The 56,478-nt window shown below is 66.8% G+C and carries 52 protein-coding genes and 4 tRNA genes (2 of these 56 running past the window's edge); 25 read left to right on the forward strand and 31 right to left on the reverse strand.

Annotated features, from left to right (window positions below; all coding sequences use genetic code 11):
* The 4 genes in view from CAL25_RS09045 to CAL25_RS09060 are tightly spaced (at most 33 nt apart) and all read left to right on the forward strand, a layout consistent with a single transcriptional unit that may run on beyond the window.
* On the forward strand, positions 1–849 hold the 3' portion of the coding sequence (locus CAL25_RS09045; RefSeq protein WP_170948448.1) for an NAD(P)/FAD-dependent oxidoreductase. The gene continues 327 nt to the left of window position 1, outside the view; only the last 849 of its 1,176 coding nucleotides appear in the window; the start codon falls outside the window, past its left edge; the stop codon is at positions 847–849.
* A 15-nt stretch (positions 850–864) separates the two neighbouring features.
* The gene (locus CAL25_RS09050; protein WP_094799648.1) at positions 865–1,899 is read left to right on the forward strand and encodes an alpha/beta fold hydrolase; all 1,035 of its coding nucleotides are present in this window, start codon (positions 865–867) and stop codon (positions 1,897–1,899) included.
* Positions 1,900–1,932: 33 nt separating this feature from the next.
* Positions 1,933–2,886, forward strand: coding sequence for a fatty acid desaturase (locus CAL25_RS09055; RefSeq protein WP_094799649.1), 954 nt, complete (start codon positions 1,933–1,935; stop codon positions 2,884–2,886).
* Positions 2,887–2,906: 20 nt separating this feature from the next.
* On the forward strand, positions 2,907–4,031 hold the full coding sequence (locus CAL25_RS09060; protein WP_094799650.1) for an iron-containing alcohol dehydrogenase: 1,125 nt from the start codon (positions 2,907–2,909) through the stop codon (positions 4,029–4,031).
* Positions 4,032–4,138: 107 nt separating this feature from the next.
* On the opposite strand, the gene CAL25_RS09065 is transcribed toward CAL25_RS09060, so the two are convergent.
* The 4 genes from CAL25_RS09065 to CAL25_RS09080 form a co-directional block, all read right to left on the reverse strand.
* Positions 4,139–4,223 (reverse strand) — tRNA-Leu (locus CAL25_RS09065).
* A 306-nt stretch (positions 4,224–4,529) separates the two neighbouring features.
* Positions 4,530–4,988 carry a preprotein translocase subunit SecG gene (gene secG, locus CAL25_RS09070; protein WP_094799651.1) on the reverse strand — a complete coding sequence of 153 codons (459 nt, stop codon included), beginning with the start codon at positions 4,986–4,988 and terminating at the stop codon, positions 4,530–4,532.
* Positions 4,989–5,008: 20 nt separating this feature from the next.
* Entirely contained in the window at positions 5,009–5,755 is a 747-nt protein-coding gene (gene tpiA / locus CAL25_RS09075) for a triose-phosphate isomerase (RefSeq protein WP_094799652.1), read from the reverse strand.
* 187 nt (positions 5,756–5,942) lie between these two features.
* Entirely contained in the window at positions 5,943–6,917 is a 975-nt protein-coding gene (locus CAL25_RS09080; RefSeq protein ID WP_094799653.1) for an NAD(P)H-quinone oxidoreductase, read from the reverse strand.
* A gap of 118 nt (positions 6,918–7,035) precedes the next feature.
* Here CAL25_RS09080 and CAL25_RS09085 point away from each other — a divergent pair.
* From CAL25_RS09085 to CAL25_RS09095, 3 genes are all read left to right on the forward strand, one after another.
* Positions 7,036–7,125, forward strand: a tRNA-Ser gene (locus CAL25_RS09085).
* Between the two features lie 2 nt (positions 7,126–7,127).
* Positions 7,128–7,212 (forward strand) — tRNA-Leu (locus tag CAL25_RS09090).
* Between the two features lie 183 nt (positions 7,213–7,395).
* The gene (locus tag CAL25_RS09095) at positions 7,396–7,974 is read left to right on the forward strand and encodes a PIN domain-containing protein (RefSeq protein WP_249279036.1); all 579 of its coding nucleotides are present in this window, start codon (positions 7,396–7,398) and stop codon (positions 7,972–7,974) included.
* A gap of 116 nt (positions 7,975–8,090) precedes the next feature.
* Here CAL25_RS09095 and CAL25_RS09100 read toward each other — a convergent pair whose 3' ends face one another.
* The 4 genes from CAL25_RS09100 to rpsO all read right to left on the reverse strand — a co-directional run bounded on the left by CAL25_RS09100 (position 8,091) and on the right by rpsO (position 12,842).
* A complete protein-coding gene (locus CAL25_RS09100; protein WP_094799654.1) occupies positions 8,091–9,308 on the reverse strand; it encodes a threonine ammonia-lyase in 1,218 nt (405 codons plus the stop codon).
* 13 nt (positions 9,309–9,321) lie between these two features.
* Positions 9,322–10,059, reverse strand: coding sequence for a hypothetical protein (locus tag CAL25_RS09105; RefSeq protein ID WP_094799655.1), 738 nt, complete (start codon positions 10,057–10,059; stop codon positions 9,322–9,324).
* Positions 10,060–10,327: 268 nt separating this feature from the next.
* Positions 10,328–12,481 carry a polyribonucleotide nucleotidyltransferase gene (gene pnp, locus CAL25_RS09110; protein WP_094799656.1) on the reverse strand — a complete coding sequence of 718 codons (2,154 nt, stop codon included), beginning with the start codon at positions 12,479–12,481 and terminating at the stop codon, positions 10,328–10,330.
* A 91-nt stretch (positions 12,482–12,572) separates the two neighbouring features.
* Positions 12,573–12,842 (reverse strand): 30S ribosomal protein S15, encoded by a 270-nt coding sequence (gene rpsO / locus CAL25_RS09115; protein WP_094799657.1) that lies wholly within the window; start codon positions 12,840–12,842, stop codon positions 12,573–12,575.
* Positions 12,843–13,177: 335 nt separating this feature from the next.
* On the opposite strand from rpsO, the gene CAL25_RS09120 reads away from it, so the two are divergent.
* Complete coding sequence (locus CAL25_RS09120) at positions 13,178–13,711, forward strand: hypothetical protein (RefSeq protein WP_094799658.1); 534 nt, start codon at positions 13,178–13,180, stop codon at positions 13,709–13,711.
* 192 nt (positions 13,712–13,903) lie between these two features.
* Here CAL25_RS09120 and pssA read toward each other — a convergent pair whose 3' ends face one another.
* The 4 genes from pssA to CAL25_RS09140 form a co-directional block, all read right to left on the reverse strand.
* Positions 13,904–14,683, reverse strand: coding sequence for a CDP-diacylglycerol--serine O-phosphatidyltransferase (gene pssA / locus CAL25_RS09125; protein WP_094799659.1), 780 nt, complete (start codon positions 14,681–14,683; stop codon positions 13,904–13,906).
* 192 nt (positions 14,684–14,875) lie between these two features.
* Positions 14,876–15,892 (reverse strand): ketol-acid reductoisomerase, encoded by a 1,017-nt coding sequence (gene ilvC, locus CAL25_RS09130; protein WP_094799660.1) that lies wholly within the window; start codon positions 15,890–15,892, stop codon positions 14,876–14,878.
* Between the two features lie 76 nt (positions 15,893–15,968).
* Positions 15,969–16,460 carry an acetolactate synthase small subunit gene (ilvN, locus tag CAL25_RS09135; protein ID WP_094799661.1) on the reverse strand — a complete coding sequence of 164 codons (492 nt, stop codon included), beginning with the start codon at positions 16,458–16,460 and terminating at the stop codon, positions 15,969–15,971.
* Between the two features lie 10 nt (positions 16,461–16,470).
* Positions 16,471–18,240 carry an acetolactate synthase 3 catalytic subunit gene (locus tag CAL25_RS09140; RefSeq protein ID WP_255176080.1) on the reverse strand — a complete coding sequence of 590 codons (1,770 nt, stop codon included), beginning with the start codon at positions 18,238–18,240 and terminating at the stop codon, positions 16,471–16,473.
* 452 nt (positions 18,241–18,692) lie between these two features.
* On the opposite strand from CAL25_RS09140, the gene CAL25_RS09145 reads away from it, so the two are divergent.
* Positions 18,693–20,903 carry an FUSC family protein gene (locus CAL25_RS09145; protein WP_094799663.1) on the forward strand — a complete coding sequence of 737 codons (2,211 nt, stop codon included), beginning with the start codon at positions 18,693–18,695 and terminating at the stop codon, positions 20,901–20,903.
* Positions 20,904–20,945: 42 nt separating this feature from the next.
* Here the strand turns inward: CAL25_RS09145 and CAL25_RS09150 are convergent, their stop codons facing one another.
* The 4 genes from CAL25_RS09150 to CAL25_RS09165 form a co-directional block, all read right to left on the reverse strand.
* On the reverse strand, positions 20,946–22,163 hold the full coding sequence (locus CAL25_RS09150; RefSeq protein ID WP_094799664.1) for an MFS transporter: 1,218 nt from the start codon (positions 22,161–22,163) through the stop codon (positions 20,946–20,948).
* A 7-nt stretch (positions 22,164–22,170) separates the two neighbouring features.
* Positions 22,171–22,944 (reverse strand): peroxide stress protein YaaA, encoded by a 774-nt coding sequence (gene yaaA / locus CAL25_RS09155; RefSeq protein WP_094799665.1) that lies wholly within the window; start codon positions 22,942–22,944, stop codon positions 22,171–22,173.
* A gap of 19 nt (positions 22,945–22,963) precedes the next feature.
* Positions 22,964–23,746, reverse strand: coding sequence for a 3-hydroxybutyrate dehydrogenase (locus CAL25_RS09160; RefSeq protein WP_094799666.1), 783 nt, complete (start codon positions 23,744–23,746; stop codon positions 22,964–22,966).
* Between the two features lie 116 nt (positions 23,747–23,862).
* Positions 23,863–25,152, reverse strand: coding sequence for a cation:proton antiporter (locus tag CAL25_RS09165; protein ID WP_094799667.1), 1,290 nt, complete (start codon positions 25,150–25,152; stop codon positions 23,863–23,865).
* A gap of 341 nt (positions 25,153–25,493) precedes the next feature.
* Here CAL25_RS09165 and CAL25_RS09170 point away from each other — a divergent pair.
* A tRNA-Ser gene (locus CAL25_RS09170) sits at positions 25,494–25,583 on the forward strand.
* A gap of 196 nt (positions 25,584–25,779) precedes the next feature.
* Here CAL25_RS09170 and CAL25_RS09175 read toward each other — a convergent pair.
* The 6 genes from CAL25_RS09175 to CAL25_RS09200 all read right to left on the reverse strand — a co-directional run bounded on the left by CAL25_RS09175 (position 25,780) and on the right by CAL25_RS09200 (position 33,308).
* A complete protein-coding gene (locus CAL25_RS09175; RefSeq protein ID WP_094799668.1) occupies positions 25,780–26,304 on the reverse strand; it encodes a hypothetical protein in 525 nt (174 codons plus the stop codon).
* Between the two features lie 146 nt (positions 26,305–26,450).
* Positions 26,451–28,145: a PepSY-associated TM helix domain-containing protein gene (locus CAL25_RS09180; RefSeq protein WP_094799669.1), complete on the reverse strand. Its 1,695-nt coding sequence runs from the start codon at positions 28,143–28,145 to the stop codon at positions 26,451–26,453.
* A gap of 10 nt (positions 28,146–28,155) precedes the next feature.
* Positions 28,156–30,522 (reverse strand): TonB-dependent receptor, encoded by a 2,367-nt coding sequence (locus CAL25_RS09185; protein ID WP_249279005.1) that lies wholly within the window; start codon positions 30,520–30,522, stop codon positions 28,156–28,158.
* A gap of 246 nt (positions 30,523–30,768) precedes the next feature.
* Positions 30,769–31,722, reverse strand: coding sequence for a FecR domain-containing protein (locus CAL25_RS09190; protein WP_094799671.1), 954 nt, complete (start codon positions 31,720–31,722; stop codon positions 30,769–30,771).
* A gap of 59 nt (positions 31,723–31,781) precedes the next feature.
* The gene (locus CAL25_RS09195; protein WP_094800187.1) at positions 31,782–32,357 is read right to left on the reverse strand and encodes a sigma-70 family RNA polymerase sigma factor; all 576 of its coding nucleotides are present in this window, start codon (positions 32,355–32,357) and stop codon (positions 31,782–31,784) included.
* Between the two features lie 291 nt (positions 32,358–32,648).
* Positions 32,649–33,308: a thiopurine S-methyltransferase gene (locus CAL25_RS09200; RefSeq protein WP_094799672.1), complete on the reverse strand. Its 660-nt coding sequence runs from the start codon at positions 33,306–33,308 to the stop codon at positions 32,649–32,651.
* 179 nt (positions 33,309–33,487) lie between these two features.
* On the opposite strand from CAL25_RS09200, the gene CAL25_RS09205 reads away from it, so the two are divergent.
* Complete coding sequence (locus CAL25_RS09205; protein ID WP_170948449.1) at positions 33,488–34,189, forward strand: GGDEF domain-containing protein; 702 nt, start codon at positions 33,488–33,490, stop codon at positions 34,187–34,189.
* Between the two features lie 53 nt (positions 34,190–34,242).
* Here the strand turns inward: CAL25_RS09205 and CAL25_RS09210 are convergent, their stop codons facing one another.
* Positions 34,243–34,443 carry a hypothetical protein gene (locus CAL25_RS09210; RefSeq protein ID WP_170948442.1) on the reverse strand — a complete coding sequence of 67 codons (201 nt, stop codon included), beginning with the start codon at positions 34,441–34,443 and terminating at the stop codon, positions 34,243–34,245.
* A 120-nt stretch (positions 34,444–34,563) separates the two neighbouring features.
* Here CAL25_RS09210 and CAL25_RS09215 point away from each other — a divergent pair, with 120 nt between their 5' ends.
* Positions 34,564–35,037 carry a hypothetical protein gene (locus CAL25_RS09215; protein WP_094799674.1) on the forward strand — a complete coding sequence of 158 codons (474 nt, stop codon included), beginning with the start codon at positions 34,564–34,566 and terminating at the stop codon, positions 35,035–35,037.
* A 234-nt stretch (positions 35,038–35,271) separates the two neighbouring features.
* Positions 35,272–35,616 carry a virulence factor gene (locus CAL25_RS09220; RefSeq protein WP_094799675.1) on the forward strand — a complete coding sequence of 115 codons (345 nt, stop codon included), beginning with the start codon at positions 35,272–35,274 and terminating at the stop codon, positions 35,614–35,616.
* A 276-nt stretch (positions 35,617–35,892) separates the two neighbouring features.
* Here the strand turns inward: CAL25_RS09220 and CAL25_RS24190 are convergent, their stop codons facing one another.
* The 4 genes from CAL25_RS24190 to CAL25_RS09235 all read right to left on the reverse strand — a co-directional run bounded on the left by CAL25_RS24190 (position 35,893) and on the right by CAL25_RS09235 (position 39,394).
* Positions 35,893–36,045 (reverse strand): hypothetical protein, encoded by a 153-nt coding sequence (locus CAL25_RS24190; protein ID WP_170948450.1) that lies wholly within the window; start codon positions 36,043–36,045, stop codon positions 35,893–35,895.
* On the reverse strand, positions 36,032–36,280 hold the full coding sequence (locus tag CAL25_RS09225) for a hypothetical protein (RefSeq protein ID WP_094799676.1): 249 nt from the start codon (positions 36,278–36,280) through the stop codon (positions 36,032–36,034). The genes CAL25_RS24190 and CAL25_RS09225 overlap by 14 nt, the downstream gene beginning before the upstream one ends.
* Positions 36,281–36,666: 386 nt before the next feature.
* Positions 36,667–38,016, reverse strand: a complete 1,350-nt coding sequence (gene serS / locus CAL25_RS09230; RefSeq protein ID WP_094799677.1) for a serine--tRNA ligase — start codon at positions 38,014–38,016, stop codon at positions 36,667–36,669.
* A gap of 40 nt (positions 38,017–38,056) precedes the next feature.
* Entirely contained in the window at positions 38,057–39,394 is a 1,338-nt protein-coding gene (locus CAL25_RS09235) for a replication-associated recombination protein A (protein WP_094800191.1), read from the reverse strand.
* A 164-nt stretch (positions 39,395–39,558) separates the two neighbouring features.
* Between CAL25_RS09235 and CAL25_RS09240 the strand changes: the two genes are divergently transcribed.
* From CAL25_RS09240 to CAL25_RS09280, 9 genes are all read left to right on the forward strand, one after another.
* The gene (locus tag CAL25_RS09240) at positions 39,559–40,836 is read left to right on the forward strand and encodes an amino acid deaminase (protein ID WP_094799678.1); all 1,278 of its coding nucleotides are present in this window, start codon (positions 39,559–39,561) and stop codon (positions 40,834–40,836) included.
* A 39-nt stretch (positions 40,837–40,875) separates the two neighbouring features.
* Complete coding sequence (locus CAL25_RS09245) at positions 40,876–42,438, forward strand: ABC transporter substrate-binding protein (protein WP_094799679.1); 1,563 nt, start codon at positions 40,876–40,878, stop codon at positions 42,436–42,438.
* A gap of 109 nt (positions 42,439–42,547) precedes the next feature.
* Positions 42,548–43,489 (forward strand): ABC transporter permease, encoded by a 942-nt coding sequence (locus CAL25_RS09250; protein WP_094799680.1) that lies wholly within the window; start codon positions 42,548–42,550, stop codon positions 43,487–43,489.
* Between the two features lies 1 nt (position 43,490).
* Positions 43,491–44,363: an ABC transporter permease gene (locus CAL25_RS09255; RefSeq protein WP_094799681.1), complete on the forward strand. Its 873-nt coding sequence runs from the start codon at positions 43,491–43,493 to the stop codon at positions 44,361–44,363.
* 2 nt (positions 44,364–44,365) lie between these two features.
* Positions 44,366–45,373 (forward strand): ABC transporter ATP-binding protein, encoded by a 1,008-nt coding sequence (locus CAL25_RS09260; protein ID WP_094799682.1) that lies wholly within the window; start codon positions 44,366–44,368, stop codon positions 45,371–45,373.
* Positions 45,370–46,362 carry an ABC transporter ATP-binding protein gene (locus CAL25_RS09265; RefSeq protein WP_094799683.1) on the forward strand — a complete coding sequence of 331 codons (993 nt, stop codon included), beginning with the start codon at positions 45,370–45,372 and terminating at the stop codon, positions 46,360–46,362. Before CAL25_RS09260 ends, CAL25_RS09265 begins: the two co-directional genes overlap by 4 nt.
* A 31-nt stretch (positions 46,363–46,393) precedes the next feature.
* The gene (locus tag CAL25_RS09270) at positions 46,394–47,266 is read left to right on the forward strand and encodes a MurR/RpiR family transcriptional regulator (RefSeq protein ID WP_094799684.1); all 873 of its coding nucleotides are present in this window, start codon (positions 46,394–46,396) and stop codon (positions 47,264–47,266) included.
* Positions 47,267–47,270: 4 nt separating this feature from the next.
* Positions 47,271–48,740, forward strand: a complete 1,470-nt coding sequence (locus CAL25_RS09275) for an N-acyl-D-amino-acid deacylase family protein (RefSeq protein ID WP_094799685.1) — start codon at positions 47,271–47,273, stop codon at positions 48,738–48,740.
* 11 nt (positions 48,741–48,751) lie between these two features.
* Positions 48,752–49,174 carry a RidA family protein gene (locus tag CAL25_RS09280; protein WP_094799686.1) on the forward strand — a complete coding sequence of 141 codons (423 nt, stop codon included), beginning with the start codon at positions 48,752–48,754 and terminating at the stop codon, positions 49,172–49,174.
* A gap of 79 nt (positions 49,175–49,253) precedes the next feature.
* On the opposite strand, the gene lolA is transcribed toward CAL25_RS09280, so the two are convergent.
* Complete coding sequence (gene lolA, locus CAL25_RS09285; RefSeq protein ID WP_249279006.1) at positions 49,254–49,907, reverse strand: outer membrane lipoprotein chaperone LolA; 654 nt, start codon at positions 49,905–49,907, stop codon at positions 49,254–49,256.
* Entirely contained in the window at positions 49,907–52,276 is a 2,370-nt protein-coding gene (locus CAL25_RS09290) for a DNA translocase FtsK (RefSeq protein WP_094799687.1), read from the reverse strand. The genes lolA and CAL25_RS09290 overlap by 1 nt, the downstream gene beginning before the upstream one ends.
* Positions 52,277–52,317: 41 nt before the next feature.
* On the opposite strand from CAL25_RS09290, the gene trxB reads away from it, so the two are divergent.
* The 3 genes from trxB to CAL25_RS09305 are packed head-to-tail and all read left to right on the forward strand — an operon-like array spanning position 52,318 to position 54,293.
* Entirely contained in the window at positions 52,318–53,277 is a 960-nt protein-coding gene (gene trxB / locus CAL25_RS09295) for a thioredoxin-disulfide reductase (protein WP_094799688.1), read from the forward strand.
* Positions 53,264–53,944: a Smr/MutS family protein gene (locus CAL25_RS09300; RefSeq protein ID WP_094799689.1), complete on the forward strand. Its 681-nt coding sequence runs from the start codon at positions 53,264–53,266 to the stop codon at positions 53,942–53,944. The genes trxB and CAL25_RS09300 overlap by 14 nt, the downstream gene beginning before the upstream one ends.
* Positions 53,945–53,963: 19 nt before the next feature.
* Entirely contained in the window at positions 53,964–54,293 is a 330-nt protein-coding gene (locus CAL25_RS09305; protein WP_094799690.1) for a DMT family transporter, read from the forward strand.
* 33 nt (positions 54,294–54,326) lie between these two features.
* Here CAL25_RS09305 and CAL25_RS09310 read toward each other — a convergent pair whose 3' ends face one another.
* Both CAL25_RS09310 and CAL25_RS09315 read right to left on the reverse strand, forming a co-directional pair.
* Positions 54,327–56,405 (reverse strand): sodium:solute symporter family protein, encoded by a 2,079-nt coding sequence (locus tag CAL25_RS09310; protein ID WP_094799691.1) that lies wholly within the window; start codon positions 56,403–56,405, stop codon positions 54,327–54,329.
* Positions 56,405–56,478, reverse strand: partial view of a DUF4212 domain-containing protein gene (locus tag CAL25_RS09315; RefSeq protein ID WP_094799692.1) — the 3' portion only. 253 nt of this gene lie beyond the right edge of the window; only the last 74 of its 327 coding nucleotides appear in the window; the start codon falls outside the window, past its right edge; it ends in the stop codon at positions 56,405–56,407. The genes CAL25_RS09310 and CAL25_RS09315 overlap by 1 nt, the downstream gene beginning before the upstream one ends.

The following is a 56,478-nucleotide window of genomic DNA, read 5'->3' on the forward strand; positions in this document are numbered from 1 at the left end:
GCGACGGGCGCGCGCCCGAATGCACTCGCGGTGGAGATCGACGGCAGTCCCTGGATCCGCAGCGTGAATCACCTGGAGGACTTCCGGGCGCTCCACGAGCGGGCGCGGACCGCGCGTGCCGCGGTCGTGGTCGGCGCGGGACTGATCGGCGTCGAGCTGGCCGACGACATGGCAAAGCACGGGCTGGCCACGCATCTGATCAGCGTCGATCCGATGCCCCTCGCCCGGCTGCTGCCCGCCGCGGCGCAGACCTATCTGCGGGATTGCCTGACCGGCAACGGCATCCAGTTCCATGGCGGCACCACCGTTGCGCGCATCACCGAGACGAGCGACGGCTGCGCCAACGTCCTGCTGACGCAGGGTGCCACGCTGGCCGCCGACCTCATCGTGATCGCCACCGGCCTGTCGCCCCGAATCGACCTGGCGACAAGCGCCGGGCTCGCGGTCGACCGCGGGATCGTCACCGACGAATTCCTGCAGACCTCGAACGAGCGTGTTTACGCAATCGGCGACTGCGCGGCGGTGCAGGGACAAGTCCAGATGTTTGTCGCGCCGCTGCTGCAACAGGCACGGGCGCTGGCCAAGACGCTCGCCGGCGAACGGACCTCGGTGCGTTATCAAACGACAGCCATCGCGGTGAAGAGCGGCTCGTGTCCGGTGCGAGTGGTTGCGCCCGCGCCCGTGACGACGGGTGAATGGATCGCCGACGGCATCGAGAGCGGCATGCAGCTGCGTTTCGTCGACGACGTCGGCATCGTGCGGGGCTTTGCCGCGCTGGGCGCGGCCAGTGCCAACACGGCGTCGCTGATCAAACAGCTCGGCACATCGATGGCCGAGCGACACGCTTGAAGGGAGCGAAGGTTCATGAACACAGCTACCGCACTCAACTATCAAGACGGCGTCTACAACGCCGGCGACGTCGAACTGCAGTCCGGCAGAATCTTCCCGGACATGCGGCTCGCCTATCGATGCTTCGGCACGCTGAACGCGGCGAAAGACAACGTCATTCTGTATCCGACCTCGTACAGCGCGCAGCAGCAGGATATCGATCACATGGTGCGACCGGGCGAGGCGCTCGACCCGGAGAAGTACTTCATCATCATCCCGAATCTGTTTGGCAACGGCCTGTCCAGTTCGCCGTCGTCCGTGCCCTGGCCGTTGAAAGGCAGCCGGTACCCGAACGTGACGTTTCTGGATGCCGTGCGCGTGCAGCGGCGCATGCTGCGGGACATCTGGGGCATCGAGACCGTCGCGCTCGTATATGGCTGGTCGATGGGCGCCATGCAGGCCTATCACTGGGCCGCGCACTTTCCCGACGCCGTGGAACGCATTGCCGTGGTCTGCGGGTCGGCGCGCTGCGCCCCGCACAACCGCGTTTTCATCGACGGCGCCCGCCACGCCCTGATGGCCGATCCCGCCTATGCGGACGGCGAGTTCTCCGCGTTCCCGACGCGCGGCTTCCGCGCCATGGGCAGGGTGTACGCCGGCTGGGCCTTGTCCCAGGACTTCTACCGCGAGGCGCTGTGGCGCCAGCTCGGCTTCTCCTCGCTCGAAGATTTCATGGTCCGCTATTGGGAACAGGCGTTCTCGCGCCGGGCGCCGGAAGATCTGCTCGCGCAGTTCTGGACCTGGGAGCACGGCGACATCAGCGCGGGCGAAACCTTCAAGGGTGACCTGCCGGCCGCGCTGCGCGCGATCGAGGCCAAGGTCCTGCTGATGCCCTGCGACCACGATCTCTACTTCCGTGTCGAAGACAACCGCCTCGAACTCGCGCACCTCAAGCAGGGGCAACTCGATCCGATCCGATCCATCTGGGGGCATCGCGCCGGCAATCCGATCGGCGTCCCCGAGGCCCGGGCATTCATCAATGAGAAGGTCATGGCGCTGCTGGCCAGCTGATCACGCGCCTTATCCCCACTATCAGAGACACTCATGAGCACAACCACCAGCGACACCGCCCGCCCAAGCCCACGATTGAGAGCGGACGTACTGAAAGCCCTGTCGGTACGCACGAATGGCGCGGGCATCCGGCGCGCGATCGGCCACTTCGGCGCCATCGCGATCACCGGGGCCCTGCTATGGAATCTGCGCGACACACTGTGGGCGATCCCCCTCGTCGTCCTGCAAGGCTACCTGCTCGCGTTTCTGTTCAACGCGGAGCACGAGACCGCGCACCACACCGCCTTCCGCTCGCGGCCGCTGAACTACCTGGTCGGGCACCTCTCCGGCCTGGTCATTCTGCTGCCCTACGAGTACTACCGGGCCTTCCATTGGGACCACCACCGGTACACGCAGGACAAAGAGCGGGATCCGGAGCTGCAGCTGGCCGTGCCGAGCGGGCGCGTCAGCGTCATCCTGTTCTGGAGCGGTCTGCCGATCTGGATCAACCGGGTCAAGCTTCTGCTGCGCCACGGCCTGCTCGGCGACGTCACCGCACCGTGGGTCCCCGAGGACAAGAAACCCCTCATCGTGCGCGAGGCGCGCCTGTATCTGCTCGCGTATGCAGCGCTCATCGCCGCGTCGGTGGCCGCCGCCTCGACACTGCTGCTGTGGCTGTGGGTGCTGCCGGTGATCATCGGCCAATGGTTCCTGCGTCCTTACCAATTGGCGGAGCACACGGGCTGCGACAACACGTCCAACATGCTGCACAACACCCGCACCACCTTCACCAACACGTTCGTTCATTTCTTCGCCTGGAACATGCCCTATCACGCCGAGCATCACGCGTATCCGGCCGTTCCGTTCCACGCACTGCCCCAGCTTCACACGCACACCAAAGAGCACATCAAGCACATCGGACACGGCTACATCAAAACGACGGGCGTCGTCGTGCGCAGCCTGCGCGAAGGCTCGCGCGCCGAACACGGCGTCGGCACCACGGCATAACCCTCACGAGAGCCCGACCCATGGCAGACATTCTCTATATGACCCGCATTCTTTTCGAACGCGGCTCCTCCAAAGCGCTCCAGCCCCATCTGGACCAGATCGGCATCACGCGCCCCCTGCTCGTGACGGACGCAGGCATCGTCGCGGCGGGAATCCACGAACGCGTCGTCGGCGGCCTGAGCTCCCAGGCGGCGCTCGCCTGCTTCTGCGATACCCCGCCCAACCCCACCGAGCAGGCGGTGCACGAGGCGGTGGCGGCGTACAGAAAGGGCAACTGCGACGGCATCCTCGCGCTGGGCGGCGGCTCGCCGCTGGACCTGGCGAAGGGCGTCGCCGTGGCGCTGTCGCATTCAGGCGACCTGGCTCAGTACGCGGGCATGGGCGCGTCGAAAAAGATCGGCCCGACCGTTCCGATCGTGGCGGTGCCCACGACAGCGGGTACCGGCAGCGAAGTGGGACGCGGCGCGCTCATCATCCTGCGCGACGGGCGCAAGCTGCTGTTGGCGAGCGAACACCTCCTGCCGCGGCTTGCCGTGTGCGACCCCGAGCTCACCCTCGGGCTTCCGCGCGCGTTGACAGTCGGTACCGGGATGGATGCCCTCACCCACTGCATCGAGACCTTCCTCTCGCCCAAATTCAATCCGCCGGCCGATGCGATTGCGCTCGATGGACTGGCCCGCGCGTGGCGCTGGATCGAGCGCGCCTCCAACACGGGCGCCGATATCGAAGCGCGCTCGGAGATGATGATGGCCGGCATCCAGGGCGGCCTGGCCTTTCAGAAAGGGCTCGGCGCCGTTCATGCGCTGTCCCATCCCCTCGGGGCACTGCAGGCGCTCAACCTGCATCACGGCACACTAAATGCCGTCCTCTTGCCCAGCGTGCTCGAATTCAACGCGCCCTTCTGCGAAGAGAAGTTCGACCGCATCCGCCGAGCCTGTGACCTGGCCCCGTCTGCCTCGCTTGCCGACGCGGTGCGCGATCTGAACAACCGGCTCGGCGTCCCGTCGACACTCTCCTCGCTGGGCGTGACGCCAGACACGTTCGAGCACATCGTGGACGGCGCCCTCGCCGACCACTCCCTGCCGACCAACCCGCGCCCGCTCGATAGGGCGTCGCTGCGCGCGCTGCTCGACACCGTGGCGTGAATCGCGCGGCGCGGTGGCGTCGCGCACGGGCCGGCCGCAGACGACAAAAAACCCGCACTCTTGCGAGATGCGGGTTTTTTGTTTGATGGGAGGAACCATCGAATTCTTGGTGCCGACGGCGAGACTCGAACTCGCACAGCTTTCGCCACTACCCCCTCAAGATAGCGTGTCTACCAATTTCACCACGTCGGCATTCACCAGATTTTTCCAGTGCCTGGGAAACGAAGCTTGGGTTTGCCTTGCGGCGTGCCCTCGGTCTTCTTCATCCGTGGCGTAGGTCCCGAAGGATTTTCGCCTGGCTGACAGTGCTTGTTTGGCGCTGTCCTGGAAAGCCGTGCATTCTAGCACTGTTTTTCGATTGTGCAAAATCGCGAGGCTTTTTTGCTTGCGGCGCCGGGAGGAAGCCAACGCGTGTATCCCGGTGCGCCGCGGTCTTGCCACGAAAGACCTGAGCTCGCGGGGTGCCGACCACTCACCCCGCGCTTGACTGCTGATGCCTTACTGCGCGGGCTTGGGCGCGTCGGCCGGTGCCGGGGCCGGCGTGGCAGGCACGCTGGGCACGGAGGCGTCGGGCTGGGCCGGCGCGGCGGGCGCGGGCACGGACGGCACCGAGTTCGGCGCGGGCGTGCCGGGAGCCGAGGGGCCGGCGCCGGGCGCCTGGGGCACCGAGCGGTCTTGGTAGTTTTGCATGATGCCGCTGTCGACACCGACGCCGTTGTTGCTGTGCGTGACATAGGCCAGGCCGGCGGTCGTGGCGAAGAACACCACGGCGGCCCACTTGGTGCTGCGCGACAGGAAGTTGGCGGCGCCCGAGGCACCGAACAGGCTGCCGGCCGAACCGCTGCCGAAGGACGAGCCCATATCGGCTCCCTTGCCCTGTTGCAACAGCACCAGCACGATGATCGCCAGCGCGGACACGACCTGCACGATCATCAAGGTGGGAAGGATCATAGACATTACAGACTCCGTACGGAAACTTAGTTTGCGGCGATGCGCAGGAATTCTTCGGCCACGAGCGACGCGCCGCCCACGAGGGCGCCGTCGATGTCGGCCATGGCGAACAGGGTGGCCGCGTTGGCAGCCTTGACGCTGCCGCCGTACAGCACCTGCACCTGCGGCGCGCCCAGCTTGGTCAGCGCGGCGCGGATCGCGGCGTGGACTTCTTGCGCCTGCTCGGGCGTGGCGGTACGGCCGGTGCCGATGGCCCACACGGGCTCATAGGCCAGCACCATGGCGGCCACGGCCTCGCGGCCCAGCGCCAGTACCGGCGCGAGCTGGCGTTCGATCACGGCGAGGGTGTCGCCGCTTTCGCGTTGTTCGAGGGATTCGCCCACGCAGACCACCGGCGTGAGACCTTGCTCGAGCGCGGCGCGGGCCTTGTCGGCCACGAGCTGGTCGCTCTCGCCGTGCAGCGTGCGGCGCTCGGAGTGACCGGCCAGCGCCCAGCGGCAGCCGAATTCCTTGAGCATCGACGCCGACACTTCACCGGTAAAGGCGCCCTTGGCCTGGGCGCTCACGTCTTGCGCGCCCCAGGTGATGGCGCTGCCGGCCAAGGCCTGAGCCGTCTGGGCAAGGTACGGGAAAGGCACGCACACGCCGATCTGACAGTGGCTGGCGGCATCGGCCGCACGCAGGGCGTCCAGCAGCGCGGCGTTGTCGGCCAGGCTGCCGTGCATTTTCCAGTTGCCCAGCACGAGGCGGGCGCGATTCGCGGTTTGGGTCATGCGCAATAGTGGGCGATAAAGAGGCCCTGGAAGCGCCCTTAGAGAGGCCCGGTGCGCGCGCTGGCGCGCTCACGGTAACCATCCCACAGGACCCCCGGGGCCGGACAGGGGGCGATCGGCCCGAAAAGCTTCCCGAGCCAAACCCATGATTGTAGCGTGTCGGCGCGAATTGCGCCGAAGCAGATCGTCAGACCGTCAGGATGATTTTGCCGACCTGTTCACCGGCTTCCATCATGGCGTGGCCCGCGGCAGCCTGATCGAGCGGCAGCGTGGCGTGAATGATCGGCTTGATCTTGCCCGCTTCGAGCAGCGGCCAGACGCGTTCGCGCAGCGCACGCGCGATCTCGCCCTTGAACTCGACCGAGCGCGGACGCAGGGTCGAACCCGTCACGGTCAGGCGGCGGCGCATCAGCTCGTTGCAGTCGATGGTGGCCTTGGGGCCCCCGAGCAGCGCAATGATGACGATGCGGCCGTCGTCGGCCAGGCACTTCAGATCGCGGTTGATGTAGTCGCCCGCCACCATGTCGAGGATCACGTTCACGCCCTTGCCACCGGTATGGCGCTTGATCTCTTCGACGTAGTCCTGCGTCTTGTAGTTAATGCCGATGGCACCGAGCTTTTCGACGGCGGCCACGCGCTCGTCGCTGCCGACCGTGGCGTAGACCGTGTGACCCATCGCGCGCGCGATCTGGATCGCCGTGGTGCCGATGCCGCTCGCGCCGCCGTGCACCAGCAGCGCCTCGCCGTCGGCCAGTGCGCCGCGGTCGAACACATTGCTCCACACAGTGAAGTACGTCTCGGGCAGGCCGGCAGCCTCGATGTCGCTCAGCCCCTTGGGGATGGGCAGGCACTGCAGCGCGGGCGCGACACAGTACTCGGCATAGCCACCGCCCGCGACCAGCGCGCAGACCTTGTCGCCCACCTTGAAGCCCGCCAGCGCGGCGTCGCCGCCCACGATCTCGCCGGCCACTTCGAGGCCGGGCAGCTCGGAGGCGCCCGGAGGCGGCGCGTAGTTGCCCTTGCGTTGAAACACGTCGGGGCGGTTGATGCCGGCCGCGCTGACCTTGATCAGCACTTCGCCCGCGGCGGGCACAGGCATCGGCTGCTCGCTGGCCACCAGGACTTCCGGCCCGCCGGGCTGAGTGATTTCGACTGCTTTCATGAAACGCCTCCGTCGTGATTCTGGTAAATGGATTATTATGCTGCCCTTTACGGGAATCCATGCACTTGCCGGTAACGGTCGCAGGGTTACCCGAGCGCGGCGCTCGCCGTGCGCACGCGGAAGTGTGGCCGAGCGGTTGAAGGCACCGGTCTTGAAAACCGGCAAGGGCTTATACCCTTCGTGGGTTCGAATCCCACCGCTTCCGCCATTGCACCCATGGCGAAATTGGTAGACGCAAGGGACTTAAAATCCCTCGCCGCAAGGCGTCCCGGTTCGACCCCGGGTGGGTGCACCACCTGGAATATCAAGCACTTGGCCGTGAACGCGCCCGCCCCCTGACGCGCGGCGTCGCGCACATTTCCGCCCGGGCCGCGCCCGGCAAAACCGGTTATTCTTGCGCCGTCCCATCGCCTCGCCGTTCCCCATCTTGTCGTCCGCAACCCCTCCCCCCTTCATCGTGCTCGACGCCTGCGTCCTGATGTCCGGCATCGTGCGCCGCCTGATGTTGCGCCTGGCCGAGGCCGGCGTGTATCAGCCGGTATGGACCGAGCGTATCGGCGAGGAATGGCGGCGCAATGCGTCGCGACTGTGGGCGATCCCGCCCGAGGTGATGACCGAGCAATGGGCCGAGATGAACGCACGCTGCCCCGGCGCGCTCGAGGCCGACGTGGGCGTGTACGAGGCCGGGCTGCGCTACAGCGACCCGAAGGACTTCCATGTGATCGCCGCCGGCCTGGCGCGGCGGGCGCGCTGCGGCGCGCAGCGGCTACCCGTCGTGCAGGTGATGACCTGGAATCTGAAGGACTTCAATCGCTCCGAACTGCGGCGCCAGGGCCTCGATGTGTTCAATCCGGATCACCTGCTGGCGCGCTGGTTCGAGACGCAGCCGGAGGCGCTGATGGCGGCGGTGAACGGCGTGAGCGCCGACTGGCTGGCCCTGGGCCGCGAGCCCGAGCCGCTGGGAGCCACCTTGCAGCGCGAGCGGCTGTATCGCGTGCGCAAGCTGGCGGAGCGGTACGCCGCGCAGGCTTCGGGCGCCGGACAGGCGACGGACTGAGCGCGGACGACGCGCGGGCGAAATGCTGGCCGAGTGCTGGCCAAATGCTGGCCAGACGCAAGGCGTGCGGGCCGGGCGCGGATCCGAGGCGGTTCACGCGGGGGCCCGGCACAAGCTCAATGATCGTGATTGCTGGCGGCAAAACCCGCCCGGTTGAGCACGTCGATCACTTCCAGAATGTGTTCGGGGCCGCGCGTCTGCAGCACGAAATCGACTTCGACATTGCGCACCGGCAGCGTCGTGAACGCGCGCTGGTGATGCACCTCGGTGATGTTGGCATGCGCGTCGGCGATCAGCTTGGTGGCCTGCGCGAGCGCGCCCGGCAGGTCTCGCAGGTCGACGCGGATGCGCGCGAGACGCCCGGCGCGGACCATGCCGCGCTCGATGAGCTCGCCCAGCATGAGCGGATCGATGTTGCCGCCCGTGAGCACCAGGCCCACGCGCTTGCCGGCGAAGCGGGACGCGCCACGTTGCTGCTCCAGCAGCAGCGCCGCCAGACCGGCCGCGCCGGCGCCTTCGACCACGGTTTTTTCGATCTCGAGCAGCACCACGATGGCGTGCTCGATATCGGCCTCGCTCACGAGCTCGATGCGATCGACCAGACGGCTGCAGATCTCTTGCGTGATGGTGCCCGGCGTCTTGACCGCGATGCCTTCGGCGATCGTGTAGTGGCCGGCGTTGAGCTCCTGGCCGTTGAGCGCGGCGTACATGGACGGAAAGCGTTCGGTCTGCACGCCGATCACTTCGATGTCCGGCTTGAGCGTCTTGACCGCCGTGGCGATGCCCGAGATGAGACCGCCGCCGCCGATCGCAATGATGACGGCGTCGAGATCGGGCTGGTCTTCGAGCATTTCGAGCCCGACCGTGCCCTGACCCGCGATGACGTCTTCGTCGTCGTAGGGGTGAATCATGACGAGGCCGCGTTCGCGCGCGAGCGTGAGCCCGTGCGACTTCGCATCATCGAAGGTGTCGCCGGCCAGCACGACCTCGGCGCCGAAGCGGCGGGTGTTGGCGACCTTGACCGTGGGCGTGAAGCGCGGCATCACGATCACGGCGGGGATGCCCATGCGCTGCGCGTGGTACGCCACGCCCTGCGCGTGATTGCCGGCCGAGACGGCGATGACGCCCTGCCTGCGCTCGGCGTCGGAGAGCGTCAGCATGCGGTTGAGCGCGCCACGCTCTTTGAACGAGGCGGTGAACTGCAGGTTTTCGAATTTGAGCCAGATCTGCGCGCCCAGGATGTCGGAGAGCGTGCGCGACAGCGTGAACGGGGTTTTCTGCACTTGTCCGCGCAGATTCTCGCGGGCGGTCTGGATGGCGGAGAGGTCGATCACGTTGAAGTCCGGTCTAACGTACTGGCAGGAAATTGAAGAAAAGCAGGCCCTGCGCATAATTGATGCCGATGCGGCGGGAGTTTTCGCCGAGCAGATTGGCGATCAGGTCCAGCCGGCCGATGATAGCGCCGAACTCGCGCTCGAAACTCAGATTGATGGCAGTGGCGGACATTTCATTGGCGAGCAATAGCGGCTCGCCTTGCGCATTGCGCCGCGACGACAGCAGCCAGGCGGCCGCCTCGACGTTGCGCGCGGCATTGTAGAGACGCTGGCCGTCCAGGACATCGGACACGTAGATGCGGGTCTTGTCGTTGTGCGCCGCGATCAGCGTATCGGCCAGACCGTAGATGAAGGCGGCCACGCGGTCGCCCTGATAATTGGGGTCAAGAGAAACAGCGAGAATCTGGATATCGCGCAGACCCGCCAGGCCCGGGGGCGAACGCCGCGTTTCGATCAGGCGCTTCACGCGCGCGACGGCGTCTTCCTGGCTCGTGACGCCGGTCTTGCGCCATTCGCGCGGGTTGCGCCGGTAGAGCTTGTCGAGCAGCGAATACAGGCTGTTGAGGTTGTCGCGGATTTCGATCGTGACGGTGCGATTGAAGTCCGTCTGGGCAAACTGATCCGCCGACATCGACTCGCCTTTCGGCCCGGTCGCCCGGGCGGTCGATGGGGTGGCCTGCGGCACGATACAACCGCTCAACCAGATCGAAGCCAGGCACCCGGCTATGCACGCGCGCAACTTGCCCGTCATGCGTTCGCTTCCCCTCTTGCTGTGACCCGGTCGCGTCTGACGCCGGCATCTGTGATCGGTCGCGGCGGCGTGTCGCCGCCTTGATGTAGGACGAATTTACCCTAACTGGGTGACGCTGTGCGCGTCCCGCGGGCGCGTCCTGGCTACTAGCCCGGCCGCACACGGGCTCGAACGGGTACGCCCGCGCCAATGAAAAACGCCGCGGCACGAGGCCGCGGCGTCTTGATCCTGCACGAACGCGGCGCTCGCGCGCCACGTTCGTTTCGCCTTATTCAGCCTGGGGCTGTTCGGCGGCCGGGGCCTGGCCCTCGGTTTGCTGCTCGATACCGCCGATCGCCTTGATCGACAGGCGCAGACGGCCCTTGTCGTCGGCTTCGATGACCTTCACGCGGACCTGTTGGCCCACCTTCAGCACGTCATTGATGTTGGCGATGCGGTAGTTGGCGATTTCCGAGATGTGCAGCAGACCATCGCGGCCCGGCAGCACTTGCACGATCGCGCCGAAGTCCAGCAGACGCAGCACGGAACCGTCGTAGACCTGACCCACTTCGACGTCGGCGGTCAGCTCGACGATGCGGCGCTGAGCTTCCTTGGCCTGCGATTCGTCGACGCTGGCGATCACGATCGTGCCGTCGTCGGAGATGTCGATCTGCGTGCCGGTTTCTTCGGTCAGCGCACGGATGGTGGCGCCGCCCTTGCCGATCACGTCGCGGATCTTCTCGGGGTTGATCTTGATGGTCAGCATGCGCGGCGCGAAGGCCGACAGCTCGGTGCGCGAACCGTCGAGCGCATCACGCATCTTGCCGAGGATGTGCAGACGGCCGTCGCGGGCCTGGGCCAGCGCCACCTGCATGATTTCCTTGGTGATGCCCTGGATCTTGATGTCCATCTGCAGCGCGGTGATGCCGTTTTCGGTACCCGCAACCTTGAAGTCCATGTCGCCGAGGTGATCTTCGTCGCCGAGGATGTCGGTCAGCACGGCGAACTTGCCGCCGTCGAGGATCAGGCCCATGGCCACACCCGCCACGTGATCCTTGATCGGCACGCCAGCGTCCATCAGCGCGAGCGAGCCGCCGCAGACGGAAGCCATCGACGAGGAGCCGTTGGATTCGGTGATTTCGGAGACCAGACGGATCGTGTACTGGAACTCATCGGCGGCCGGCAGCATCGAGACCAGCGAACGCTTGGCCAGACGGCCGTGACCGATTTCGCGACGCTTGGGCACGCCAATCCGGCCCGTTTCGCCGGTGGCGAAGGGGGGGAAGTTGTAGTGCAGCATGAAGCGATCGCGGTACTCGCCCATCAGGGCGTCGATGATCTGCTCGTCTTGCTTGGTGCCGAGGGTGGCGACCACCAGGGCCTGCGTCTCGCCGCGGGTGAACAGCGCACTGCCGTGAGCGCGCGGGAGCACGCCCAGGCGCACGCTGATCGGGCGCACGGTGCGGGTGTCGCGACCGTCGATACGGGGCTCGCCGCTCAGGATCTGGCCGCGCACGATGCGGGCTTCGAGGTCGAACAGGATGTTGTCGACGGTGACGCTGTCGGGCTTGTCGTTGCCAGCGGCAGCGGCTTGCTCGGCGACCTTGGCGTGCACGTCGGAATAGACTTCGCGCAGCTGGTTGGTACGAGCCTGCTTGTCACGAACCTGGTAGGCAGCCTGCAGACCGGCCTGAGCGGCGGTCGAGACGGCGTTGATCAGGGCTTCGTCCTTGGCGGGCGCGGTCCAGTCCCAGTCGGGCTTGCCGGCGTCACGGACGAGTTCGTGGATGGCGTTGATCGCGGCTTGCTGTTGTTCGTGACCGAACACCACGCCACCGAGCATCACGTCTTCGGACAGTTGCTTGGCTTCGGATTCGACCATCAGCACGGCGGTTTCGGTGCCGGCGACCACCAGGTCCATCTGCGAGCTCTTGAGCTGCGTGGCGGTGGGGTTCAGCACGTACTGGCCGTCGATGTAGCCCACGCGGGCGGCGCCGATCGGGCCATTGAACGGGATGCCCGAGATGGCCATCGCGGCCGAGGCGCCGATCATGGCGGGAATGTCGGGATCGATTTCCGGGTTGACGGACAGCGTGTGGATGACCACTTGCACGTCGTTGTAGAAACCTTCGGGGAACAGCGGACGCAGCGGACGATCGATCAGGCGCGAGGTCAGCGTTTCCTTCTCGGAGGGCTTGCCTTCACGCTTGAAGAAGCCACCCGGGATGCGGCCGGCGGCGTACGTCTTTTCGATGTAGTCGACGGTCAGCGGGAAGAACGTTTGGCCGGGCTTGGGCTTCTTGGCAGCCACCACCGTAGCCAGCACGACGGTGTCCTCGACGGACACGACAACCGAGCCGGAGGCCTGGCGAGCGATCTCGCCGGTTTCCAGCACGACCGTATGCTGGCCGTATTGGAAGGTCTTGGTCACTTTATTGAACATGACGATGATTCCTTACAAATGAAAAACCGTGGCCGTCGCGACAATGTCGCGGCGGCCACGGTTGGGCGTCATGGGGAGCCAGCCCCGTCGATCACTTGCGCAGACCGAGTTTTTCGATCAGAGCGCGGTACGAATCGGGATTGCGGCCCTTGAGGTAGTCGAGCAGCTTGCGACGACGGCTGACCATGCGCAGCAGACCGCGGCGCGAGTGGTGATCCTTCATGTGAGCCTTGAAGTGACCGGTCAGTTCGTTGATGCGGGCGGTAAGCAGAGCCACCTGAACTTCGGGGGAGCCGGTGTCGCCTTGAGCGCGTTGGAACTGCGAGACGATTTCGGATTTCTTGATGTCAGCGACAGACATTTGATGACCTCTACGGACATGCGTCAGGGCCGAGGCGCCCGGACGTGGGTTTAAAAAAATGGTGATGTGGCATGGCCCGCCGGGATGTTCTCCGGCCCGCGCCGGGCATTACGACAACCCGGCCGGCGGCATGCGGATTGCTCCCGAAAACAACACACTGGAAGCAATCGGCTTGGCAGAACAAAGCCGGGCAATCACCCGGCCTATGTGCAAAGCGTCAGCAATTATAGCTGATTCGGTAAACTGACCGGAAACCCTTCGTGGTCCGGTGTCGCCGGGATGCCTCGCTCGCCCCGCCGGGCATCCGGCACCAATAATCACCCCTGGAGCTGACCATGTTCGCGCCGCCCCTTACCCTCCCCTCCGCGTTCGCCCGGTTGGCCGCGGCGCTGGCACTCGCCGGCGCGCTCGCGGGCTGCACCAACATGACCCAGGTACCGGCCGGCACTCCGCTTGCCGACGTCGAGGCGCAGTGGGGCCGGCCCAACTTCTTCTGCGACCGCCCCGACGGCGGCCGCCGGGTCATCTGGACGCAGCAGCCCATGGGCCAGTACGCCTGGGGCACGAATGTCACGCCCGACGGACGGGTCGGGCCGGTGATCTCCATCCTGCGCGACGAACATTTCCGCCTGCTCTCGCAAGGCACTTGGAGCGCCGAGCAGGTGCGCTGCGAATTCGGCCCGCCCGCCCGCGTCTCCGAGGCCGGCCTGGGCAGCAGCCGACAGGTGGTGTGGGCCTATCGCTACCGCGAGGCAGATGCCTGGAATTCGCTGATGTACGTCTACCTGGGCGCGGACGGCCGGCAGGTCACCCGCTTTCATCCCGGGCCGGACCCGATGTACGACGACGAGCGCTTCTTCGGGCTGTAGGCCGGGCCTGCGGGGCTGCCACGGCTAGCCAGGCCGGGCCGGGCCTGACCAAACCAGACCAGAAAAACCATGCCAGGCCGGGCCGCGTCAGACCGGGCCGCGTAGGCCGGGCCGCGCAGGCCGGGCCACGCAGGCCGGGCCAAAAACAAGGGGCCGCATAAGCGGCCCCTGTTTCATCCAACGCGGCGAGCGTCAGTCGTGCTGACCGCCGGCGCGGCGAGCGCGCTGCAACTGGCGGGCGCGGTTCCAGCGCCACGCCCACAGCACCCAGCCCGACAGGCCATACAGCACGAACAGGCCGAACAGCACCACCGGGGGATCGCTGGACACGAACACGAACACGGCGACCACGACCAGAATGCCCCAGAACGGCACGCTGCGGCCGAGCGCGAAACTCTTGCCGCTGTAGAACGGCGCGTTGCTCACCATCGAGATGCCGGCGTACATCGTGAGCACGAATGCGACCCACGCCATCACGCTATCGTGTATCGGCAGCTTGTTATCGATCGCAAGCCAGACGAAACCCGCCACCAATGCCGCGGCCGCGGGACTGGGCAAGCCCTGGAAGAAGCGTTTGTCGACCACGCCGATGTTGGTATTGAAGCGCGCCAGACGCAGCGCCGCGCCCGCCACATATACAAAGGCCGCGAGCCAGCCCCAGCGCCCCAGATCCTGCAGGATCCATTCGTAGGCGACCAACGCCGGCGCCACGCCGAACGACGTCATGTCGGAGAGCGAGTCGTACTGCTCGCCGAACGACGATTGCGTGTTCGTGAGACGCGCCACCCGGCCATCCATGCCGTCGAGCACCATGGCGACGAAAATCGCGATGGCCGCCGTTTCGAAACGGTCGTTCATGGCCTGCACGACGGCGTAAAAGCCGGCGAACAGGGCCGCGGTGGTGAAGGCGTTCGGCAGCAGGTAAATGCTGCGATGGCGATTCTCGGAATCGCGCATGGAGAAATTCGGCATAGGTATAGGTATGGTTCGCGAGCGGCGTATGTCGAAAGGGTAACTCATATGGCCCCGCTTGCGCAGCCAGCAAGCGGTATTCCTGCCCACCCCAATGAAAAACGGCATCCCCGCTGCGCGGAGATGCCGTTATCCCGGACTCGGGGCCCGGCAGGTGCGCACGCCGGCTGCGCCGGCGTGGCACGAGCGACATCAGTTCTTCGACTTGTCGACCAGCTTGTTGGCGGCGATCCAGGGCATCATCGCGCGCAGCTTGGCACCGACGACTTCGATCTGCGAGTCGGCGTTGATGCGGCGGCGCGAGGTGAGCGTGGGCGCACCAGCGGCGTTTTCGAGGATGAACTTCTTGGCGTACTCGCCGGTCTGGATGTCGATCAGGGCCTGACGCATCGCCTTGCGGGTCTCGTCGGTCACGATCTTCGGGCCGGTCTCGTATTCGCCGAATTCGGCGTTGTTCGAGATCGAGTAGTTCATGTTGGCGATGCCGCCTTCGTAGATCAGGTCGACGATCAGCTTGAGCTCGTGCAGGCACTCGAAGTAGGCCATCTCGGGCGCGTAGCCCGCGTCGACCAGCGTGTCGAAACCGGCCTTGATCAGCTCGACGGCGCCGCCGCACAGCACGGCCTGTTCGCCGAACAGGTCGGTTTCGGTTTCTTCGCGGAAGTTGGTTTCGATGATGCCGGCACGGCCACCGCCGTTGGCGCTGGCGTACGACAGGGCGATGTCACGGGCCGAGCCGGACTTGTCCTGGTAGACAGCCACGAGGTGGGGCACGCCGCCGCCTTGCGAGTAGGTCGAGCGCACGGTGTGGCCGGGCGCCTTCGGGGCGATCATGATCACGTCGATGTCTTCGCGCGGCACGACCTGGCCGTAGTGCACGTTGAAGCCGTGGGCGAACGCCAGCGCGGCGCCGGCCTTGATGTTCGCGTGCACTTCGTTGTTGTACACCTGAGCGATGTTTTCGTCGGGCAGCAGCATCATGACGACGTCGGCCGACTTCACGGCTTCGGCCACTTCAGCCACTTTCAGGCCGGCGTTGGCGGCCTTGTTCCACGACGCGCCGTTCTTGCGCAGGCCGACGACGACCTTGACGCCCGACTCATGCAGGTTCAGGGCGTGGGCGTGGCCTTGCGAGCCATAGCCGATGATGGCAACGGTTTTGCCCTTGACCAGGGAGAGATCGCAGTCTTTGTCGTAGAAAACTTTCATGGTGTGCTCCAAATCTTGGAATTTCTAGATACGTTGAATTCAAACAAATTGGGTGATGCCCCGGCGGGTACGCCGGTCAGAGCTTCAGGATCCGTTCGCCGCGGCCGATGCCGGAAACCCCGGTACGGACGGTTTCGAGGATGGCGCTGCGGTCCAGGGCGTCGATGAATGCCTGGACTTTATCCTGGTCGCCGGTCAGTTCGATCGTGTACGACTTGTCCGTCACGTCGATGATGCGGCCGCGGAAGATATCCGCCATCCGCTTCATTTCTTCGCGCTCTTTGCCGACCGCGCGCACCTTGATGAGCATCAGCTCACGCTCGATGTGCGCGCCTTCGGTGAGATCCACCACCTTGACCACGTCGACCAGACGGTTGAGGTGCTTGGTGATCTGCTCGATCACGTCGTCCGACCCCACGGTGACCACGGTCAGGCGCGACAGCGTCGCGTCTTCGGTGGGCGCCACGGTCAGCGTCTCGATGTTGTAGCCGCGAGCGGAGAACAGGCCCACCACGCGCGACAGCGCGCCGGGTTCGTTCTCCATGAGAACCGAAATCACATGCTTCATGGTGGCCTCCTTACAGATCCTCGGAACCGAGCAGCATCTCGGTCAGGCCGCGGCCGGCCTTGACCATCGGCCACACGTTTTCGGTGCGGTCGGTGATGAAGTCCAGGAAGACCAGACGATCCTTGTGCTTCTTGAATGCCTCGCGCAGCGCGGGCTCGACGTCGGCCGGACGCTCGATGCGCAGGCCCACGTGGCCATAGGCCTCGGCGACCTTGACGAAGTCGGGCAGCGAATCCATGTACGACTCGGAATAACGCGAGCCGTAATCGATCTGCTGCCACTGCCGCACCATGCCCAGGAAGCGGTTGTTCAGGCACACGATCTTGGGCGTGAGGTGGTATTGCTGGCAGGTCGACAGTTCCTGGATGTTCATCTGGATCGACGCTTCGCCGGTGATGACGGCGATGTCGGTGCCCGGATTGGCCATCTGCACGCCCATGGCGTACGGCAGGCCCACACCCATCGTGCCCAGGCCACCGGAGTTGATCCAGCGGCGCGGCTTGTCGAACTTGTAGTACTGCGCAGCCCACATCTGGTGCTGGCCCACGTCGGAGGTCACGAAGGCGTCGCCGCCCGTGACTTCCCAGAGCTTCTCGACCACGTACTGCGGCTTGATCACTTCGTCGGAGCCGATGTACTTCAGGCACTCGCGGCCACGCCACGTTTCGATCTGCTGCCACCACTTCTCGGTGGAGGCGGGCTTGTTCTCGGCACGGGCCGCGGCATATTGCGCCGTCAGTTCGACCAGCACGTCTTTGACGTTGCCCACGATCGGCACGTCGACGCGCACCCGCTTCGAGATCGACGAGGGGTCGATATCGATGTGGATGATCTTGCGCGCATTCTGGGCGAAGTGCTTGGGATTGCCGATCACGCGGTCATCGAAACGGGCGCCGATCGCCAGCAGCACGTCACAGTGCTGCATGGCCATGTTCGCCTCGTACGTGCCGTGCATGCCGGGCATGCCGACGAACTGGCCGTTGCTGGCGGGCATGGCGCCCAGGCCCATCAGCGTGTTCGTGACAGGGGCACCCAGCACCTCGGCGAAAGCGCGCAGCTCGTCGGAGGCATCGGACAAGATCACGCCGCCACCCGAATAAATCATCGGGCGCTCGGCAGACATCAGCATCTGCACGGCCTTCTTGATCTGGCCTTGATGCCCCTTGGTGACGGGCGCGTAGGAGCGCAGTGCAATCTCACCCTTGGGCGGGGTGTACTTGTACTGGGCAACGGTGATGTCTTTGGGGATATCCACCAGCACCGGACCGGGACGGCCCGTGCGCGCAATGTAGAACGCGCGGCGCATGGTCTCGGCCAGATCCTTGACGTCGCGCACGAGGAAGTTGTGCTTGACGCAGGGACGCGTGATGCCGACGGTATCGCACTCCTGGAAGGCGTCTTCGCCAATGGCCGCGGTCGGCACCTGCCCGCTGATGATCACCATCGGGATGGAGTCCATGTAGGCGGTGGCGATGCCGGTGACGGCATTGGTCACGCCCGGGCCGCTGGTCACGATGCAGACGCCCACCTTTTGCGAGGCGCGCGAATACGCATCGGCAGCGTGCACGGCAGCTTGCTCGTGACGAACCAGGATGTGCTGGAATTTGTCTTGCTTGAAAATCGCGTCGTAGATGTAGAGCACCGCGCCGCCAGGATAGCCAAAGACGTGTTCCACGCCCTCATCGGCCAGGCAGCGCACGACGATGTCGGCGCCATTCATTTCCATGTTGTCATTCCTTTCAGTACCGGCCCTGCCCCACTGATCATTACTTGCCCGGATACGGCAGCAATCAGAACCCGAACCGGTTACGACAACATGTCCGGCGCTTAGCGGCTCACGGAGCCACGCCACCCGGACACCTTGCCGACCCGGCACGCGCTCATCAGAAACGCAGTGCAAACGCCCAAGGGAGCGCTGGAGGTCGAAATGGAAGCCTCGGCATCACACGCTTGTGGCGCGGCCAACGGCAGGTGTTACTGGCGCAGCAGACCGCGGAAGGTGGCCCGGGTCTTGCTCGCCCGCGCGCCGGTTTCGGATAGGCAGACCGGCGCAAGAGGAGCGAATTTACCGCGTTGCGGCAAACCGAGCAAATCGGGTCTGTCGGTACGGCGCCACACCGCCTGATTCGGCGGGGTGGCCAGGGCATACCAAGCTCTGACGCATCGATCTGACCCCCTAAGCCCCGACCCTCTCTATACTGGCGCTATTCACGGCCTCTATCGCGTTTCCCCATGGACCTGCGCATCGCCAGCATCCGGCGCTTTCTTTACAGCCACTACTTTTTCGGGGGCGTGCGGCAGGGCATCGGCATGCTGCTGCCCGTGCTGGTGCTGGGCGGGCTCTTCGGGCAGTACAGCATGGGGCTGGTCGCCACCTTCGGCGCGCAGTGCCTGGCGATCATCGACCAGCCCGGCGGCCCCCAGCGCCATCGCACCAACGAAATGCTGGGCGGCGCCTTCCTGGGCACCGCCACCGTCACGATCACCGGCCTGGCCTCGACCTACCCGCTCATTTTGTGGCTGGTGGTGATCGCGCAGTGCTTTCTGTTTTCGATGTTCTCGGTGTTCGGCAAACGCGGCGGCCTGATCGGCTTTGCCGGACTGTTGCTCATGACGCTGACCATGCATTCGCCGCTGCCGCCCGAAGAGGTGCTCTACCACTCGCTCGCGACCGCCGGCGGCGCGTTGTTCTATCTGCTGTTTTCGCTCACGTTCCGCCGGGTGTTCTGGTTGCGCGAAGAGCGTCAGGCCATGTCGGTGGCGCTCTTCGCGACCGCCGACTACATGGCGGCCCGCGCCAGCTTCTACGACGAAAACGCCGATCTCGACGACTCGTATCGCACGCTGATCCAGCGCCAATCGCTCATGACCGAGAACCACCAGGCCGCGCGCGATCTGGTGTTGCGGGCGCTGCCGCGCGGCCAGGGCTTTCGCGAGGGCGAGCGCATCATGCTCTGGAACATGTTCGTCGACATGCTGCAGATGCTGGATACGCTGGTCGCCACGCACACCGATTACGTGGCGCTGCGCCGCGCGCTGGCCGGCAGCGACGCCTTGATCTTCATGCGCGACGCGCTGGTGAAGATGTCGCTCGAGATGAGCCGGATCGCGCTCGACGTGTCGCGCGGCCGCCAGACGCAGTATCGCAGCAGCGCCAAGGCCGAGTTGCGCGCCATCGAGTACGAGATCGAGCAGCTCAAGCAACAAGGCCTGGGCGAGCGCGAACCCGAAACGCTGGCGCTGATCGTGCAGGTGCTGCGCCGCCTGCGCAACGCGGCCCGCATCGTCGACAAGCTGGCCGGCCACACGGCCCAGGAAGCCAACGCGGTGCCCACCAGCGAGCTGCGCATCAACAAATCGCTGACCCGGTTCATGTCGCGCCAGGAGGTGCGCCTGGGCATGATCACGAGCAATCTGCGCTTCGACTCGCCCCACTTCCGCTACGCGTTACGCGTCAGCCTCGCGGCGGCCGCGGCGATGGGGCTCATCGGCACCTGGCTGTCGAACAACATGGCCGCGCACAGCTACTGGGTGCTGCTGACCATCGTCATCATCATGAAGCCCGGCTTCGCCCTCACCCGCCAGCGCAACGTCTGGCGCCTGATGGGCACGCTGATCGGCTGCGTGGCCGCGCTGGCGCTGTTCGCCATCACCCAGCGCCCCGAAGTGCTGTTCGCCGTGTTGCTGGGCGCCTGCATCATGGGCAACAGCCTGATTCAGCTCAATTACATGGGCAGCGCGATCTTCAACACGCTGTTCGTGGTGCTGGTGTTCCACTTCGTGGCGCCCGGCACGGTCTCGCTCGATGTGATCGGCGAGCGCGCGCTGGACACGCTGCTGGGCTGCGTGCTGGCGCTGGTGTGCAGCTACATCCTGCCGTGGTGGGAAGCGCGCTACATGAAGCCGCTGGCGCAGGCCGCGTCGCGCGCCAATCGCGAATACCTGCGCGCGGGCCTGGGCTATGTGGAAGTGATGCAGGCCCACCCCGGCAAGACCGACGACGAGCCCGCCGTGGCCGAGGCCGACCTGCACTGGCGCCTCGCGCGCAAGAACGTGCATATCGCGTTCAGCAACTATGCCGAGGCCTTCTATCGCATGATGAGCGAGCCGCGTCAGCATCAGGTGAGCGTGCCCGAGTTCAACAACCTGCTGATCCAGAACCACATCCTGGCCTCGCAGATCACCGCGGCCATGCCGATCCTGGCCGCGCTACCGCAGACACCGGCGCCGATCCAGGAGGCGCTGAACGGCATGGTGCAGCAGCTCGATCCGCAGGCGCCGGATCCCGGCCAGCTCCCGACCCAGTTCGACACCACCGGTGAACTGGCGACGCTGGCCTACCCCATCAAGCAGATGCTGCGCGCCACCGCGCTGATCCGCCAGGAACTCGAAGCCGTGGCGGACCCGGGCGAACATCGCCCGGTGGCGGTGCGGGCGGCTTGAAGGGGCGCCCGCGGGCAGGGACTCCCGCGGGCTAGCGCCGGCTCAGGCCGACGCCACCGCCTGACGCCGCGGCCAGAAGTACCAGACCGCTGCCGCCACCTGCGCCACCAACAACACCGCCCATGCGGCCAGATGCCCGTCGGCGTTGAAGCCACCGGCGACACGCGGCCAGAGATCGACGATCCAGCCCACGCCGACCTGGCACAGGAAGATCATCAAGAACATCAGCAGGTTGGTGGTCGAGGCCACGCGGCCCAGCAGCTCGCGCGGGAACTCGCCCGCCAGCAGCGCGTAGACGAGAATGTTGGCCGAGCCGAAGATGCCATAGCCGGCCCACAGGGCCGCCAGCGGCAGCGGCACACGCAGCACGATGAGCAGCTGGATCACGAGGAACAGCACCATGCACAGGCCGCCGAAGCCGTACAGGCCGAGCCCCATGCGTTCGACACGGCGCGCGGCCACGCCCAGCCCGATATTGCCGGCCATCATCGCCAGACCCAGCAACGACACCAGCCAGGCGGCGGGCACCGCGTCCAGCCCGTTGACCTCGATCAGGTAGGGCCGCACCCACAGCGACTGCACACCGTAGAACACGCCCCCGGTCATCACGGGCAGCGACACGAGCCGCCAGTAATGCGCGGACGTGAGCAGCGTCCAGGTGCCGCGCCATTGCTGGCCCAGCGTGACGGGCGCGCGCGCGGGTCCGGTTTCGCGCGGCGAACCGAACCAGATCAACGCGGCGACGATCAGCGTGGCCGCGGCCATGCCGATGCTGACGGTGCGCCAGGTGGTGTGCTGCAGCAGCTCGGACAACGGTGAGCCGACCAGCACGCCGCCCATGCCGCCCACGGCCATCACCAGGCCATTGATGCTCGGCAGGCGCGACAGCGGGAACGTATGGGCCAGGGCCTGGAAGGTGGCGCCCAGGCACACGCAGACGCCGGCGCCGATCAGGAGGCGTCCGACCATCAGGCCGCCCAGGGTGGTCGCCATGCCATAGATCAGCGTGCCGATGGCGGCCACCACGAGCATCGCCGCGTTGACGCGGCGCGGGCCCCAGGTGTCGAGCATCAGGCCCGCCGGAATCTGCAGCAGCGCAAACCCGAGGAAGTACAGGCTCGTGAGCGTGCCGAGGTCGGCCGCCGACAGGCTCAGCTCCTGGGTCAGGTAGGGTCCGAAGCCGATGTTCAGGCCGCGGAATACATACGAGATCAGGTAGCCGAGCGAGAAAAACAGAAAGACGCGCAGGCCGGCCGGCATGACCGGCTCAGGCCTGCTTGCGGCGGAACACCAGCTTGTCGGCGCTGGAGACGTCGGCGGCGAAGGCATAGCCTTCGCTGTCGAACGCCTGCAGGCCTTCGGGCTTGGCGATCTTGTGCGTGATGGCGTAGCGCGCCATCAGGCCGCGCGCGCGCTTGGCATGGAAGCTGATGACCTTCCAGTCGCCGCCCTTCCAGTCCTGGAACACGCACTGCACCACGCGCGCCTTGAGCACCTTCTTGTCGACCACCTTGAAATACTCTTCGGAGGCGAGGTTGATGACCACGGGCGCCTTCTGGCTTTCCTGGCGCGTATTGAGGTAGTCGGCCACGCTCGAGCCCCAGTACTCGTACAGGTTCTTGCCCTTGGGGTTCTCAAGCCGCGTGCCCATCTCGAGGCGATACGGCTGCATCAGGTCGAGCGGCCGCAACGCGCCGTACAGGCCCGACAGGATCACGACGTGATCCTGCGCCCATTCGAGCTGGCGCTCGGACAGACTGGGAGCCTCGAGACCCTCGTACACGTCGCCATTGAAGGCCAGCACGGCCTGGCGCGCGTTATCGAGCGTGAAGGTCTTCTTCCATGCGCCGTAGCGCGCCACGTTGAGCTCGGACAGCGCCGGCGACAGGCTCATGAGCTCGCCGATATCCTCGGCGGACTTGGTCTTGAGCACCTTGATCAGGGCGGCCGCCTGATCGACGAACAACGGTTGCGTGTGCAACTCGGTCTTGACCGGCGTGTCGTAGTCGAGCTTTTTGGCCGGAGAGAGCAAGAACAGCATGTAAGAGAGTCCTGGTGGTTCAGCGGGCGGTCCAGCCGCCATCGACGGAAATGGTGGTGCCGGTAACCTGCGCGGCTGCTTCGGAAGCAAGATAGACGGCGGTGCCGCCGAGTTGTTCGGGCGTGACGAACTGCAGCGAGGGCTGCTTCTCGCCGAGCAGCTCGCGCGCGGCCGCTTCCTGGTCGGTGTGGCCGCGTTCGGCCAGTGCCGTAATCTGCTTTTCGACGAGCGGCGTGCGGACCCAGCCCGGGCAGATCGCGTTGGCGGTGATGCCCTGGCCGGCCGTCTCGAGCGCGGTGACCTTGGTCAGGCCCACCACCCCGTGCTTGGCCGCCACATAGGCGGATTTTTGCGCCGAGCCCACGAGGCCGTGCGCCGACGCGATATTGATAATGCGGCCCCAGCCCTGCTTTTTCATGTGGGGCAGCGCGGCGGCCGAGCCGTGGAACACGGCCGAGAGATTGAGCGCGATGACGGCGTCCCACTTGTCGATGGGGAAGTCTTCGATCAGCGCGGTGTGCTGGATGCCGGCGTTGTTGACGAGGATGTCGATGCGACCGAAGGTCTGCACGGTGTTGGCCACCATCTGGCGCACGGCCTCGCCCTTGGACAGGTCGGCGCCGTCGTACAGCACCTTGACGCCATGCTCCTCGGCCAGACGGGCGCGCAGCGCCTCGATCTCGCCGGCATCGCCGAACCCGTTGAGCACCACATCGGCGCCTTGCTGCGCGAATGCGGTGGCGATACCCAGGCCGATCCCGCTGGTGGAACCGGTGACGACAGCGACTTTACCTTTGAGCATGTGCTTTCTCCTGATGGATCGGGTGGGACGACGGCCATGAGTGTAGCCGCGCCGCATCGATCTATCATGGCACAGCCGACCACCGCCGCGCTATCGACAAGGCGTTCATGGCGCTGTCAGGGGCGGCGTGCGTCGGGGCCGTCGCCGTCGACCGTTGTGCCCGCAGCGATCGCCGCGGCGTCCGAGGCCCGGATCCGGGCCTCGCCGCTCGCGCCCTCGGATTCGGCGGCGGGCCCCTCGAAGCCCACCGGCGTCACGTCCATGCCCGCGATCCCGCCATACCGCGCGGGGAGCCGCTCGAGCAAACGGATCAGGCACGGCACCAGGCCCATCGATATCGCCACCACCACGGCCAGCAGGTCGCGCTGCGCCAGCGTCATGAGGTTGTTGTCCCAGGCCTCGTTGAAGATCACGAAGCTGAACTCGCCGCCCTGCGCCAGCACCAGTGCGTAGAGCAGCCGATGGTAGTGCGGCAGGCCCACGATGCGCGCCAGCACGTAGATGAGGGCGAGCTTGATGAGCAACAGCGCCGCCACGCCCGCGAGCACATACGGCCAGAATGTCCAGGCCTCGCGCACGTTCACCGACATGCCCACCGCGAGGAAGAACAGCCCCAGCAACAGACCCTTGAACGGTTCGATGGTGCGCTCGAGCTCCTCGCGATACGACGACTCGGCCAGCAGCACTCCCACCAGAAAGCCACCCAGGCCCGCCGACAGACCGGCGTAGTCGAACAACTGCGCCGAGCCCAGCACGATCAGCAAGGTGGCCGCCGTGAACAGCTCACGGACCTTCGTGCGCACCACCAGGCTCAGCAGCCGTACGCGCCGCATGACGAGCACCACGGCGACCCCGGCGAGGGCCACCCCGAACGACGGCGCGCTCGCCCCGCCCGAGCCCAGCAGCCCAGCCGCGACCAGCATGGGAATCGCCGCCATGTCCTGGAACAGCAAGACACCGAGCGCCGAGTAGCCCACCGGCGTCTTCAACAAACCGCGCTCTTCGAGCAGCCGCAGCGCCACCGCCGTGGAAGAAAGCGAGAGCGACAGACCGCACAGCACCGCCGCGACCCAGGACATCCCGGCCAGGTGCCGCAGCCCGGCCCCGAACACCAGCCCCAGCACCAGGCCGCACGCCAGCACCTGCAGCGTCCCGGCGCCGAAGACCTCGCGCCGCATGCCCCACAGGCGCCTGGGCGCGAGCTCGAGTCCGATCACGAACAGCATCATCACCACGCCCCATTCGGAGACGTTGAGGATCTGCGGCACGTCGGTGACCATGCTCAGACCGGACGGCCCGATCGCCATGCCGGCCAGCAGATAGCCCGGAATGGCGCCCAGGCCGAGGCGGTGCGCCAGGGGTACGCAGATGACGGCGGCCAGCAACAGCAGCGTGATGAGGTCCATGATCCATGACGGGGCATGCCCGGAAGGCAGGCCCGCTCGAGAAGGCGCCGGCCCGCGCCAGCACTCTTGGCCGCATTCTGGCAAAATTCGGCGCGTCGCGGCGCATGCCGCACCGCCGCGCGATGCAAGAATTCAAAAAAATTTGAGCAACGTTCACACAAGCGGATTTTTTTGTGTAGAATGGCGGGCTTCGCTGCTCAAGAACAGAAATGCTCCTGAACCCAGCGAAGTGAAAACCAGAAGTAAAAGGCAAGGCCTTGCGGATGCATCGTTATCCGCCCTGATGCGAGCTTAAGACCACAAGACGCATCACGGAGCTTCCTTGCAGCAGTACCCGTCACGGAGAGGTGGCAGAGTGGTCGAATGCGCCGGACTCGAAATCCGGTATACGTTTAGGCGTATCGTGGGTTCGAATCCCACCCTCTCCGCCAGGATTCAAGCACTCAGTGCTGCGCTACAGGCCCCGATCTTTCGGGGCCTTTTTGTTTTCCGACTACCGGCCCGGTCACTCGTCACCGTCGAGCCCGCTGCGCAAAACACCGCGTCGCGCAATTTCGCCCGCGTGCCGGCACGGCAATGCCGGGCAGTGCCACGACGTCTCGTCCCATGGCGAGGCGCAATCCCTCCTTAGTAGTACAGCTCGGTTCCCAACGCTTCGTAGAACTTGGCCCGCAGTGCGCTGGCCTCTTCGTGCTTGCCCATGGTGAACTTCAGGTCGACCATGTCGGAGGCCAGCTCTCTGGCCGCCGTCAAGAGCTTGTACTCGACCATGCGGGTTGATTCCGCCAACTCTTCGCGCGTAGGCGCGGGCAGGTCATTCGCCGACATGGGCAAAAGCAACTCCGCGGGCAGGGCCGCATAGGCGGCGTCATAAGCGGCCTGTCGGATTTCACGCGTATCGGGCACGCGGTCATCCGGATGGTTGCTTTCGGCCGGGAGAAGTGCAACGAGGGCGTTGATCTGCGTCAGCACGCCTTGCAGCAGGCTGGCGAGCGCCTTATTGCCTTGAATCTTGCCGATCAGGTCGGCCATCTTGTTTTCGAGATTCGCCACGCGCGCCTGATGAATTTCCGTGGTGGCCTTCGCCACGTCTTTATCCGATACCAGGGCAACCAGGCCGGGAAGTCTGTCATGGATGAGCTGCGCGGTCACATTCGGCTCCTAAGGCGATTCATCGGATGGGCATATTGCCGGATGAGTAACGCCCGCCGCGCTTCGGTTCCACACCGGCGCCCGATGCCGCGCAGCGGGCGTGGCCCACATGCGCAGGCAGGACCCGCACGCCGGAGAACGCTGCGTCAGGGTTGCCCGCTGCGATACCCGATCCAGCCCAGCACCGCGCCGCCGCCGATGCAGACCATCTCGAAGCCGGCACGCACGCCATCGCCCTGCGCCATCGTGGCGATTAGGTGCGAGGCCGTGAACGCGTTGAGCAGCGGCAGGCCCATGAGCAGCAGCGCGGACGCACCGAGCAGGTCACGCCAGCGATTGCGGCGCGCAATCAGGGTCCAGGCACAGGCCGCCAGCCACGCGATGAAGAACGCGCGCACTTCCCAGGACGCGCGCGTCGGCAGATCGGCCGGCAACAGGCGATTGGCCCAGAAATAGGCCGCGGTGGCGAGGGGCAGGCCCGCGATCGTGGCGATGTTCAGGGCGTTGACGAGGCGTAGCGACGGGCTGGCATCGGGCAAGCTTGTCGGGCTTGCCCGCGCGCCTTTCTGGCGGCGCTTGGCCAGCCACAGGATCAGGCCCGTCGCGACCATGGCCGTGCTGGCCATGCCGATCAGGAAGTACAGCGCGCGCAGCATGGGCTCGGCGAACCAGCCGAGATGCAGGCCGATGAGACCGCCGACCGCGACGAGCGCCGGGCTGCGATCCTTGGGGTCTCCGATCGGCCTGCCGGTGGCGCCCTCGTAGGCGAGCGCGGGCGGCACGAGGCTGTGCGACACGCGCTCGGCGGCGAGGCGCTGCACGACCACCGTGGCGGCCGCGTCGCCGCCGTGCAGCACCGTCACGCGCCCTGCCCGACCGTCCCACTGCGCCTCGGCTCGCTCCACCATCGATTGCAGCGGCATCAGCGGCGATGCCACGCCCGACGCCGGCGGCGCCCGATGTCCCGGCACGAGTTGCGCGGTGAAATGGCGCGTGTCGTCATAGGCCGCGAGGATGCCGGCCGGCATCAGCATGCTCATCAGCAGGATCAATCCCGTGAACGAGATCATGAGGTGGAACGGCAGGCCGAGTACCGCCAGCACGTTGTGACCGTCCATCCACGCGCGCGCGCCGCCGCCGCGTCGGGTGGCCTGACGCCTCCCTGCATCGCCCACCTTAGTCCCGCTTCCGCTCGAAGTCGCGCCGCGCAGACTCGCAACGAGCTGACGGGAGCCGTCAGAACCGCCGCGGCCCGGCCTAACGCGGCCCGGCCTATCGCGGCCCGGCCTAAACACAAAGAAATCCTGGAACAGCTTGCGATGCACGATGACGCCGCTCACGACCGCGACCAGCATGAACATCGCGGCAACGCCGGCGATCCAGCGGCCCCATGGATAGGCCAGCTGAAGTTCGTAATGAAAGCGATAGAAGAAGTCGCCCCCGCGCGTCGAACGCGGCGTGAGCGGCGCGCCCGTGACCGGATGCAGCAGCGCGGTGCCAAAGCCCGGCTGCCCCGCTACCGGCGCGGCCTCCTCGTAGGCAAGCGTGATCCGCGGCTCGCGCGGCGTGGGCAGCACCAGCGTCCAGCGCGGCGAATCCGCGTGGTGCCGGGTCATGTACGCCTGCGCCAGCACCGCGGCCTGCCCGGCCTCGGGCAAGGCGGCGACCACCGGCAGCTCGGGCTGCATCCAGGCCGTGATTTCGGCCCGGTAGTAGGCGAGCGTGCCGGTCCAGAGCACGGCGTACAGCACCCAGCCGAGCAGCAGCCCGGCCCAGGTGTGCAGCCAACTCATCGCCTGGCGCAGGCTTTCGTGCCCCTGCGCCGTACCGCGCCCGCTCATGCCGCGCGCGTCAGAATTCCGCGCTCAGCGACAGCAGCACGGTCAGCGGCGCGCCCACGGTCAGGCCCTCGCGTGCGGCGGATTGCCAGTAGTTCTTGTTGAACACGTTCTCGACCGTCGCGCGCATGACCATCGGCGTGCCGCCGGCCTTGAACGCGTAGCGCGCACCCACGTCGAAGCGGGTCCAGCCCGGGATGGTCTGCGTGTTGCCGACGTCCACGTATTGATCGGTGGTGCGCAGCATGCGCGCCGTGAGCGTCAGGCCCTGCGCGAACGGCGTGTCCCACTCGACGGCGGCATTGAATTGATAGCGCGGCACGGCAGGCGCGCGATTGCCATCGTTCAGCCCGCCGACGGTGCGCGTGAGGCGGCCATCGGTGTAGGCCACGCCACCCAGCACGCGCACGCTGCGGCTGAGTTCGCCCTCGCCCAGCAGCTCGATGCCGCGGTTGCGCTGCTCGCCGTTGACGACGTAACGGTTGGAGCCGGGATCGACGAAGCCGCTGGGGCGCTCGATCTGGAACGCGCTGAGCGTGGTGGTGAAATCACCGAAGTCGTACTTCGCGCCCACCTCGAACTGCTTGGCCACTTCCGGCGCGAACGTCTCGCCGGCGTTCGCCGTGCCGGCCGGCGCGGTGGCGCCCTGGCTCAGGCCCTGGATGTAGTTGGTGTAGAGCGACAGCTGGCGCACCGGGCGCACCGTCAGGGCAAAGGCCGGCGAGAGCTTCGACTTGCCGTAGTTGGAGGTGGCGTCGCCCGTGGTCGCGCTGAAGTTGGTCGACTGCACGCGCTGATTGCGCACGCCCGCGATGAACTGCACGCGGTCATCCATGAACGACATCGTGTCGGCCGCCGCCACGCTGTAGAGACGCGTGTCGCTCGTGCGCGGCAGATCGCCCGGCCGCGCGATGTTGGGCTTGGCCAGATCGGCGGGGTGGTAGATGTTGGACGTGACGATGCTCGAACGGACGCGGGCCGACGAATAATCGATGTCCATGAAGCTCGCGCTCAGCGCGGGCTGGTGCTTGATCGGGCCGGTGTGGAACAGGCCGCGCACGCCGATCTCGCCCGTCTTGCTGATGAGCGACTCGTCCAGGCGCGCCGGGATGGACGCGATGCTGCCGTTGCCATCCTGCATCAGCCACGAGGTCTGCATGCTTTCGAAATCATGCTTGCGCGCGCCGAGCGCGCCGTACACCGTCCAGTCCGAGGCCACGTCGTACTCGGCACGCACCGCGCCCGACCATTCCTTCGTCTTCCAGTACGTCCACGACGGGAAGAAGTTGCGGCGCGCATCCGGTGCGCGGCCGATGTCGGTACCGGCCGCGGGAGGGAACAGCAGCCCGCTGCGCGCGTCGGTGACGCGATTCTGATAGTTGATGTCGCCCTCGATGCGGAAGCGATCGCCCTTGAAATCCAGGCCGAGGGCGACGGCGCCCAGATCTTCGTTGGCGCCATCCATGGCCAGATCGCCGCCGCTGCCCGCCACGTTCAGGCGCACGCCGAACTCCTGCGCGTCGCCGTAGCGGCGCGCGAGGTCGGCGTGCAGGCCGAACTGGCTGTCGCTGATGTACGAGAGCGTGTAGCGATTGAGCGGTTCGGCGCCCGCACGTTTGGGCACGAGGTTGATCGAGCCTCCCACCGAACCGTAGGGCGACATGCCGTTGAGCAGCGCGTTCGGACCGCGCAGCACTTCCACGCGTTCCACCCCGATCAGCGAGCTCGAGTTGCGCGGCGACACGCCGTACAGGCCGTTGAACGACACGTCGTAGTTGTAGAGCGTGAAGCCACGGATGTTGAACTCGTCGCGGCCGGCGCCGCGCGAGTAGGTATTGCGCACCGAGGGATCGTTGACCAGCACGTCGCCGATGTTCTGCGCCTGCTGATCTTCGATCAGCTTGGAGGTGTACTGCGTCACGCTGAACGGCGTGTCCATGTCGTCGCGATTGCCCAGCAGGCCGAGGGCGCCACCCGTGGCGACCTGACCGCCGGCGTAGACGGGCGACAGGCCCGTGGTCGCGGTGCCGGTGACCGTCACGGTCTCGAGCTCGGTCGCGGAACCGGCAGGCACGGGGCTCAGGCGATATTGATTCGGCGCATCCTGGGAGGCACGCAGGCCGGTGCCGGCCAGCGCCCGCGACAGGGCCGCCTGCCGCGTGAAGCTGCCCTGGACGCCGGCACTTTGCCGGCCCGCCACCAGCTCAGGCGTGGCGATCAGCAGAATGCCGGTTTCGTTCGCGAGCCGTGCCAGCACCTGATTCAGCGGGCCGGCCGGCACGTTGAATTGCCGTTGCACCTCGGCCTGGCCCGCGCCGGACTGCGCGGCGGCGGGCGCGGCCCACAGCGCGGTACCGGCCAAAGCCAGCGCGAGGCTCAAGGCACGGGTACGGCCGAAACCAGCAGTGGATGCGCGCGCAGCGGGGGAGCGTCGAATCGTGGACGCAGAGCGAGGAAAACGAACGGGCATGATGAACCTGGGCTCTCAATCGATGTATGGGTCTGTACGAGCCTGGCCGCGCCGGCGCCGCGGAACCCACGGCGCGAGCATGACTGGCTCTCTACCTCCCTCATCGAACGAGGCATGAAAATGCGGAACCCGAATTTGTAACGACAGGCCGCGCGGCTACGCGCGCGCGTCGACGCTGATCCAGAAGGCCAGTGGCTGGCGCACCCGGATCGGCATGACGGAGGCCAGCATGGCCAGCGCACGCGGCACGTCGTCGATCGGGAAGCTGCCGAACACGCGCAGATGCGCGATCTCGGGCGCAAGGCCGAGGTGACCCAGGTGGTAGCGGCGAAGTTCGCCCACCACCTCACCCAACGTGAGGCCGTCGGCCACCAGCACGCCGCGTGTCCAGGCCTCGTGCCCGGGGTTGGCCGCGACCCGCGGCCGCAGGCCGTCTTCGCCGAAATAGGCTTGTTCGCCCGCCGACACCACACCCGTGGCGCCGCCTCGCGACGGCGCCACCCTCACCGCCCCATCGAACACGGCGACCAGCACGGCGTCGTGCTCCTGCCGCACGGTGAAGCGCGTTCCGAGCGCCTGCAGCCGCCCCGCGCCGGTATCGACGACAAACGGCCGGGCGGCATCGGGCGCCGTGTCGATCAGCATTTCGCCCTCGACCAGTTCCAGCCTGCGCAGCGATGCGCCGTAGTCGACGTTGAAGGCGCTGAGCGCGCGCAACCAGACGCGCGTGCCGTCCGGCAGCGAGATCTGGCGCGTCTCGCCGATGCCTGCACGGTGATCGGCGCCCCACCCCGCCGCGAGCGCGGGCAGGGGGGTATGGCGCCAGCTTGCCCAGCCGAGCCATCCGGCGCCGATCGCGCCGAACAGTCCCAGGACCACCTGGCGTCGCGTGCGTCCGCCGCCGGCCGAGACGCGGCGGTAGGCCGCGACGGCGGCATCGCGCTCTGCGCTGGCCTGCAGCGGGGCGAAGCGCATGCCGATCCGTTCGACGTAGTGCCACGCCTGTTGATGCTCGGCGGCGCCCTCCAGCCAGAGCCGCCACGCGGCATGATCCTGCGCGCTGGCCTCGCCCGAACGCAGCAGGGCATACCAGTCGGCGGCCTGCTCCATGGCCCGGTGAGAGGGTTCCTGAACGGGCGGGTCGGTCCTGACGCGGTGCGAGGTGGCGCTCACAGCGCGCCCGCCAGCGGCGGCATGTGCGCCGGGCGCGCAGCCGAGGACGCGGGATCGAGTCCGAGCCGGGCTTCGAGCAACATGCAGCGCAACATGGCCTGGGCGACATACTTGCGCACCATGCGCGTCGACACGTCCAGCGCAGCGGCCACCTCGGCATCGGTGGCTTCGCAGACCACCGCCATGACGAACGCCTGCGCGGCCTTCGGCGGCAATCCGCGCAGCATGGCGTCGATTTCGCCGAGGGCCTCGAGCACCATGGCCTGATGTTCGGCGGACGGCGCGGTGGGTTCGGGACGGGCGGCCAGGGTGTCGAGCCAGGCCTGTTCGAGCTCGCGCCGACGCCAGAGGTCGACACACATGCCCGAGGCCATCGTACGAAGATAGACGCGGGCCTGCGGGTCGTTGTCGAAACGGCATTTGCCGGTCAGCACGCGCAGGAAGGCATCCTGCGCGAGGTCGGCGGCATCGGCCGCATTGCCCAGTCGGCGATGCAGCCACTTGTAGAGCCAGCCGTGGTGGCTGCCATACAGATGCTCGAAATCCTGGGACGGCTGATTGTGTCCACTCACGGTGGCGTTCTCGCTCACCGCCCGTTGAATACGAACGGTTATCAATTGCTTTTCAGCCGGAATTATTGCCCGCCCCCCGGCGGTTTGGCAACCGCGAGACGCGAGGCAGAGCCGCTCCGTTGCACGGGTGATACGCCGGCCGGGATCAGCCGACCCGGTCGCACCGGGGGCGACCCGGTCGCACCTCGCCGGTCGCACCTCGCCGGCCGCACCTGGCCGGCCGCACCTCGCCGACCGCACCTCGCCGACCGCACCTCGCCGGCCGCCCCAGCCGCCCAGCCGGGTGATCGCTCAGCGCGCGCCGTCGAGTCGATAGACCAGCGTGTCCAGGCACGCGACGCCGCGGTCCAGAAACTTCGGCTCTTTTTCGAGGATGTCGCGACGATCGATCAGGGTCGCGCGGCTGTGGCCGGCGTAGATCCGCTGCACCTCTTCGTCGTTGACGGAGAACGGCGGCCCGTCCATCTGCGCCTGCGGGTAGTCGAGCGTGATCAGAATGCCGCGGTAGTCGGGCGCGAGCTGGCCGTACACATGACGCGCGTAGCGGGCCCGCATGTCGGCGGGCAGGGCGACCAGCGCGGCGCGGTCGTACACGCCGTGACACGAACCCAGCAGGGCCGCGTCCAGGTCGAAGATATCGGCGCACAACAGCGCCACATCGCCCGCCGTATAAAGGTCTCCCGCCGGGGTCTGGCTGATGACCGGGGTGAGCGTGTTTTCGTCGAAGAACTGCTCGACGGCCTGCCGCGCGAGCTCCACGCCCAGGACCTGCATCCCCTGCCCTGCCAGCCACAACATGTCGAGCGATTTGCCGGCCAGCGGCACCAGCACCCGGCTACCGGGGCCGAGCTCGAGGGCAGGCCAGTATTTCTGCAGCAGCGGGGTGACCCGGCTCTGGTGAAAGTGAGTACGGCCATCGCGCCAGCGCTCGAGCCAGAATTCGGCGTCCATCGTGCCTTGCTCCTCGAATCAGGGGGGAAAGCGCATTGTAGAGGCGGCGTGGGCGTAATCGCGCATGTGCGGTGGTTCGCACCTCGGCGCACCCTTTGCAATTGTTGACCATGCCAAGCGCCAGCGAGCACGCGATTCGCATTAGTCTTGCGACCTGGCGCCCGCACTCGCAGAGGACCATGATCGACGCTCGCAGATTTCTCCTTCCCACCCTTGCCGTGGAACCGCCGCCGGCCCCGCGCCGGCGTGGTGGCGTGCGCGGCCGTCCCACTGGCCCGCGGCTGTCCGGCCTGACCCCGGCAATACAGGCGCGCATGCAGGCGCTGCGCGACGAGAATGCCCGGCTGCGCGCGCTGGCGCACACGGACGACCTGACCGGCGCATACAACCGCCGCTATTTCTCGACCCATCTGCGCCGCGCGCTGCAGGCGAACGCACGCGCGCAGGGTGTGGCGCTCATCCTGTTCGATCTGGACGACTTCAAGCGCATCAACGATCAGCACGGCCACCACGTCGGCGATCGGGTGCTGCGCCTCGTCGCGCGCGCCGCGAACAGCGTCCTGCGTCGCACGGGCGACAGCCTCTGTCGGCTGGGTGGCGACGAATTCGCGGCGATCTGTTCGGCGCGCTCGCCGGCCGACGCCATGTGGCAGGCGCGGCAACTGATGCTCGCGATCCGGGCACTGGACCCGGCCGAGCTGGGACGCGCCCTGCCCGCCATGACGGCGACCTTCGGGCTGGTATGGATCGCGCCCGGTCTGCAACCGGCGTGGCGGGACATCTACGCGGCCTCGGACCACGCGCTGTATCGCGCGAAGCAGGCCGGCAAAAACGACATCGTGATGGCAAACTGGCCGGTCCAACAGGACCGGCCAGCGTAGTAGAGGATGCGCCAGGAGCCGGGCCGGATGCGGCAGCGCCGCGGCCCGCGGGGTCAGACGATCGGCGGTTCGATCCAGTAGAAGCGTTCGCCCTGACGGATCATGCCGGCGACGCCTTCGGGCTCCATGCGGAAGTCCGTGCCCATGAGGGTCGCGCCCCCATCGGCGTGAATGTGGATGATGGCCAGCGGGTCCTTCTCCATGGTGTACCAGTAGTACCCGGGCTTGAGATCGTGCGGCAGTTGCGTAGTCATGCGTCGAGTATACAAATAAGCCGTCGTCTTGCCACGGCGCCCGCCGCAATCTTCGGGGAAACGCCACCCTGACAATCCGGCCGCGATTGGGGCATACTGCCCCGACACCCAGGAGCCCGGATGAAAGCGCAAGCGCTACCGTTCGCCCAGACTTCCGTACCCGCCATTCTGGCAGGGACCCGGCGCCAGACGCGCCGCATCCTCAAACCCCAACCTCCCCCCCACACCCGCCGCTGGTACAGCGATCCGCGCAGCCCCGAGCGCTGGCTCGCGCTCGCCCAGGAAACGGCGGCGGGCGCGCGTGCGCCGGATCCGTCCAACTGGATCGTGTGCCCCTACGGCCGGCCCGGCACCCTGGTCGCGCTCACGGCGCTCGATGGCACACCCTTCGCGCACGCGTTTCTGCTGGGCATCCGGGTGCAGCGCCTGCAGTCGATCAGCGTGGCCGACGCGCTCGCCGAGGCCTGCACCTCGGTGCAGGACTTCGCCGGAACGTGGTCGGAACGCTACGGTCAGGCGGCCTGGGGCGCCAATCCGTGGGTGTGGGCGCTCGACTTCCGGCTGGCGCGCCCGGACGGTGGTGAGGGAATGTAATTTCTGCCGTCGATTCCACCTTATTCCAGTCGATTTCAGTCGGTTTCAACGCAGGCCCGTCTCCTTGGAGGCGGGCCTGCTGCATTGCGACAATGTCACCGTGGCGGACAGGGGTGTTGGTTGCGGAATGTCGCCATTGCCGCAGGGGCTCGTACAAATACGAGGCCCGAACGCGGGAAAATAGAACCAACGAATCTCTGAACGATGCTGTCCTGGACAGCAAGGTAGGAAAAAATGAAAAAAACGCTCATTGCCGGTTTCGGTGCCGCCGCCCTCCTTCTCTCGAGTGCAGCGATGGCGCGGGTGGACGTTGGCATCTCGATCGGGGTCCCCGGCGTCATCGTCGCCCCGCCGGTCTATGCCCCGGCGCCGGTGTATGTGGCCCCGCCGCCCGTCTACGCCCCGCCCCCGGTCTACTACCGTCCGCCGCCCGTGTACGTGGCCCCGCCCGTCGTCTATCCGGCGCCGGTCTACTACGGCGGCCCGCGCGGCCACTGGCGTCACGGCGGTCCTCCGGGACACTACCGCGGCAAGGGCCACGGTCATGGTCATGGCCACGGCGACGGCTGGCGCCGCTGAGGCGGCCAGCCCGGTTCGGGGCGCCCGGCGAGGGGCGCCTCTAGCTGGGCGCCCGGCCAGGGGCGCCCGGCGAGGGGCGCCCGGCCAGGGGCGCCCGACAACGGAAGCCCAGCCGGCGGCCTCACCGGCGAAGCCTCACGGAGCCGGCTCCGTGTACCGCTGGTATAGCCCTTGGCCCGAGACTCGCCCGGCTTGGCAGACCCAGTGTTCTCTCACGGCAGCGCCAGGCATGAAAAAAGCCGCTCTTCGGAGCGGCTTTTGCATCAAGCGCCTGGTTCAGGCGGCAGCCTGGACCGGTTGGGGTTCGAGCTTCTGCACTTGGGATTCGACGTCGGCCACTTCGGCCTGGCGCGGATCTTGGGCGCGGATCGCTTCGATCCAACGGCGCGGGGTGCTGGTGGTTTTCCACCAGCCGTTATGCGGTCGCATGTGCAAACTCCGGTTCACCATTGAAACGTACACCATTGATTTTTTGGAAAATCTGCTGGCTTTCCTGTTCGGCTTCACCTTGGCTCGCGTAGGCTGCCAGGCCGGGGATTTCCCACCCTTTTTCGGGGGCGGTACCGCCAACTCGGCGCGTCCAGACACGGACACTAAATCCGTGACCATCTTGCGGCACTACGCTGCAACGGACTCGAAAATCGCCAATCATTCGTGAAGTCATGGTTAGCTTCCTCTATTGAAATGAAGGGGACATACCTGCCTAGCGAGCTATTGTGCCGCAAGATACGGCCCTTTTAATCGCTTGTACATATTTGTCACATCAATAGCAGCAGTACTGAGAGTCTAGCGGAGCCATAAGACACAATTATGGCTATCCCCCGCCTCCAGACTACCACTCTTTAGGCGAAGCCCATACAGCAAGTGCCGTGCCTGACCGCGTTTTCCCTGACGAAAATCAGTACAAATCGGTGAAATCGTGCGCGCTGCATCGCCCGATACGCACGCCGCGTGCCGCGCCCTGCCCTCGCAGCGTGCCAAAACGACAAAGCCCGGAGAAAACTCTCCGGGCTCTGCGTGGTGCTGCGGGTGCTGCGGGTGCTGAGCGGATCAGGCCTTGAGCACGGTCAGACCACCCACGTACGGACGCAGTGCCTCGGGCACCACCACGCTGCCATCGGCCTGCTGGTAGTTTTCGAGCACCGCCACCAGCGCACGACCCACGGCCAGGCCGGAGCCGTTGAGCGTATGCACGAACTCCGGCTTGGCCTGCGGCGTCGGACGGTAGCGCGCCTGCATCCGGCGAGCCTGGAAGTTTTCGCAGTTCGAGATGGACGAAATCTCACGCCAGGTGTTCTGTGCCGGCAGCCAGACCTCCAGGTCGTAGGTCTTGGTGGCGCCGAAGCCCATATCACCGGTACACAGCAGCATGACGCGGTACGGCAGGCCCAGGCGTTGGAGCACCTGTTCGGCGTGGCCGCACATCTGCTCGAGCGCGTCGTACGACTGATCGGGCGCCACGATCTGGACCATTTCGACCTTGTCGAACTGATGCTGGCGGATCATGCCGCGCGTGTCGCGGCCGCCGCTACCCGCTTCGGAGCGGAAGCACGGCGTATGCGCGGTCATGCGGATCGGCAGATCGTTGCCGGCCACGATGCTGTCGCGAACCACGCTGGTGAGCGTGATCTCGGAGGTGGAGATGAGGTATTGGTCTTCGCGCACGAAGGCATTGCCGTGCTCGTCGACCTTGGGATCGTCATCGCCGCCGCCCTTCGAGACCGCGAACATGTCGTCCTTGAACTTGGGCAGCTGGCCGGTGCCGTAGAGCGTGGAGCTGTTGACGATGTAAGGGGTATAGCACTCGGTGTAGCTGTGCTCGCCGGTTTGCAGGTCGAGCATGAACTGCGCCAGGGCGCGATGCAGGCGGGCGATCGGGCCGCGCATGAACGAAAAACGGGCGCCCGACAGCTTGGCGGCCGTGTCGAAATCGAGACCGAGCGGCTCGCCCAGCGCAACGTGGTCTTGCGGCGCAAAACCCAGCGGCGCCGGATTGCCGTCGGGGCCGGCGGCCGCGGGCAGCCAGCGGCGCACTTCGACGTTGTCGTCGCTGGACTTGCCGACCGGCACGCTCGCGTGCGGCAGGTTGGGCACCGACATCAGCAGCTCGTTGATCTGTTGCTGCAGCAGGCTCAGCTCTTCTTCGAGCTGCTTCAGGCGGGCCGGCACGGCTTGCGACTCGGCCATCACGGCGGAGGCGTCTTCACCCTTGGCCTTGAGCTGGCCGATCTGCTTGGCCAATGCGTTGCGCCGGGCCTGCAGGGATTCGGTTTCGGTCTGGACGGCCTTGCGGCGAGACTCCAGGTCGTTGAACCGTTCCGTGTCGAAAGAGACGCCTCGGCTTTGGAGACGGTCCACGACGGTTTGCAGGTCTTTGCGCAGCAGTATCGGATCTAGCATGGTTTGGGTCTTAGGTTGATTGGGCGCGAAAGCGGGTGCTTCAGCGCTTCTTGTCGCGCTCTTGCGCGTCGAGCTCGCGCAGGAACGCCAGCTTCTGCTGGATTTTAGCCTCCAGCCCGCGATCGGTCGGCCGATAGAAGCGCGGATTGAGGCCATCGGGGAAATAGTTCTCGCCCGCGGCGTAGCCGTGCGGCTCGTCGTGGGCGTAGCGATAGGCGTGGCCATGGCCCAGTTGCTTCATGAGCTTGGTGGGCGCATTGCGCAGATGCATGGGCACCGGCGCGCTGCCATGCTCGGCGGCAAACTTGCGCGCCGTGTTGTAGGCGTTGTAGACGGCGTTCGACTTGGCCGCACAGGCCATGTAGACCACCGCCTGCGCCAGCGCCAGCTCGCCCTCGGGCGAGCCCAGGCGTTCGTAGATGTCGGCACCGCTCACGGCCAGCTCGGTGGCACGCGGATCGGCCAGACCGATGTCTTCGATCGCCATGCGTACGATGCGCCGGCCCAGATACTTGGGATCGGCGCCGCCATCGAGCATGCGTGCCAGCCAATAAAGCGCCGCGTCGGGCGCCGAGCCGCGCACCGACTTGTGCAGCGCGCTGATCTGGTCGTAGAACGCGTCTCCGCCCTTGTCGAAACGACGCAGGTTCTGCGAGAGCGCGGTTTCGAGCCAGGCCGGATCGACGAGGCGATGGCCGGCGGACTCGGCGGATTCGGCCACCACCTCGACCGCGCTGATCACGCGGCGGGCATCGCCATCGGCCCACGCGGCCAGCTGTTGCACGGCTTCGGCGTCGAACGTGACGGGCGCCTCTTCGCGGCTCTGGTTGAACGACGCCACGGCGCGCTCGACCAGCTGCGTGAGCTCTTCGACATTGAGCGATTGCAGCACGTAGACGCGCGCTCGCGACAGCAGTGCCGAGTTCACCTCGAAGGATGGGTTTTCGGTGGTGGCGCCGATGAAGGTGAACAGGCCGCTTTCGACATACGGCAGGAAGGCGTCCTGCTGCGATTTGTTGAAGCGGTGCACCTCATCCACGAACAGGATGGTGCGGCGGCCCTGCCCCTGCGCCACCTGGGCGGTGACGACGGCGTCGCGAATGTCTTTCACGCCACCCAGCACCGCGGAAATCGCGATGAACTGCGCGTCGAAACCATCCGCCATGAGGCGCGCCAGGGTCGTCTTGCCCACCCCCGGCGGTCCCCAGAAAATCATCGAGTGAGGCCGGCCCGAGTCGAAAGCCACGCGCAGCGGCTTGCCCGGACCGAGCAGATGCGATTGCCCGACCACGTCGGCCAGCGTACGCGGCCGCAGGCGTTCGGCCAGCGGCACATAGGGCCGATGGGTGGGATCGGCATCGAACAGATCGTTGCTCATGGGCGACAGCAAAAAAACGAGAAAACCCGGCCGCAGCCGTAGCCCCTCATTACACCATGAGCCCCAACCGGTCCTAGGGAAAATCCCAGCTCCCGCCTGTAAATTCTTTTCAGGATAATTTTATTAAGGCCATTTATTGGTAAAAGTTTTCAAGGACGCATCCCATGGCGACTTCCCTGCCGACCCCGCTCCCCCTCGACGCCGACGGCAAAGGCCTGGGACTGTTCGACCCCGCCTGTACCAACGCCCAGGTCGCCGACCTGGGCTGGAATCTGCTGGCGGAAGACGTGAGCCTGCCGGTCGCCGTGCTGTCCGAGAGCCGCGTGCGGCACAACCTGCAGTGGATGCAGCAGTTCATGGAAGCGTACCGCGTCAAACTGGCGCCGCACGGCAAGACCACCATGAGCCCGACCTTGTTTCGCCGCCAGATCGACAGCGGCGCCTGGGGCATCACGCTGGCCACCGCGCCGCAGACGCAGGCCGCCTACCGCCACGGTGTGCGCCGCGTCCTGATGGCCAACCAGCTGGTCGGCCGGGCCAACATGGCCATCATCGCCAACCTGCTGCGCGATCCCGAATTCAGTTTCTATTGCCTCGTCGATTCGCCGGCCAATGTCGCCCAGCTGGGGGCCTTCTTCGAGGCCGCGGGCCAGACGCTGCCCGTGCTCATCGAGCTCGGCGTGACGGGCGGGCGCAACGGCGTGCGCGACGACGCGCAGTTGCAGGCCGTGCTCGACGAGCTCGCCAAGTGGCCCGGCGCAGTGGCCCTGGCAGGCGTGGAGGTCTACGAAGGCGTGCTGCAGGAAGAGAGCGCCATCCGCGCGTTTCTCGCGCGGGCCGCGTCCACGCTGCGCGCGTTGGCCGACGCGGGCCGCCTGCATCAGGCGGGCCCGGCCCTGCTCACCGGCGCCGGCTCGGCCTGGTTCGACGTGGTCGCCGAGGCATGGTCGGGCCTGGAGATCGGCCAGCCGCTGGATATCGTGCTGCGCCCCGGTTGCTATCTCAGCCATGACGTCGGCATTTACCGCAGCGCCGCCGAGCGCATCGGCGCGCACAACCCGGTGGCGCAACGGCTCGCCCCCGGGTTGCAGCCCGCGCTGCAGGTATGGGCCTATGTCCAGTCGGTGCCCGAGGCTCGCCGCGCGATCGTGGCGCTGGGCAAGCGCGATGCCGCTTTCGACGCGGGCCTGCCGGTGCCCGCCACGGTGTATCGCCCCGGCGCGACGCCCGACAAACCGCGCGCCGCGCCGGCGCACTGGAAACTCACCGCCATGATGGATCAGCACGCCTTCATGGATATCGAAGCCGGCGATGACATCGTGGTCGGCGACATGATCGCCTTCGACATTTCGCACCCCTGCCTCACATTCGACAAGTGGCGCCAGATCCTCATGATCGACGACGACCACAACGTCACCGGTGTCGCCAAGACCTATTTCTGACCCTGGCAGTTTGTTGTAGTCCCTCCCTGGAGACCACCCATGAATCTGCGCACCACCCGCCCCGCGGGCGGCTTTGGCCGCCTGTTGCTGGCCGGCCTGCTTGGCCTGTCGCTGCATGCCACGCCGGCCCTCGCGGCCGATCCCGTCAAAGGCGGCACCATCTCGGTCGCCACCATCGGCGAGCCGCCCACGCTCGATCCGATGACCAGCACGGCCGACCTGGTCGGCATCGTCTCGCAGCACATCTTCGAGACGCTCTACACCTTCGACGGCAAGTGGAACCTCACGCCGCTGCTGGCCGAGAAGATGCCCGAGATCAGCGCGGATGGTCTGACCTACACCATCGCGCTGCGTCAGGGCATCACGTTCCATGATGGCGCGAAGATGGATTCCGCCGACGTGCTGGCCTCGCTCAAGCGCTGGACCGAAGTGGCTTCGCGCGGCAAGTCGGCCGCCAAGCTCATCAGCGCGATCGAGGCACCGGACGCCAACACGATCAAGATCACGCTCAAGCAGCCCTACGCGCCGCTCACCGCGCTGCTGGCCATGAACAACAGCGCGGCCATCGTGCTGCCCAAGGGCAAGATCGCGCCGCAACTCACCGAGTTCGTCGGCACCGGCCCCTATCAGTTGAAGGCGCGCCTGCCCGATCAATACATCCAGCTCACGCGCTTCGACGGCTATCAGTCGCGCCCGGGCGAGCCCGATGGCTACGGCGGCGCACGCAAGCAGTATCTCGACGAGATCCGTTTCGTGCCGGTGAGCAATGCGAACACGCGCGTCGAGGCCGCCGTCGCGGGCCAGTTCGATTATGTGGATTCGCTGCCGGTCGAGTCGATCGACAAGCTCAAGAGCGGCCGCTCCGATCCGGTGATGCTGCGGCCGTTCGGCTGGCCGCGCCTGGTGCTCAACACCAAGCAGGGCATCATGTCGAACCTGGCCGTGCGTCAGGCCGTGCAGCTCGCGCTGAACGAAGAAGACATGTTGTTCGCGGCGTTCGGCAAAAAAGAGTTCTACCGTCTGAATGGCGACCTCTATCCGGAAGGCTACCCCTGGGCCACCAAGCTGGGCGACAAGTTCTACAACAAGGGCGACGCCGCCGGCGCGAAGAAGCTCGTGGACGGCGCCAATGTGTCCGATCGCACCATCCGCATCCTCACCAGCCAGCAGTACGAGTTCCATTACAAGATGGCGCTGGTCGCGGCCGAGTATCTGAAGGCCGCCGGCTTCAAGGTCGACATGCAGGTGGTCGACTGGGCCACGCTCACGCAGCGGCGTCAGGATCCCGCCCTGTGGGACATCTTCATTACGCACAGCCCCTTCCTGCCCGAACCCGCGCTGATCGACTTCCCGTCGAAGGACGCCCCGGGCTGGTGGGACACGCCGCGCCGCAATCAGGTGCTCGACGCCTTCAACCAGGCCGGCACGCAGGAAGAGCGCGTGAAGCGCTGGGCGGATGTGCAGCAGGCCGTGTACGACGAAGTGCCCTTCATTAAGGTCGGCGATTTCAACGCGCAGTCGGCGCGCTCGCCCGCCCTGCAAGGGACCCGTCCCGCGCCGTGGCCGTACTTCTGGAATGCCTGGAAGGCCGCCGGCAAGTAAGGCGCGCGCCCTGTCGCAAGAGCCGTCTTGAACGGCGGCGCCGGTCTCCGGACCGGCGCCTCGCCCCGCAGTCCCCCGCTACGCGCGTCGACCGAATGAGGAAGTTTCCGTGTTGCGTTATCTCTTGAACCGGCTGGTAGGCCTGGTCGCGGTGATGTTCATCGTGGCCACCATCGTGTTCATCATCATCCGGGTCACGCCGGGGGATCCCGCCGCCGTGATGCTCGGCCCCGAAGCCAGCCAGGCCGACATCTCGGCCCTGCGCGCGCGCCTGGGTCTCGATCAGCCGCTGCCGGTCCAGTACGTGCATTGGCTCGGCCAACTCGCGCAGGGCGATCTCGGCCAATCGATTTTTCTGAACAAGCCCGTGCTGTCGGCACTGGCCGACCGCGCCGAGCCGACCTTCTGGCTCACGCTGATGTCGCTGCTCATCGCCAGCGCCATCGCGTTGCCGGTGGGCATTCTTTCGGCGGTGAAGCGAGGGACGGCGCTCGACCAGTCGGTCCTGACGTTCTCGATGTTCACCTCCAGCGTGCCGAGCTTCTGGCTGGGGCTGATCCTGATGCAGATCTTCTCGGTCAAACTGGGCTGGCTGCCGGTGGCGGGCTATGGCGGCCCCGATGCCTCGATCGGCACCCGTCTGTCGCACCTGATCCTGCCCGCCGTGGTGCTGGGCCTGGTCAATTCGGCGCTCATCACCCGCTTCATCCGCGCCAGCATGCTCGACGTGCTGCGCGACGATTACGTGCGCACGGCGCGCGCCAAGGGCCTGCCCGAACATCGCGTCGTGCTCAAGCACGCCGTGCGCAACGCCCTGATTCCGATCCTCACCGTGCTGGGCCTGACAACCGCGCTGCTCATCAGCGGCGCGGTGGTCACCGAGACGGTGTTCGGCCTGCCGGGCGTGGGCAATCTGGTGGTGTCCGCGGTGCTGCGCCGCGACTACCCGGTGATTCAGGGCGCCCTGCTCGTGATCGCCGCGATCTACGTGCTCATCAACTTGTTCATCGACCTGCTGTACCTCGTGGTCGACCCCCGGGTGCGCTACTGACATGGCAATCGCAACGCAAACCATGGATGCCGGTCACGATCGCTGGCAACTGCTCAAACTGCTGGTGGCGCGCAAGACCGTGCTCATCAGCCTGATCGTACTGATCGTGCTGGTCGCGGCCGTCCTGCTCGCGCCCTGGATCAGCCCGCACGACCCGTTCAAGCTGTCGATCATGAACCGGCTCAAGGCGCCGAGCCCCACGAACTGGTTCGGCACCGACGACTTCGGCCGCGATGTGTTCAGTCGCGTGGTGCACGGTGGCCGCCTCTCGCTGTCGGTGGGCTTCGCGGTCGTGGTGCTGTCCAGCGTGCTCGGCATCGCGCTGGGCCTGATCGCCGGGTTCTTCCGCGGCGCCGACAAGTTCGTGTCGCGGCTCATCGACGCCATGATGGCCTTTCCCGACATCCTGCTGGCCATCGCGCTGGTCGCGGCGCTCGGCCCCTCGCTCATCAACGTGGTCATCGCGCTGGGCATCGTCTACACGCCGCGCCTGGCGCGTATCGTGCGGGCATCCACGCTGGTGATTCGCGAACTGCCGTTCGTGGAGGCGGCGCGCGCCCTGGGTGTACCGACCTGGCGCATCGTGACCGTGCACGTGCTGCGCAACCTGGTGTCGCCCATCCTGGTGCAGGGCACGTTCATCTTCGCCTACGCCATCCTGGCCGAAGCCGGTCTGTCGTTTCTGGGCGTGGGCGTCTCGCCCGACATTCCCACCTGGGGCACCATGATCAACGCCGGCCAGCAATACATGGGCTCGGCCGACTGGATCATGATCTTCCCCGGCGTGGCCATCGTGCTGTCCGTGCTGTCGCTGCAACTCGTCGGCGACGGGCTGCGCGATGTGCTGGATCCGCGTCTGCGCAAGGAGCTGTAAGCATGAGCGCCAGCCAACGAGATATCGTGCTGTCCGTGCAAGGACTGCAAACCTGGTTCCACAGCCGCGACGGCGTGGCCAAGTCGGTCGACGGCGTGACCTTCGACCTCGCCCGTGGCGAGACCCTCGCCATCGTGGGCGAATCGGGCTCCGGCAAGTCGGTGACCAGCCTGTCCATCATGGGTCTGCTGCCCAAGCCGGCCGGCCGGATCGAGGGAGGTTCGATCCGCTTCCGTGATCGGCGCGGCGTGGAGCACGACCTCGCGCACGCCAGCGCGGCCACCCTGCAACGCATCCGCGGCGCGGAGATCGCCATGATCTTCCAGGAGCCGATGACCAGTCTCAATCCGCTGTACACGGTGGGCGATCAGATCGCCGAGGCCGTGCTGCTGCACGAAGGCGGCACGCGCGCCGCCGCGATGGCACGCGCGCAGGAGATGCTGGAGCGGGTCGAGATCCCCGCCGCCGCGCGCCGCGTGCACGAGTATCCCCACCAGATGTCGGGCGGCATGCGCCAGCGCGTAATGATCGCGCTGGCCCTGGCCTGCAATCCGGCGGTGCTGATCGCGGACGAGCCGACCACCGCGCTCGACGTGACGGTGCAGGCGCAGATCCTGGACCTGCTGCGCCGCCTGCAGGCCGAGACGGGCATGAGCATTCTGTTCGTCACGCACAACCTCGGCGTGGTGGCCGAGATCGCGCATCGCGTGGCCGTGATGTATGCCGGCCGCGTCGTCGAAGACGCCGGCGTGCACGAGCTCTTCGACCGCCCCAGCCATCCGTACACGCGCGGCCTGCTGTCCTGCATTCCCACGGCCGCCTTGCTGGCCTCGCGCCAGCGGCTGGCGCCGATTCCGGGCAATGTGCCCAGCGTGCTGGCGCTGCCCGACGGCTGTACCTTCGCGCCCCGCTGCCCGCTGGCCTCGAGCGAATGCACGCAGGACGTGCCCGAACTCATCCGCGTTCAGGGCGAGCACCGCGCCCGCTGCATCAAGGTAACCGCCGCATGAACGATACGCACGCTCCCAAAGCGCAGGAACCGCTGCTGCGCGTCGAGGGCCTGAAGGTCCATTTCCCGACCGGTTCGGGCCGCTACGCCCCGGTCGTGCGCGCGGTCGACGACGTGAGCTTCTCCGTGCCGCGCAACAGCATCGTGGGCCTGGTCGGCGAGTCCGGCTCGGGCAAGACCACGACCGGCCGCGCGCTGCTGCGGCTGTTCGCCCCCACCGCCGGCCGCATCGTGTTCGACGGCCACGACATCACCCAGCTCTCCGAAAAGCAGATGCTGCCGTGGCGCAAGCGCATGCAGATCGTGTTTCAGGATCCGTATGCCAGTCTGAATCCGCGCATGACGGTGGCCGAGATTCTGGGCGAGGCGCTCGACACGCACGGCCTGGCGCGCGAACGCCGCGACGAGCGCATCCGCGAACTGCTCGAACGCGTGGGCCTGAACGGCGAGCACCGCCGCCGCTATCCGCACGAGTTCTCGGGCGGCCAGCGTCAGCGCATCGGCATCGCCCGCGCCCTGGCGGTGCAACCCGACTTCATCGTGGCCGACGAACCGGTGTCCGCGCTCGATGTCTCGGTGCAGGCGCAGGTGCTGAATCTGCTGCAGGATCTGCAACGCGACCTCGGCCTCACCATGCTGTTCGTCGCGCACGACCTGGCCGTCGTCGACTACCTCTGCGACGAGGTGGTGGTGATGTATCTGGGGCATGTGATGGAGCGCGGACCGACCCGCCAGGTCTATGCGAATCCGCGCCATCCCTATACCCAGGCCTTGCTGTCGGCCGCGCCCGTGCCCGATCCCCGCGCACCGCGTTCGCGTATTCTCCTGAAGGGCGAAATTCCGAGCCCGGTCAATCCGCCGTCGGGTTGCGTGTTTCGCACGCGCTGCCCGCACGCCGCCGACGTCTGTGCCAGCGCGCCCCCGCCCGATCAGGATCTGGGCGCGGGTCATTATGCGGCCTGCGTTCGCCTCGACCAGATCGGTGCCTGAGCCTCGCCGGCAAGATTACGGAAACCCACGCATGAACTCCCACCGCGACATCGTCTATCAAATCCGCAGCTGCCGTGACGGCCTGAGCGCCACCGAACGCAAAGTGGCCGACGCGATCCTGGGAGACATTGCCTGGGCCGCCTCGGCCACGGTAGACCAGTTGGCCCAGAAGTCCGGCGTGAGCATCGCCACCATTTCGCGGTTCGCGCGCTCCGCCGGCTGCGACGACACCCGCGACCTGAAGCTGCGGCTCGCGCAGGCGAGCGCCATCGGCGAACGCTTTCTCGATCGCGCCGCGCCCGAAGAAGAGAGCACCTTCTACGCGCGCCTGTGCGCCGACATCGAGTCCACCCTGCGCGCGCATCTCTCGCTCTTCAGCGAAGCGCTGTTCGAACGCGCCGCGGCCCACATCGGCGCGGCGCGCATGACCTACGTGTTCGGCATGGGCGGCGCGTCCGCCGTGCTGGCGCAGGAAATGCAGTCGCGCCTGGTGCGGCTCGGCTATCCGATCGCCGCCTATAGCGACGCGGTGCTGATGCGCATGGTCGCGTCCACGCTCGATGAGCGCGACACGGTGATCTTTCTGTCGGTATCGGGTGTCACGCCCGAGATCCTGGCGGCCGCCCGCATCGTGCAGCAGTACCGCGCCCGCGTCGTGGCGCTGACCGACCCCGACTCCACGCTGGCCGGCATGGCCGACGTGGTGCTGCCGGTGCGCGCCGACGAGACCGATTTCATCTACAAGCCTTCCGCCTCGCGCTACGCCATGCTGCTCGCGATCGACCTGCTCGCCACCGAGCTCGCGCTGGCTCGGCAGGACGAAACGCAGGAGCGGCTGCGCCGCATCAAGCTGGCGCTCGACGAATACCGCGGCGGCCCCAACCGGCTGCCGCTGGGAGATTGACACGATGTACGACACCCTGATTCGCGGCGCGCGCGTGCTCGACGGCACCGGCGCGCCTGCGATCCACGCCGACGTGGCGCTGGCGGATGGGCGTATCGCCGCCATCGGCGATCTATCGGGCGCCCGTGCCCGCGACGAGATCGACGCGGCGGGCCTCGTGCTCGCCCCCGGCTTCATCGATGTGCACACCCACGACGACACCAACGTCATCCGCGCGCCGCAGATGCTGCCCAAGCTGACGCAGGGCGTCACGACCGTGATCGTGGGCAACTGCGGCATCAGCGCCTCGCCCGTCACGCTCAAGGGCGAGCCACCCGACCCGATGAATCTGCTGGGCGGCGCGCAGGATTTCCGCTACCCCACCTTCAAGGCCTATACCGAAGCGGTGAATGCCGCCCAGCCCGCCGTGAACGTGGCCGCGCTGGTCGGGCACACCGCCCTGCGCAGCAACCACATGGATCGCCTCGACCGGGGCGCCACCGCCGCCGAGGTCGACGCCATGCGCGCGCAGCTGCGCAAGGCCCTGGAGCACGGCGCCATCGGTCTCTCCACCGGTCTGGCCTACGCGTCGGCCTTCGAAGCGAGCACCGACGAGGTCAAGGCGCTGGCGACGGAGCTGGACGCGCACGGGGCGCTGTACACCACCCATCTGCGCTCCGAGTTCGCCGAGATTCTCGAGGCCATGCAGGAGGCCTTCGATATCGCGGTGCACGCCCGCGTGCCCGTCATCGTGTCGCATCTGAAATGCGCCGGGGCGGGCAACTGGGGCCGCAGCTCGGAAGTGCTGTCCCTGTTGGACACCGCCGGCAAGATGCAGGCCGTGGGCTGCGACTGCTACCCCTACTCGGCCAGCTCGTCCACGCTGGACCTCAAACAGGTCACGACTGACTTCGAGATCGATATCACCTGGTCGACGCCGCATCCCGAGATGGCCGGCCGCACGCTCGCCGACATCGCGGCCGCGTGGGATCTGCCGCTGCTCGACGCGGCGCGGCGCCTGCAGCCCGCCGGCGCCGTCTACCACGGCATGCACGAAGACGACGTGCAGCGCATCCTGCGCCATCGCCTGACCATGGTCGGCTCCGACGGCCTGCCCAACGATCCGTTGCCCCATCCGCGCCTGTGGGGCGCATTTCCGCGGGTACTCGGCCATTACAGCCGCGACCTCGGCCTGTTTCCGCTCGAGGAAGCCGTGCACAAGATGACGGGCCTGTCCGCCCGCCGCTTCGGCCTGGCCGAGCGGGGCGAGGTCCGCGCGGGCTGGCACGCCGATCTGGTGCTGTTCGACCCGGCCACCATCCGCGACACCGCCACCTTCCGCGCCCCGGTGCAGCCCGCCGCCGGCATCGCCGGTGTGTGGGTCAACGGCGTCCTGTCGTATCGTGATGGCCAGCCCGGCCCGCGACGCGCCGGACGCTGGCTGCCGCGCGCGGGCGACCTGCGCGCGGGCTTCGCTGCCCCCGACTTATCCTGAAGGAGAATTCCATGAGCAATACCCCTCCCGCCGCCGACGCCAACGGCATCATCCGCTACGGCGTGTCCGGCGGCACCGGCCAGGGCGGCCAGAACATGCCGTTCGCACGCGCGGTTCAGGCCGACGGCTGGCTGTACGTGTCGGGCCAGGTGCCCATGGAAAACGGCGAGGTGGTCGAAGGCGGCGTGGTCACGCAGTCGCACGTGGCCATCCGCAACCTTCTGGCCATCCTGCAGGAAGCCGGCTACGGCCCGGAGAACGTGATCCGCTGCGGCGTCTGGCTCGACGATCCGCGCGATTTCGCGGCGTTCAACAAGGTGTTCCGCGAGTACTTCGGCGACCATCCCCCCGCGCGTGCCTGCGTGGAGTCGCGCCTGGTAATCGACGCCAAGGTCGAAGTGGAATGCGTGGCGTATAAAAAACCGGGCGCGTGATCGACACGGCGCCCGGCAGGTGGAGGCTGGCCGCGCCAGCCCCGGCGCGCATGCCTCTGGCATGCGCGCGCAAGTCAGATCACATCTTCACGACGTCCACGCCCTTGGGCGCGGTGAAGGCGAAGGTATCCGCCGAAATCGTGGCGTTGGACTGAATCCCCGAGAGCTCGACCCGGGTGGTCTGCCCGAACGAATCCAGCAACTCCACGCGCGCCGGCAGGTTGTTTTTCAGGCCGATATCGACCTGCGAAAAACCCGCATCGGCGTTGCGCGGCTTGGCACGCAGCCATTGCATGCCATCGCGGTCCGGCATCGGCGTGACGTTGAACGCCTGCTCCAGATTGCCCGACCCGAACAGAATCGCCGCCGGCGACGTGCCGATGGCCTGGTCGACCTTGCGCTCGGTGACCTGCGCGAGATCGGGGTCGTACTGGTAGACCTGCTTGCCATCCGACACGATAAGTTGCTCGTACGGCTGCTTGACCGCCCAGCGGAACTTGCCGGGTCGCTGGAACGCGAACGTGCCCGACTGGGCAGGCTGCGTGCGACCCTGCGCACCCACGGTGGACTGGGTAAAGTTGCCGGTCGCGGTCTTGACGGTGTCGACGAAGGCGCGCAACTGCGCCTGGGCGTCGGCGGCCAGGCTGACGCCCGGCAGCAGGGTTGCGCTGGCGAGCAGCGCCGCCAGGCCGAAACGGGTGCCGCGCAGGGCGGCGGACATACGATTGCGCATCAGGCTTCCTCTCGGGCCGGCACCAGGATCTCCCGGTTGCCGTTTGACTGCATGGGAGACACCATACCTGCCTGCTCCATCTGCTCGAGTAACCGTGCGGCACGGTTGTAACCAATCCGCAGGTGACGCTGAACGAGCGAGATGGATGCACGGCGGTGCTTGAGCACCACTTCGCAGGCCTGGTCATACATGGGATCCGACTCGGCGTCGCCCATGCCGGTGACCGAACTCATGCCCTCGCCGGTCTCGCCTTCGGCGCCCTCGAGCAGACCGTCGACATAGTTGGGCTCGCCCTGCGCCTTCAGGTACTCGACCACGCGATGGACTTCGTCGTCGTGGACGAAGGCGCCGTGGACGCGCACCGGCAGGCCGGTGCCGGGCGGCATGTAAAGCATGTCGCCCTGGCCGAGCAGGGTTTCGGCGCCCATCTGATCGAGAATGGTGCGCGAGTCGATCTTGGACGACACCTGGAACGCGATCCGGGTCGGGATGTTGGCCTTGATCAGGCCGGTGATGACGTCGACGCTGGGACGCTGGGTGGCGAGCACCAGGTGGATCCCCGCCGCGCGGGCCTTCTGGGCCAGGCGCGCGATCAGCTCTTCGATCTTCTTGCCGACCACCATCATCAGGTCGGCCAGCTCGTCGATCACCACCACGATGTGCGGCAGCGTGTTGAGCGGCTCGGGCGCGTCGGGCGTGAGCGAGAACGGGTTGGGGATCGGCTCTTCGCGCTTGATGGCGTCGCGGATCTTGGTGTTGTAGCCGGCCAGGTTGCGCACGCCCATCTTGCTCATGAGGCGGTAGCGCTTTTCCATTTCGCCCACGCACCAGTTGAGCGCGTTGGCGGCGTGGCGCATGTCGGTGACCACCGGCGCCAGCAAATGCGGGATGCCCTCGTAGACGCTCATTTCGAGCATCTTGGGGTCGATCAGGATCACGCGGGTGTGATTGGCATCGGCCTTGTAGAGCAGCGACAGGATCATGGCGTTGATCCCGACCGACTTGCCCGAGCCGGTCGTACCGGCGACCAGCACGTGCGGCATCTTGGCCAGATCGGCCACGACCGGATTGCCGGCGATGTCTTTGCCCAGCGCCATCGTGAGCGGCGAGTGGCTCGAATGATAAGTTTGCGAGCCCAGGATCTCGGAGAGCCGCACCATCTGGCGCCGCGGGTTCGGCAGCTCCAGGCCCATCAGGTTTTTGCCCGGGATGGTCTCGACCACGCGGATGCTCACGAGGCTCAGCGCCCGCGCCAGATCCTTGGCGAGGTTCACGATCTGGCTGCCCTTCACGCCCGTGGCGGGCTCGATCTCGTAGCGCGTGATGACCGGACCGGCCTGCGCCGCCACCACCGTGACCGACACGCCGAAGTCGGCCAGCTTCTTTTCGATGAGGCGCGAGGTGAACTCGATGGTCTCGGCCGACACCGTCTCCTGCTGGTCGAGCGGGGGATCGAGCAGGCTGATGGTCGGCAGATCGCCCTCGCCCGCCGGCGGGGCGAAGAGGCTTTGCTGCTTTTCTTTTTCGACCCGGTCGGAGCGCGGCACCACGGTGATGGCGGGCTCGATACGCACCGGCTGCTCGTGCACCAGCTTTTCCTGTTTGGCCACGACCTGCTCGGTGCGCTCCGCCTGGGCGACCTCACCCACCTTGCGGTCCTGGCGTGCCGAGATCGCCTCGCGCGCCTGGCGCACCAGCCCTTCGATCCAGGCGCCGACGCGTTCGGCGACCTGCAGCCAGGAGAACGAGAAAAAGAGGCTCAGGCCCACGGCCACCATCACCAGCAGCACAAGGGTGCCGCCGGTGAAGCCCACGCCGCGCGCCAGGGCGCCGGCCAGCATCTGCCCGATCACGCCGCCCGCGCCGCTCTCGCCGTCGGTACCGCCGGGCAGATGCATGCCCCAGCTGTACAAGCGGAGGGCCTCGATGCCCAGCGAACCCACCAGCAGCAGCACGAAACCGATGCCCTCTTCCCAGTGCACCCGGGGCAGGACCTCGGGCTGACGACCGCTGCCGGTGGCCGGCACGCGCAGCTGCGACGCCAGGCGGCGATAGCCCGCGCGCACCCGGTGCAGCAGCAGGACGACCCACCACCAGGCGGAAAATCCGAACAGATAGAGGAGGATGTCGGCGAGATAGGCGCCTAATGTGCCGCCCTTGTTGTGGATCGAGCCGGTGGAGACCGAGTGCGACCAGCCGGGATCGGCGGCGTTCCAGGTGGCCAGAACCAGCGTGAGCCAGGCGGCCAGCGCGGCGAACAGGATCCAGCGAGCCTCGCGCAGCAACGCCGAAATACGCGTCTGCAAGGGAGAGGGCCCGTTACGGGTGTTGCGCGAGGCGCGTGGGGAGGCATTGGAAATACGGGGCATGCGCCTCATTATAATTGGGCATCCTTCTAAAGATACTCGTCATGTCCACGCCCAAACACGCCAAAGTATTGATTCTCGGTTCCGGCCCCGCCGGCTACACCGCCGCCGTCTACGCCGCCCGCGCCAATCTCAACCCCGTGCTGGTCACCGGCCTGGCCCAAGGCGGCCAGCTCATGACCACGACCGAAGTCGACAACTGGCCCGCCGACGTGGCCGGCGTCCAGGGTCCGGAGCTGATGCAGCGCTTCCAGCAGCACGCCGAGCGCTTCAACACCGAGATCATTTTCGACCACATCGCCAGCGTGGACTTTTCCAAGCGTCCGTTCACCCTCACGGGCGATACCGGCAACCAATACACCTGCGACGCCCTGATCATCTCGACCGGCGCCTCGGCCAAGTACCTGGGCCTGCCCTCCGAAGAGAGCTTCATGGGCCGTGGCGTGTCCGGCTGCGCCACCTGCGACGGCTTCTTCTACCGCAACCAGGACGTCGTCGTGGTGGGTGGCGGCAACACCGCCGTCGAAGAAGCCCTGTACCTGTCCAATATCTGCCGCAAGGTCACCGTGATCCATCGCCGCGACAAATTCCGCGCCGAGCCGATCCTGGTCGACAAGATGATGGACAAGGTCGCCAACGGCAACATGGAGCTCAAGCTGTTCCATACCCTCGACGAAGTGCTCGGCGACGCCTCCGGCGTGACCGGCGTGCGCGTGCGCCACACCGACACCGGCGAAACCGAAGACCTGGCCGTCACCGGCGCCTTCATCGCGATCGGCCACCAGCCCAACACCGGCATCTTCGAAGGCCAGCTCGAGATGAAGGACGGCTACATCGTCACCAAGAGCGGCCTGCAGGGCATGGCCACCATGACCTCCGTGCCGGGCGTGTTCGCCGCCGGCGACGTCCAGGACCACGTCTACCGCCAGGCCATCACCAGCGCCGGCACCGGCTGCATGGCCGCGCTCGACGCCCAACGGTGGCTGGAGAATGCGGGGGAATAAGGCTGGGCTGGCCGATCTCAAACGGCTCCAGACCCAGCTCAACGACGAACGCCAGCGCAAGGAGGCCGCCGAGAAAGTGGCCGCCGCCGAGCGCGCCAGGCTCTCCTCCCCCGACGACCTCGCGTCGTTCCGCCGCGCGATGCAGTCGGTCACGCCCATCAAGGACGGCGGCCGGCGCGCCGCGCCGGAGCGCAAGCCCGATGCGCTGAGCGAGGCCGTGGCTTCGCGCCGTGCCCATGCCCAGGGCGAAACCCCGCGGCGGGCCGATCAGGGCGTGTCCGACGGCGGCGACGTGGCGCATCTGCTGAGCGAAAACGGCACGGCCTTCGTGCGGCACGACGCCGCCCCCGACACGGCGCGCAACCTGAAGCGGGGCCAGTGGCGCGTCGGCGCCGAGCTCGACCTGCACGGCCTGCGCGTCGAACAGGCCCGCCACGCGGTGCTGTCCTTCCTCGACGAATGCCTCGAGCACGAAATCCGCTGCGTGCGCATCGTGCACGGCAAGGGCTATGGCTCGGGGCTGGAGCCCGTGCTCAAGGACAAGGTCCGCACCTGGCTGGTCCAGAAAAAAGAAGTGATGGCCTTCTCCGAGGCCATGGAGCGCGAAGGCGGCGCGGGCGCCCTGCTCGTACTGATGCGCCTGTCGGGCGAAGCGCCCCGCGCCTAGGCAGAAAGCGATGATTGCAATGAAGTGGGTCTACCTGGGCGTGGCGATCATCGCCGAGATCATCGCCACCAGCGCGCTGAAGTCCTCCGAGGGCTTCACGCGCCTGTGGCCGTCCGTGCTCACCGTGGCCGGCTACGGGGTGGCCTTTTATTTCCTGTCGCTCACGCTGCGCGAAATACCGGTCGGCGTGGCCTACGCGATATGGTCGGGCGTGGGCATCGTGCTGATCTCGCTGGTCGGGCTGGTGCTGTTTCGCCAGACGCTCGATGCCGCCGCCATCGTCGGCATGGCATTGATCGTGGCCGGTGTGGTCGTGATCAACCTGTTCTCGAAAACGGCGGGCCACTGAGCCCCGGCCTTCGCGTTCGAAGGCCGGCCTGCCTCACCGCGGCGGACGTCCGTTGCCCGGCTCGCGCAGATAATCCACCAGGGCCAGCGTGGCCCGGTCGGGCGCGGGCGTGAGCAGCGACACGACGATGATCGTGAGGAACGCCACCGGCGCGCCGAACACCCCGGCCGCGATCGGCTGAATGCCCCACCACAGCTCCACGGGCTGCGCCCGCGACACGCCGAAGACCCATTCACGCAGCCAGGGCTGGGTGTGCGCCATATAGGCGAAGGTCGTGAGCAGGCCGGCGGCCATGCCCAGCGTTGCGCCCCATTTGTTGGCCCGGCGCCAGAAGATTCCCATCACCAGCGCCGGAAAGAACGACGACGCGGCGAACGAGAATGCCGCGGACACCATGAAGAGAATGTCGGCCGGTTTACGGGCCGCCACCCAGGCCGCGGCGAACGCCACCAGCAGCAGCAGGATCTTCGAGGCCATCACGCGGCGCGCGGCCGACATGCGCGGCGCCAGCACCCGGTAGCCCATATCGTGCGACAGCGAGTTCGATAGCGTGAGCAGCAGGCCGTCGGCGGTCGAGAGCGCGGCGGCCAGCCCGCCGGCCGCGACCAGGCCGGAAATCACGTAGGGCAGCCCGCCGATCTCCGGCATGGCGAGCACCACCACGTCGGCGCCCATATTGATTTCGCCCAGCTGCACGATGCCGTCGCGGTTGACGTCGAGCACCTCGAGCAGATTGGTGTCGACGGCACTCCAGGCGTGGACCCAATTCGGCAGACTCAGAAAGCTGGTGCCCACGACCTGGGTATAGACCTCGTACTTCACCAACACCGCGAGCGCGGGCGCCATGAAGTAGAGCAGCAGAATGAAGAGCAGCGACCAGCAGACCGAACGGCGCGCGTCGCCGACCGAGGGCGTGGTGTACGAGCGCATCAGGATGTGCGGCATGCCCGCCGTGCCCAGCATCAGGCACAGCACCAGTGCCAGGAAGTTGGTCCGCATGGCCTCGCGCTCGCGCGGATCGGCCGCGGGATACGGCTCGGCATGCGGCACGGGGGGCGACCCGCGCGCCTCGTAGGCGGCGCGCGCCTGCGACCACAGCACGCGGGCGTCCTCGGCCGTGGCTGGATAACCCGCCAGCTCGCGCTCGAGCGAACGGATCTCGACCATCGGCGCGTCGCTGGCCGTGAGCTCGGCCAGCCGCTTGCGCAGCCGGTCGCGTTCGCGGCCGAGCGAGTCCGGCAGGGCCTCGAGCCGCTGCGTCATTTCGGCGGCCCGCTCGCGCCAGAGCCTGCGCACTTCGAGCTCGGACAGGTCGTTGCGCAGATAGACCTCTTTCTCGGTGATCTCCTGCAGGATCACCCCGGCCGACATCTGCGGCACCGGCGTATCGGTGTGCTTGACCGATAACCAGATCACCGGGACCAGGTAAGCGATCACGAGAATGATGTATTGCCCCACCTGGGTCCAGGTGACCGCGCGCATGCCGCCCAGAAATGAACATACGAGCATGCCGCCCAGCGCCACGAAAATGCCGAGCTCGAACGAGATGCCGGTGAGCCGCGTGGTGATGATGCCCACGCCGTAGATCTGCGCGACCAGATACGTGAACGAACACAGAATGGCGCAGGCCACGCCCGCGAGACGGGGCAGATTGCCGCCGTAGCGCACCCCCATGAAATCCGGGATCGTGTACTGGCCGAACTTGCGCAGATATGGCGCGAGCAGCAAGGCCACGAGCACGTAGCCGCCGGTCCAGCCCATGATGTAGGCCAGCCCGCCGTAGCCGGACAGATAGAGCGTACCGGCCACGCCGATGAACGAGGCGACCGACATCCAGTCGGCCGCGGTGGCCATGCCGTTGTAGAAGGCCGGCACGCGCCGGCCCGCCACGTAGTACTCGACCTGATCCGAGGTGCGGCACACAATGCCGATGCCCGCATAGAGGCTCACCGTGACCAGCAGAAAGACATAGCCGATCCAGTTGCGCGGCATGCCCATCACTTCGAACAGGGCGAGAAACAGCACCAGCAGCAGAAACCCTGCCGTATAGAGGACGTAGATGCTGCGCAGCCGGCGCTCGAATTCCTTGGGCGTGTTGCCGCTGAATGGCATCAGCGCTCCCGCGAGGCAGTGCGTGGGTCGAACGGCCCGTGCGAGGCCTCCGGCACGTCGGTCTGAGCGGCTT

The organism is Bordetella genomosp. 5, assembly GCF_002261315.1.
GTDB lineage: Bacteria > Pseudomonadota > Gammaproteobacteria > Burkholderiales > Burkholderiaceae_B > Bordetella.

Bases quoted from the DNA above. Each gene is read 5' to 3' on its own strand.
- serS (WP_094799677.1), bottom strand. From the start codon at position 38,016: ATGCTAGATCCGATACTGCTGCGCAAAGACCTGCAAACCGTCGTGGAC.
- CAL25_RS24190 (WP_170948450.1), bottom strand. From the start codon at position 36,045: ATGCGACCGCATAACGGCTGGTGGAAAACCACCAGCACCCCGCGCCGT.
- yaaA (WP_094799665.1), bottom strand. From the start codon at position 22,944: ATGCTGTTCTTGCTCTCTCCGGCCAAAAAGCTCGACTACGACACGCCG.
- rpsO (WP_094799657.1), bottom strand. From the start codon at position 12,842: ATGTCTGTCGCTGACATCAAGAAATCCGAAATCGTCTCGCAGTTCCAA.
- CAL25_RS09245 (WP_094799679.1), top strand. From the start codon at position 40,876: ATGAATCTGCGCACCACCCGCCCCGCGGGCGGCTTTGGCCGCCTGTTG.
- secG (WP_094799651.1), bottom strand. From the start codon at position 4,988: ATGTCTATGATCCTTCCCACCTTGATGATCGTGCAGGTCGTGTCCGCG.
- CAL25_RS09215 (WP_094799674.1), top strand. From the start codon at position 34,564: ATGAAAGCGCAAGCGCTACCGTTCGCCCAGACTTCCGTACCCGCCATT.
- CAL25_RS09050 (WP_094799648.1), top strand. From the start codon at position 865: ATGAACACAGCTACCGCACTCAACTATCAAGACGGCGTCTACAACGCC.
- ilvC (WP_094799660.1), bottom strand. From the start codon at position 15,892: ATGAAAGTTTTCTACGACAAAGACTGCGATCTCTCCCTGGTCAAGGGC.
- CAL25_RS09205 (WP_170948449.1), top strand. From the start codon at position 33,488: ATGATCGACGCTCGCAGATTTCTCCTTCCCACCCTTGCCGTGGAACCG.
- CAL25_RS09150 (WP_094799664.1), bottom strand. From the start codon at position 22,163: ATGCCGGCCGGCCTGCGCGTCTTTCTGTTTTTCTCGCTCGGCTACCTG.
- CAL25_RS09305 (WP_094799690.1), top strand. From the start codon at position 53,964: ATGAAGTGGGTCTACCTGGGCGTGGCGATCATCGCCGAGATCATCGCC.
- CAL25_RS09190 (WP_094799671.1), bottom strand. From the start codon at position 31,722: ATGGAGCAGGCCGCCGACTGGTATGCCCTGCTGCGTTCGGGCGAGGCC.
- CAL25_RS09265 (WP_094799683.1), top strand. From the start codon at position 45,370: ATGAACGATACGCACGCTCCCAAAGCGCAGGAACCGCTGCTGCGCGTC.
- CAL25_RS09145 (WP_094799663.1), top strand. From the start codon at position 18,693: ATGGACCTGCGCATCGCCAGCATCCGGCGCTTTCTTTACAGCCACTAC.
- CAL25_RS09055 (WP_094799649.1), top strand. From the start codon at position 1,933: ATGAGCACAACCACCAGCGACACCGCCCGCCCAAGCCCACGATTGAGA.
- CAL25_RS09105 (WP_094799655.1), bottom strand. From the start codon at position 10,059: ATGACGGGCAAGTTGCGCGCGTGCATAGCCGGGTGCCTGGCTTCGATC.
- ilvN (WP_094799661.1), bottom strand. From the start codon at position 16,460: ATGAAGCATGTGATTTCGGTTCTCATGGAGAACGAACCCGGCGCGCTG.
- CAL25_RS09260 (WP_094799682.1), top strand. From the start codon at position 44,366: ATGAGCGCCAGCCAACGAGATATCGTGCTGTCCGTGCAAGGACTGCAA.
- CAL25_RS09300 (WP_094799689.1), top strand. From the start codon at position 53,264: ATGCGGGGGAATAAGGCTGGGCTGGCCGATCTCAAACGGCTCCAGACC.
- pnp (WP_094799656.1), bottom strand. From the start codon at position 12,481: ATGTTCAATAAAGTGACCAAGACCTTCCAATACGGCCAGCATACGGTC.
- CAL25_RS09220 (WP_094799675.1), top strand. From the start codon at position 35,272: ATGAAAAAAACGCTCATTGCCGGTTTCGGTGCCGCCGCCCTCCTTCTC.
- CAL25_RS09255 (WP_094799681.1), top strand. From the start codon at position 43,491: ATGGCAATCGCAACGCAAACCATGGATGCCGGTCACGATCGCTGGCAA.
- CAL25_RS09210 (WP_170948442.1), bottom strand. From the start codon at position 34,443: ATGACTACGCAACTGCCGCACGATCTCAAGCCCGGGTACTACTGGTAC.
- CAL25_RS09080 (WP_094799653.1), bottom strand. From the start codon at position 6,917: ATGAAAGCAGTCGAAATCACTCAGCCCGGCGGGCCGGAAGTCCTGGTG.
- CAL25_RS09165 (WP_094799667.1), bottom strand. From the start codon at position 25,152: ATGGACCTCATCACGCTGCTGTTGCTGGCCGCCGTCATCTGCGTACCC.
- CAL25_RS09290 (WP_094799687.1), bottom strand. From the start codon at position 52,276: ATGCCCCGTATTTCCAATGCCTCCCCACGCGCCTCGCGCAACACCCGT.
- CAL25_RS09240 (WP_094799678.1), top strand. From the start codon at position 39,559: ATGGCGACTTCCCTGCCGACCCCGCTCCCCCTCGACGCCGACGGCAAA.
- CAL25_RS09270 (WP_094799684.1), top strand. From the start codon at position 46,394: ATGAACTCCCACCGCGACATCGTCTATCAAATCCGCAGCTGCCGTGAC.
- CAL25_RS09095 (WP_249279036.1), top strand. From the start codon at position 7,396: ATGTCCGGCATCGTGCGCCGCCTGATGTTGCGCCTGGCCGAGGCCGGC.
- tpiA (WP_094799652.1), bottom strand. From the start codon at position 5,755: ATGACCCAAACCGCGAATCGCGCCCGCCTCGTGCTGGGCAACTGGAAA.
- CAL25_RS09060 (WP_094799650.1), top strand. From the start codon at position 2,907: ATGGCAGACATTCTCTATATGACCCGCATTCTTTTCGAACGCGGCTCC.
- pssA (WP_094799659.1), bottom strand. From the start codon at position 14,683: ATGCCGAATTTCTCCATGCGCGATTCCGAGAATCGCCATCGCAGCATT.
- CAL25_RS09160 (WP_094799666.1), bottom strand. From the start codon at position 23,746: ATGCTCAAAGGTAAAGTCGCTGTCGTCACCGGTTCCACCAGCGGGATC.
- CAL25_RS09310 (WP_094799691.1), bottom strand. From the start codon at position 56,405: ATGCCATTCAGCGGCAACACGCCCAAGGAATTCGAGCGCCGGCTGCGC.
- CAL25_RS09225 (WP_094799676.1), bottom strand. From the start codon at position 36,280: ATGACTTCACGAATGATTGGCGATTTTCGAGTCCGTTGCAGCGTAGTG.
- CAL25_RS09200 (WP_094799672.1), bottom strand. From the start codon at position 33,308: ATGGACGCCGAATTCTGGCTCGAGCGCTGGCGCGATGGCCGTACTCAC.
- CAL25_RS09280 (WP_094799686.1), top strand. From the start codon at position 48,752: ATGAGCAATACCCCTCCCGCCGCCGACGCCAACGGCATCATCCGCTAC.
- CAL25_RS09120 (WP_094799658.1), top strand. From the start codon at position 13,178: ATGTTCGCGCCGCCCCTTACCCTCCCCTCCGCGTTCGCCCGGTTGGCC.
- trxB (WP_094799688.1), top strand. From the start codon at position 52,318: ATGTCCACGCCCAAACACGCCAAAGTATTGATTCTCGGTTCCGGCCCC.
- lolA (WP_249279006.1), bottom strand. From the start codon at position 49,907: ATGCGCAATCGTATGTCCGCCGCCCTGCGCGGCACCCGTTTCGGCCTG.
- CAL25_RS09180 (WP_094799669.1), bottom strand. From the start codon at position 28,145: ATGAGCGGGCGCGGTACGGCGCAGGGGCACGAAAGCCTGCGCCAGGCG.
- CAL25_RS09235 (WP_094800191.1), bottom strand. From the start codon at position 39,394: ATGAGCAACGATCTGTTCGATGCCGATCCCACCCATCGGCCCTATGTG.
- CAL25_RS09275 (WP_094799685.1), top strand. From the start codon at position 47,271: ATGTACGACACCCTGATTCGCGGCGCGCGCGTGCTCGACGGCACCGGC.